This window comes from uncultured Oscillibacter sp., assembly GCF_950073225.1.
GTDB lineage: Bacteria > Bacillota > Clostridia > Oscillospirales > Oscillospiraceae > Oscillibacter.
Map to the genome: position 1 here is coordinate 1 of NZ_CATMPS010000013.1, position 56667 is coordinate 56667.

Consider the following 56667-nt stretch of genomic DNA (forward strand, 5'->3'; position numbering starts at 1 on the left):
CGGTCGTCCAGCGTCAAAGTCCTCACCTAAATCACCCCTTTCACCCGTTTCTGCCCCCGTTTGGGTAAAAAAATAATGCAGAAAAAGGTTGAAAAACCTTTTCTGCATTTAACTTACTACATCAGCTTCATGAAGTTTCTGTAAATTCCCGCTTTATTATCCTCTCCGGCTATGGTATACTAAGAGCGTATCGACAAAATTTTCAGGCCGGGTCCCCGGCCGGGAAGGAATCTTTATGGAAGAGCGCAGACCCCCCGCTCCCGAGGCCGACGGGATCATCGAAGGCCGCAACGCCGTTATCGAGGCCCTCCGGGCCGGGACGGCCATTGATAAAATCTACCTCCAGAAGAGCGAAACGGACAAAACCCTGGGCCATATCGCCTCCAAGGCCCGCTCCGCCGGGGCCGTGGTGGTGGAGGCGGACAAGCGGAAGCTGGACGCCATGAGCCGCACCCACGCCCACCAGGGGGTCATTGCCCTCAGCTCCGTCCGGGAGTACGCCAGCGTGGAGGACATTCTCCAGGCGGCGGCAGACAAGGGGGAGGCCCCCCTGCTGGTGGTCTGCGACGAGCTCTCGGACCCCCACAACCTGGGGGCCGTTATCCGCACGGCGGAGTGCGCCGGGGCCCACGGCGTCATTATCCCCAAGCGCCGCAGCGCGGGGCTCACGGCGGTGGTGGCCAAGACCTCCGCCGGAGCGGTGGCCCATGTGCCCGTGGCCCGGGTGCCCAACCTTCCCGCCCTTCTGGACGACTTGAAAAAGCGGGGCGTCTGGGTCTTCGGCACGGCGGCGGACGGGGCCACGGCCCTTTACGACGCGGATTTGAAGGGCCCCGCCGCCATCGTCATCGGTAGCGAGGGCAGCGGCATGGGCCGCCTGGTCGCCGAGCGCTGCGATTTCCTGGTCAGCATCCCCATGCGGGGAAAGCTCTCCTCTCTGAACGCCTCCGCCGCCGCGGCCATATTGCTTTACGAGGCTGTCCGCCAAAGACTTTAAACATTCCCAACCCCTTCCAAAGGAGGGACCCCCATGACCCCGAAGGACGACAAGAACATCCCTGTCCCCGCCCCGGAGGACGATTACTCCCTGGAAGAGATTCTGGCGGAGTACGGCGGCAGCCTGGAGCACCACCTGCTTCGGGAGACCGAAGCCCCCGCTGATCCTGAGCCGCCCGCCGCCCCGGCGGAGCCCGCTCCGGCCCAGGAGCCGGAAACGCCGCCCGTTCCCGAGCCCCCGCCGGAGGAGGAAGCGCCGCCTTCCCCGCCGCCGGAGCCCCCTTCCGCTCCTCCCGCCCCGGACCCCCTCCAGGAGGCCGAGCGGGCGGCGGCGGCGGACGTGGCCCGGCTGAATATCCCCCACCCCAAGCCCATCTCCCTGGAGGACGTGGTGGGCAGCACCGTGGACGCGGTGATGGAGGAGGCCCGGGAGCCCATTCTGCCCCCGAAACGGGGCCTGTTCTCCCGGAAGCCCCTGGAGGAGACGGAGTCTCTCCCCCCGCCGCCGGAACCGGAGCCGGAACCCGACCCGGAGCCCATCGGCCCCGAGCCCACCCTCTGGGAGGCGGCCCACGACGCCCGCCAGCTCTACATCCGCCGGAAGCACACGGTGGTCCTGCCCCTGGTCACGGCCCTGCCCCCCACGCTGTTCCTGCTTTTGGAGCGGTATCAGGTGAAGGTGCCCTACTGGTCCGGGGACCGGGAGGTCCAGTGCGTGGTTTTGCTCGTCTGCCTGGGGCTGACGGCACTGCTGTGCCGCCATGTGTTTCTCAAGGGCTTCGGCATGCTGCTGCGCCGCCGGTGCGTGGCGGAGCTGCTGGTGTCCCTCTCCGTCCTGGTTTCGGGGCTGGACTGCGCCGCCCGGCTTTTGGGCGGGCGGACCGGCGGAGCCATGCCCTACGCCTCCGTCAGCTGCCTGGGGCTGGTGTTCGCCCAGTGGGGCGTCCGCCGGGAGAGCAAGGGGAATTACGACATGCTCCGGGCCGCCTCCCTGGACGAGGACCCGCCCTATCTGGTGGCCGCCACCTCCCAGGGGGCCTGCAAGCAGCGGGGCTCCGTCCCCGGCTTCTTCACCACCGCCGCCCGGAGCGACGCCGCCACCCTCTGGCAGACGGCGCTGCTGCCCGCCTTTTTGGCGGCGGCCCTGGTCTTCGCAGGCCTGAGCTCCGCGGGACAGGAGCGGGGCGGGGACTTTCTTTTGAACCTCTCCGCCATCCTCCCGGCGGCGGCCACCTTTTCCCTGCCCCTGTGCTGGGCCCTGCCGTGGTCCAAGCTGTCGGAGCACCTCCAGAGGACCGGCTGCGCCGTGGCCGGCTGGTCCGGGGCCCAGAAGATCAGCGCCCGGCGGCGGATGATTGTTACCGACTTGGACCTCTTCCCCCCCGGCGCCGTCCAGCTCAACGGGCGGAAGCTCTTCGCCGAGACACAGGAGCAGGCCGTCTCCCTGGCGGCCTCCATGGCCCGGGCCGCCGGGTCCGGCCTGGAGCGCCTCTTCAACAACCTGGTCCGCAGCGAGGGGGGCCGCTATGAGAAGGTGGACGATTTCAGCTTCTACGAGGAGGGCGGCTGGTCCGGAACCATCAAGGGCGAGTCCGTGCTGATGGGCGGCATCTCCTTCATGCGGAAAATGAATATCCGGCTGCCCGCGGACGTGAACCTGAAAACCGGCGTGTTCCTGGCGGTGGACAAGGAGCTCATAGCGGTCTTCGCCGTGAAGTACAGCCCCTCGGAGAACGTGGACTTCGCCATGAAGCTGATGCAGCGCAGCCGCATCCAGCCCATCCTGGCCTCCCGGGACCCCAACATCACCCCCTCCCTCATCAAGCGGAAGTTCAGCCGGGGGGCGCACATGGAATACCCCAGCCTTTCGGAGCGCATCGCCCTCAGCGAGGCGGAGAAGGACCGGGACCTGCCCCGGGCCCTGCTGTTCCGGGAGGGGTTGCTGCCCTACGCGGAAACGGTGGCGGGAAGCCTCCGGCTCTGCAAGGCGGTCCGCCGGGCGGCGGCCATTTCGCTGCTTGGCAGCTGGGCGGGGACTCTGCTGACCTTCTACCTCACAAGCCTGGGGGCCTATGAGCTGCTGAACCCCCTGGCGCTGGAGGTCTTCCTGCTGCTTTGGACCCTGCCGGTGCTGCTGATGGCGGACTGGACGGGGCGCTATTAAACTGTCAAGGAGTGGAATTTATGGGTAAATTTGACGGCGTGCTGCTGGCCAGCGACTTTGACAACACGCTTTTATACACCGAGGACGCCCTGCGCACCGGCGGGCCGGTGCCCCCCCTGCCGGAGCGGAACCGTGAGGCCCTGGCCTATTTCATGGCCCAGGGGGGACGCTTCGCCATCGCCACGGGCCGGGCCCTTCCCGCCTTTCTCCGCCACGCGGGAGACGTTCCCATGAACGCCCCCGGCGTGGTGTGCAACGGCGCGGCCATTTATGATTTTGAGAAAGGCGAGTACCTGGAAACCGCCATGCTGGACGAGGCCGCCCGGCAGCGGGGCCAGGCGGCGCTGGATCGCTTCCCCGGCGTGGCCGTGGAGGCGTACCACATCGACAATATCATCCATGTGGTCCACCCCAACGCCATTTCCCGCCAGCACGAGCACATGACCCACGCGGAGCTCACCGAGGCCCCCTCCCTGCCGGAGGTGCCCCTGCCCCTGGGGAAGCTCCTCTTCGAGGCGGACCACGAGACGCTGGCGGAGGTTCTGGCCTTCTTCACGGCGCAGGGGTGGGCGGAGGACTATGAGCTGATTTTCTCCGTCTCCCACCTGCTGGAAATGACCATCAAGGGGGCCAGCAAGGGCGGCATGGTCCGCCGCCTGGCCGCCCGGCTTGGAATCTCTATGGAACACGTCTACTGCGCCGGGGACGAGGCCAACGACCTCTCCATGCTTCAGGCCGCCGCCGGGGGCTTCGCCCCCGCCAACGCCTCCCCCGCCGTCCGGGAGTCCGGGGCCACGGTGGTCTGCGGCGCCCGGGAGGGGGCCATCGCGGACGTGATTGCGATACTGGATAAAAAGTACTCCTGAAATACGGCAAGCCCGGCGGGTCCTCCGCCGGGTTTTTTCTGTCTCCGCCCCTTGCAATTTCCCGTGAGCGTGCTACAATAAACGGCGTAGTAAGCAAACGCGACGAAACGATTTTAAGAGAGGGTGACACAAACAGCATGGAATGGACAATGACGGGAGGCGTCCCCGGCCAGATCTGCCTGATGCAGGGCAACGAGGCCATTGTGCGGGGCGCGGTGGAGGCCGGAATTCACTTCGCCGCCTCCTACCCCGGCTCTCCCTCCTCCCAGGTGCTGGGAATGCTGGGCAAAATTGCCCGGGAGCGGGGCTTTTACGCGGAGTGGTCCACCAACGAGGTCTGCGCCTTGCAGGCCTGTACCGGCGCGTCCCTGGCAGGCGGGCGGGCTTTGTGCGTGGTGAAGCAGAACGGCCTTTTGTGCGTGGCGGACGCGCTCCACTGCGCCGCCCAGGCCGGGGTGAAGGGGGGGCTTGTGATCGTCTCCAGCGACGACCCCAGCGCCCACTCCTCCACCAATGAATTTGACTCCCGCTGGCAGGCCATGTCGGCGGGCATCCCCCTGCTGGAGCCCACCACCATGCAGGAGGCCAAGGACATGATCCCCTACGCCTTCGACCTCAGCGAAAAGGTGGGGCAGATCGTGCTGATTCGGGTCACCACCCGGGTCTGCCACGGCCGGGGCAACGTGACCCTGGGCCCCCTGCCGGAGAAGCTCCGGCCCCTGGAGCGGGTGAAGGAGTGGGACCGGATGGTCTGCGTCTCCTACATGCACGGCCCCGCCCTCCAGAAGCTGGAAAAGCTCCGGGGCCTTTTTGAGGACAGCCCCTGCAACCACTACGAGGGCCCGGAGGCCCCGAAAAAGCTCGTCATCGCCGGGGGCACCGGGCGGCTCTACGGCCAGGAGGCCCTCCGCCGCCTGGGTATGGACCGGGAGACCGGCTTCATGGCCCTGGGAACCCTGTGGCCCCTGCCGGAGAACTACATATTGCCCTATCTCCGCGCTGCGGAGGAGGTTTTGATCCTGGAAGAGGTAGACCCCTTCCTGGAGCGGGCGGTCCAGGCCCTGGCGGGCCGGGAGGGCCTAAGCATCCGGTTCCTGGGCCGGGACAACGCCCTGCCCGCCGTGGGCGAGCTGGACCCGGACGTGGTTACCGCCGCCATCTGCCGCCTCACCGGCGCGGCCCTGCCGGAAAAGAAGGCAACAGGCGAGCTGGAGCTTCCCGTCCGGGAGATGAGCTTCTGCGCGGGCTGTCCCCACCGGGCCACCTTCTACCTTTTGAAACGGGCCATGCGGCAGGAGAAGCACCCCGGCGTGGTGGTGGGCGACATCGGCTGCTACTTCATGGCGGGCCAGTCCGCCGGGCAGTACGCCTGGCAGACCTGCAACTGCATGGGCTCCGGCGTCAGCGTGGCCGAGGGGCTGGGCCAGCTGACCAACTACGGCCTGGACCAGAAGGTGGTCACCATGTGCGGCGACTCCACCTTCTTCCACACCATCCTCCCCGGCCTGGTGAACGCCACCTATCACAACGCCAATATGCTTTTGATTGTCCTGGACAACTCCGCCACGGCCATGACCGGCTTCCAGCCCCACCCGGGCACGGGCCTCACTGCCATGGGGGACCAGGTGAAGCCCATGGACATCCCCAAGATTCTGGGTGCCGTGGGCTGCAACGTAGAAGTGGCGGACCCCTTCGAGGTGGTGGAGGCGGAGAAGACCCTCCGCCGGATGCTGGACCAGCCGGGGATGAATGTCCTTATCATGCGCCAGCCCTGCGCCACCCTCATGACCAAGGAGCGGAGCAAGAAGCCCGTCCGGGTCTACGTGGACCAGGACGTGTGCATCGGGGACGGCTGCGGCTGCGACAAGTACTGCTCCCGGGTCTGGGGCTGCCCCGGCAACACCTGGGACTTCAAGAAAAACAAGGCGCTCATCGACCCCGTCACCTGCGTGGGGTGCGGCGTGTGCGCCAAGCTGTGCCCCTCCGGGGCCATCAAAGTGGATAGGGGGGAAGAAGCATGAAGCTGAAATACGATCCCTTGAACATCGTGGTCTGCGGCATCGGCGGGCAGGGCAACGTGCTGGCCGCCGAGACTCTGGGCACCGCCATGTGCGACCGGGGCTGCCGGGTGGCCGTGGGGGAGACCTACGGCGCCAGCCAGCGGGGCGGCTCCGTCATGAGCCATGTCCGGGTTTCCGAAAAATGGGACCCCAGCGTGCTGATCCCCGCCGGAGAGGCCCACATCATCATCGGCTTCGAGCCCTTGGAGACGCTCCGCATCGCCCGGAAGTACGCCGGGGCGGACACCGTTACCGTCTACGATCCCCGGCCCGTCTATCCCCTGGGCGTTCTCCAGGGCGTTCAGACCTACCCGCCCCTGGAGGAGCTCCAGGCGGAAATTGAACAGCTTTCCAGCGTGGCCCTGGCCATTCCGGCGGCGGACATCGCCATGGAGGCCGGGGACTCCCGGGCCGCCAACATCGCGCTGCTGGGGGCCTTCAGCCAGCTCTCCGCCGCCCCGCTGAGCGGAGAGGACCTGGAGAAGATTCTGGCCCAGCGGTTTAAAGGAAAGGTGCTGGAGCTGAACCGGAAAGCCTTCGCCATGGGCCGGGAGGCCGCGAAGAAAGGGGGCGCGGTGTGATGGAGACCATTCGCGTCGTGTTCCGCCACCCCCAGGGCAAGGCTCCCCTGACGCTGGAGCTGCCCCGGGACACCCGCTTTTCCGCCCTGACGCCGCTGCTCTATGAGAACCGCTTTGTGGAACAGCAGAAGCCGGGCTGGCGCTGCCTCTATCAGGAGCACCTGTGCGGCATGAAGCACACACTGGCCGATTATGTGCCGGAGGGCGCGGAGGAGATCGTTTTGGACCTCTTCGGCTTCTCCCAGGTGCTGGTGTAAAGGAGGAGTGGGAAACATGTTAAGTACGATTGCGTTAGACACCCAGGTCCTCCGTCCGGGCCTGTGCACCGGCTGCGGGGCCTGCCAGGGCCTTTGCCCCTACTGGGGCAGCGTGGACGGGCGGACCGTCTGCTTCTTCGACTGCGAGCGGGCCGACGGCCGCTGCCAGCGCTTCTGCCCCCGGATGCCCACCGATCTGGACGCCCTGCGGAAGCATTTTTTCCCCGAGGACACCATCCTCCCGGAGATCGGCCCCTTCCTGGGGCTGTACCTGACCCGGGCCGCCGACGAATCCATCCGTTCCAAGGCCCAGCACGGCGGCAGCATGACCGCCCTGGTGGAGCTGGCCCTGAAGGAGGGCTTCATCGACGCCGCGGCCCTGACCCGCTCCCAGGGGGGCCTGAACCCCGAGGGCGTGCTGGCCATTACGGCGGAGGAGGTCCGGGCCTGTTCCGGCTCCAGCTTCCAGGTGCCGCCCACCCTGGCGGTGCTGAACAAGGCGCTGAAAGAGGACCGGTTCCACAGCATCGGCGTGGTGGGCACCCCCTGCAAGACCTTGGCGGTCTATAAAATGAAGGCCAATCCCCTTCCGGAAAACGACAACCACGCCGGGAACATCGGCATGGTGTTCGGCCTCTTCTGCGGCTGGGGCCTGGACTGGGACGGTCTGAACGCCCTGGCGGCCAAACACGCCGACCCGGCCAAGGTCTCCCACATGGACATTCCCCCCAGCAAGTACCACTCCCTGGAGCTCCGGGAGGACGGCCAAACCGTCTCCGTCAACCTGGACGAGGTGACGCCCCTGGTCCGCTCCGGCTGCCGTTACTGCGCCGACATGACGGCGGAGTTCGCGGACCTCTCCATCGGCGGCGCCCGGAGCGCCGGCGGCTGGGACGTGGACAAGGGCTGGAACCAGATCATTGTCCGCTCGGAGAAGGGGCGGCAGCTTCTGGCCCTGGCCCGGGAGAAGGGTGTGCTGGAGTTCAAGGACGCCATGGAGGGCGGCCTGGAGAAGCTCAAAAAAGCGTCTCTTGGAAAAAAGCGCACGGCGGTCAAGAACCTCCGGGAGCTCACCGGAAAGCCGGACGGCCTGGGGTATCTGAATCCCAGCCGGGAAATGTTCCAGGACCTGTAAACATAAAAACGTGAAAAGAGGCGCGCCCCCGCGGGGGCGCGCCTCTTTTCACAGCTCCATGTCCAGAAGCACCATATCCGTCAGCCGCCGCCCCGCCTCATAGATCGGGTGGTCGTAGTTTTCCACAAAAAAGCCCTCGATCCGGCCGCACTCCCGAAAGCCGCAGGCCTCGTAAAACGGCAGGGTCAGCGGACTGTCCCCGGTGCCCACGAGAAGACGCTTCCCCCGTTCCCGGCACTGCCGGACCACATGCTCCACCATGGCCCGCCCGTAGCCCTGCCTCTGGCTCTCCGGGGCCACGGCGAGGTTTTTGATTTCAAAATCCCCGGCCCCTTCCTCCGTCACCACACAGACGGCCCGGAGCCCGCCGTCGTACAGGGCCCATAGGGTCCCCCGGTCCAGATAGCGGTTTACCATGGCCTCCTGCTCGTCCCCCAGAAGCAGCAGCGGGAGGAAGGCCCGCTTGCTGTCAGAAATTGTGCGAAATTCCATGAAAACCTCCCGGTGAAACCGGGCATTCTAAGCCCGGAGGTGATTTAGGATGTATGGCGCGGAATATTTGAGCCTGGAGGACCTTTTAGACCAGGACCCCTCGGCCTATGAGTTTTTCCAGACCCTGTCCCCGGAGGCCAAGGCGCTTTTGGAGGAGGACGGCAGCGTGACCTCCTTTGCCCGCCTCCAGTCCAAGACGGCCCAGATGCGGCGGGCCGGGCTGATGGAGTGAGAAAAAGCCGCCTGGGTTTTGACCCAGGCGGCTTTGCCCGCGGTTTTCAGCGGCCCTTCTTGAGATGGAATTTCTGCGTCTCGTCCTCCAGCTTGTGGACCTCCTCGAAGAGCTCCGAGCTGACGGCGGCGGACTCCTCGCTGCTGGCGGAGTTCGTCTGGACCACGGCGGAAATCTGGCCGATGCCCTCGGTGACTTGGGCGATGGAGGCGGATTCCGCCTGGATGGCCTCGGCGATGGTGTTGATGGTGGTATTGGACTGCATGACCAGATCCAGGGTCTTTTTCAGGGACTCGGAAACCTGGCCCACAATGCGGCTGCCCTGCTCCGTGGCCTGGACGGAGTTGTCAATGAGGTCCTTGGTGGCCTTGGCGGCCTCGTCGGACCGGGTGGCCAGGGAGCGCACCTCGTCGGCTACCACGGCGAAGCCCTTGCCGGCGGAGCCCGCCCGGGCGGCCTCCACGGCGGCGTTCAAGGCCAGGATGTTCGTCTGGAAGGCGATGTCCTCGATGGTGGCGATGATGCGCCCGATTTCCTGGGAGGACTTGGTGATGTCGCTCATGGCGGAGACCATCTGCTCCATCTGCTGGCCGCTGAGGGTCACCTGCTCGCCGGTGAGGCGGGCGCTTTCCAGGGCGGTGGCGGCGGACTGGACGTTTCGCGTTGCGCCCTTGGACAAATCGTCCAGGGTGGCGTAGAGCTCTTCCACGGCGCTGGCCTGCTCCGTGGCGCCCTGGGCCAGGGCCTGCGCGCCGCTGGAGAGCTGGCCGGCGTTGCTGGAAACCCGGCCCTGGGTGTGAATGATGCTGCCCAGGGTGTCGGAGATGGTGGAGGTAAAGCTGTTCAGGGACGACTCAATGGACTGGAAATCGCCGATATAAGGCGTGGAGGTGGCCACATCGAAGTTCCCCTGGGACAGCTGGCCCATGATGCGGTTGATGTCCTCCACATAGCTGTGGATGAGGCCCACGGAGTCCTCCAGGGTTTTGGCCAGCTCGCCCAGCTCGTTTTCAGACTGGTAGTCCATTTGCAGGTCCAGGCGGCCCGCCTGGAGGGGACGGGCCCGGTCGGTAATCAGGAGGATGGGCTTTACCACATGCTTGCCCACGTAGGTGACCAGGCTGATGAGGCAGAACAGCGCCAAAACCAGGCAGAGGAAGCACACCAGCTGCATCTGGAGAATCATGGTGTGCATGCGGGCCAAGCCGTCGTTGTTGGCGGTGGTTTCCATTTCCACGATCTTGTCCAGCTTGCCCACCAGGGTGGTGATGTTGGACAGGATGGTTTCCTGGTAGTAGTTCTGGGCCTGGGCGGGGCTGGTTTTCAGCAGGCTCAGCACATGGGTGGCGGACTCGTGAATTTCCTTATGCAGGGGCTCCAGCTCGCTGCGCAGGGACGAAATGGCGGGGTCGCTGATTTCCTCGCTCCCGTAAATCCACTGGCCCAAGGTGCAGGCGGTGGGGTCGGTGCTTCCGGTGAACTCGGCCCCGGCGTAAAGGGCGTTGCTGAGGTTGCTGGCCCATTTATAGTGGGCGGTCTCCGCTCCCTGGGCCCGCTGGAGCAGCTCGGCGGCCTGGGTGTTGGAGTCCTGGACGCTTTGAATGCGCAGAATGTTGGCTGTGGTCACAAAGCTGAACAGCAGGATGGAGGCCACGGCGGCGATGGCACGGGTCCACACGGTTTTCTTAATGCTTTTTTTCATGTTCATAAACTATGTATCCTCCCACTCGGTTTTGAATTGAGCAATGGCTTCATTATATCATACTTCCATCATAATGCAACAGGAACCGAAAAGTTGCTTGCGAAAAATCTTCCAGGAACCGGCCTGTTCAGCAAAATCACGAAAACGGTTGTCCGCCAACGGGAGACGTGATTCCGGTGAAAATTTCCCGGTATTTTAAAATGTCCGCCAAAGAGAGACAAAGGGCCGCCGGTTTGAAAGCCCGGCCCGGAGGGGGCGGCGAAATCCGGGAAATCTTTCTGTGAAGAATTTACCTTGCAAAATCAGGGAAAACGACGTAAAATAATCGGCATACCAGGACGAAGGTCCTATTTGTATAGGAGGATGAAAAGAATGAAAAAGTTTTTCGCGATGCTTCTGGCTCTTGTCATGACACTGAGTCTGGCCGCCTGCGGCGGCGGTTCCGGGGATACCCAGCCCTCCGGCGGTTCCGGGGATGCCCAGACCTCCGGCGGGGACAAGGTGGTCAAAATCGGCGTCTTCGAGCCCGCCACCGGCGACTCCGGCGCGGGCGGCAAGCAGGAGATGCTGGGCATGCAGTACGCCAACAAGGAAACCCCCACGGTGGAAATCGGTGGAGAGACCTACACCGTCGAGCTGGTCTACGCCGACAACGCCTCCGACGCCGCCAAGGCGCCCACCGCCGCCTCTCAGCTGGTGAGCCAGGACGTGAGCCTGGTGCTGGGCACCTACGGCTCCAGCTGCGCCATTGCCGGCGGCCCCATCTTCGGCGAGGCGGGCCTGGCCGCCATCGGCGTCACCTGCACGAACCCCGGCGTCACCGCGGGCAATGATTATTACTTCCGCATCTGCTTCCTGGACCCCTTCCAGGGCACCGTCCTTGCAAACTTCGCCACGGAGAAGTTCTCCGCCAAGAAGGCGTACCTTCTGGGCGAGCTGGGCAACGACTACGACCAGGGCCTTCTGAACTACTTCGAGCAGGCCTTTGACGGCGAGTGCGTGAAGGCCTCCTTCCCCACCAATACCTCCGACTTCTCCACCTATCTGAACCAGGCCGTGGCCGAGGGCGCGGACGTTATCTTCTGCCCTGTGTCCATCGCCTACTCCACCCAGATTGTGAAGCTGGCCGCCTCCATGGGTCTGGAGACTCCCATCCTGGGCTCCGACACCCTGGACAGCAACATGGTCCTGGAGGCCGCCAAGGGCTCCGGCGTGAAACTCTACGTCTCCACCTTCTATCAGGAGGGCGGCTCTCCCGAGTTTGACGAGGGCATCAAGGCCTGGCTGGCGGAGGATTCCACGGCCATGACCAACAACGGAGGAAACGACACCATCGCGGCGGTGACCGCCATGGGCTATGACGCCTACTACGTGGCCCTGGAGGCCCTGAAGGCCGCCGGTTCTCCCGACAAGGCCGCCGTCAAGGCCGCCCTGCCCAGCCTGAGTTACACCGGCGTCTCCGGCGCGATTGCCTTCGACGACGTGGGCGACGCCATCCGGGATACCGCCTATATCAAAACGGCGGACAACACAGCCGGGGCCTGGACCCTGGAAACCGTCCAGACCGTCAAATAAGAACCGAATACCCGCGCTTAAATCCGTTGGCCTGTCGGGGGGGAAAATCCCCCGACAGGCATCGGCGTTTCACGGGAGCGCCCCGAAAAAGGCTTCCGGGCGGCGGCTTCTTTCGGGACGGTCCCGTATCCCCGCGCGTTCCCCACAACAAAACGACAAGGGAGGGTTCCCTCGTGCAATACGCCATTTCCATTCTGCTCTCCGGCGTGTCCCTGGGCGGGCAGTACGCCCTGATCGCCATCGGCTACACCATGGTCTACGGCATCCTGCGCCTGATCAACTTCGCCCACGGCGACGTGTTCATGGTGGCGGGCCTGATGATGGTCTACCTCACCGCCAGCCTGCCCCTGGCGGCGTCCATCCCCCTGGTGCTGGTTCTGACGGTGCTGCTGGGCTTCATCATCGAGCGGGCGGCCTACAAGCCCCTGCGGGAGGCGCCCCGGATGAGCGTCATGATTTCCGCCATCGGCGTCAGCTACCTGCTTCAGAACCTGGCCACCTACGTCACCGGCGGCCTGCCCAAAATGTACCCGGAGATTCCGGGCATCTCCAACACCATCACCATCGCCGGCGTGCCCACCAAGGTGGTCACCGTGGTGACCCCCGTCCTGGTGCTGGTGCTGGTGCTGGCCCTGACCCAGCTCATTCATCACACCAAGGTGGGCATGGCCATGCGGGCCGTGGCCAAGGACTTCGAGACCGCCCAGCTCATGGGCATCAAAATCAACGCGGTTATCTCCGTCACCTTCATCATCGGTTCCTTCCTGGCGGCGGTGGGCTCCGTGCTGTATTTCACCAATTATCAGTCCATCGTCCCCCTGTCCGGCGCGCTGCCGGGGCTCCGGGCCTTCGTGGCGGCGGTGTTCGGGGGCATCGGCTCCATCCCCGGGGCCGTGGTGGGGGCCTTCATCATCGGCATCTCCGAGAGCGTCATCAAGGGCTCCAGCTGGAGCATCTTCTCCGACGCCTTCACCTTCGCCCTGCTGATCATCATCCTGGTGGTGAAGCCCACGGGCCTCTTCGGTGAAAAGGTCACCGACAAAGTGTAAGGGGGCGGACGGTATGAAGAAAACAGTCAACAAGAGCGCCTGGGCCGGCCTCCTCTGCGCGGCGGCCCTGCTGGCGCTGGTGGTTATCCTGGAAAACGTGCTGGACCCGAACAAAAACATCATGGTCTTCGCCGCCTTGAAAAAAGGTGCGGTCTATGCCCTGGTGGCCGTGTCCATGAACCTGCTCAACGGCTTTACGGGCCTCTTTTCCCTGGGGCAGGCGGGCTTCATGCTGCTGGGCGCGTATACCTACGCGATTTTGACCATCCCCGTTTCCCAGCGGGAGGCGGTCTACTATATCTACAACGGCTCCGCCGTCAACTTCTCCCTGCCGGAGCTTTTCGGCGGCGGGGCGTTCGGCCTGGTGCTGGGCGTGGTGCTGGCGCTGGTCCTGGGGGGCTGCGTGGCCGCCGCCGTGGCGTGGCTCATCGGCCTGCCGGTGCTGCGGCTGAAAAGCGACTATCTGGCCATCGCCACCCTGGGCTTCGGCGAGATCATCCGGGCGGTGTTCCAGTGGGATAAGCTGGGGCCCGTCACCAACGGGGCCAACGCCCTGAAAAACTTCCCCACCTTCTCCAGCTTCAATATTACAAACGGCTCCGGGGAGACGGTGCTGCGCCTTTCCACCTTCACGGCCTTCCTGCTGGCGGGGATCTGCATCGCCGTGATCGTCCTGCTCATCAACTCCACCTACGGCCGGGCCTTCAAGGCCATCCGGGACGACGAGGTGGCGGCGGAGGCCATGGGCATTAACCTCTCCAAGCACAAGCGGCTGGCCTTTGTCATCAGCTCCTTCTTCGCCGGGGTGGGGGGCGGCATGTTTGCCATGTTCGCCAACCAGGCCCAGGCCAAGACCTTTACCACCGCCATGACCTATGAGATTTTGCTGATCGTGGTCATCGGCGGCATCGGGTCCGTGTCGGGCAGCTGCATCGCGGCCTTCCTGTACGTGGCCGCCAGCGAGTGGTGGCTCCGCTTCCTGGACGCGGAGACCTTCATCGGCGGGTTCAAGGTGCCCCTGCTCCGCAACGGCTTCCGCATGGTGGTGTTCTCCGTGGTCATTATGATTGTGGTGCTGTTCTTCCGGAGGGGCATCATGGGAGACAAGGAGCTGCCGGACCTCTTGAAGAAACGCCGGAAGGAGGGGGCAAAATGAAGGAGAACGTATTGAAAGTGGAAAACGTCACCATGCAGTTCGGCGGCGTGGTGGCGGTGGATAACCTCAATCTGGAGGTCGGCAAAGGAGAAATCGTGGCCCTCATCGGCCCCAACGGCGCGGGGAAGACCACGGCCTTCAACGTCATCACCGGGGTCTACCAGCCCACCAACGGAGCCGTCTGGTTCCAGGGGGAGAAAATCGTGGAGAACCACCCCCAGGGGAAGATGAAGCAGCAGTACAAGGGGGAGCACGCCGGGGATTATGCCCAGGTGCTGGCCCCCACCCCGGACAAGGTGACCCGGCTGGGCATGGCCCGGACCTTCCAGAACATCCGGCTGTGGAAGAGCCAGACGGTATTTGACAACGTGCTCATCGCCAAGCACTGCCGGGTCACCAGCAACGTGTTTTCCGCCGCGTTCCGCCTGAACCGGAAGGAGGAGGCGGCCCAGCGGGAAAACGTGCTGGAGCTTTTGGAGACCGTGGGCCTGGCGGACGTGAAGGACGAACCGGCCACCTCCCTGCCTTACGGCAAGCAGCGGCGGCTGGAGATCGCCCGGGCCCTGGCGGCGGAGCCGAAGCTGCTGCTTTTGGACGAACCGGCGGCGGGCATGAACCCCCAGGAGACCGAGGAGCTGACGGCCTTCATCGGCGAGATCCGGGACCGCTTCCATTTGACGGTGTTCCTCATTGAGCACCACATGAACCTGGTCATGAACATCTCCGACCGGATTTACGTCCTGGACTTCGGCAAGCTGATTGCCCAGGGCGACCCGGCGGCAATCCAGAACGACAAGCGCGTCATTGACGCCTACCTGGGGGTGAGCGAGGATGCTTAAAATTGAAAACCTCCACGTCAGCTACGGCGGCATCCAGGCCCTCCGGGGCATCTCCCTGGAGGTGCCCGACGGCAAAATCGTCACGCTGATCGGCGCCAACGGCGCGGGCAAGTCCACCACCCTGCGGACCATCACGGGCCTTGTCAAGGCGTCCTCCGGTTCCATCCAGTGGAACGGGGAGGAGCTTTTGGGCAGGTCCATCGATAAAATCGTGGGCTCCGGCATCGCCATGAGCCCCGAGGGCCGGCGGGTCTTCGCCGACATGTCGGTGGTGGAAAACCTCCGCATCGGGGCCTATCTCCGAACGGACAAGGCGGAGATTGAAAAGGACGTCCAGTGGGTCTACAGCCTCTTCCCCCGGCTGGAGGAGCGGAGCTGGCAGCTGGCGGGCACCCTCTCCGGCGGCGAGCAGCAGATGCTGGCCGTGGGCCGGGCGCTGATGTCCCGCCCCAAGCTGATGATGCTGGACGAACCCTCCCTGGGCCTGGCGCCCTTGGTGGTGCAGGACATTTTCTCCATCATCAGGGAAATCAACAAGCAGGGCGTGACGGTGCTCCTCATTGAGCAGAACGCCAACATGGCTCTGAAAATCGCGGACCTGGCCTATGTGCTGGAGACGGGGAACATCACCATGTCCGGCACCGGCGCGGAGCTCCTGGCCAACGAGAAGGTCCGGGAGGCGTATTTAGGAAAAAACGGCTGAAAAAAGCCGCCTCAGCAGGGGCCCTCAGGGGCCCCTTTTTTGTACACTTCTTTACTCCGCCGGGAGGCTGGAAGGACCTGGAAAAGCGGCGGAAAAATTTTCAGTTAGCGGCAGCAAAGTACTGGACAAGGGGAAAATAGTTTGATATAATCCGAGAAAATCGATTACGGAGCGGGCGATTGGCAAAAAAAGGACATTCGCCGTGCCTGCTTCATAAGATAAAAACAGATAGGAGGCCGTATCATGGACGTAACAGCGATTGGTGAGATTCTGATTGACCTGACCCAGACAGGGGTCAACGCGGCGGGGGTGCCCCAGTTCTCCGCGAACCCCGGCGGAGCGCCCGCCAACGTCGCGGTGGCGGCGGCCCGTCTGGGGGCCAAATCCGCCTTCTGGGGCAAGGTGGGGGACGACGGTTTCGGGAATTACCTCCGGAAGGTGTTGACAGACAACGGCGTGGACGCCTCCGGCCTGCGCACGGGGAGCCAGCCCACCACCATGGCCGTTGTCTCCGTGGACGAGGCCGGGGAGCGGAGCTTCCGCTTCCTCCGGGGGGCGGACCGGGACATCTGCCCCGAGGAGGTGGACGAGGACGCGGTGCTGAGGAGCAAGATCCTCCACTTCGGCTCCGTCAGCCTGACGGCGGGCATGTGCCGCAGCGCCACCATCTTCGCCGCCCGGACGGCCCACAAAAACGGCGGCCTTGTGAGCTATGACCCCAATTACCGCCCCGTCCTCTGGGCCAATCAGGCCGAGGCGGCGGAGTGGATGACGATTCCCCTGCCCCTGGTGGACATCATCAAGCTGGCGGAGGAGGAGCTGCCCCTGCTGGCCGGAACGGCGGATCTGGAGGAGGGGACCCGTATTCTGGAGGAGCGGGGCCTGTCCCTCATTATGGTCACCCTGGGGGGCGAGGGTGTCTTCTGCCGCTGGAAGGGAGCGTCCTGGCATCAGCCCGGCGTGCCCGTAAAGGTAGCCGACACCAACGGCGCGGGGGACACCTTCCTGGGGGCTGTCCTCAGCCGCCTGTGTGCCCGGGGGGAGAAGCCCCTGGAGGGCCTGGAACGGGCGGAGCTGAAGGATATTCTGGCCTTTGCCAACCGGGCGGCGGCGTTCACCTGCTCCCGCAGCGGGGCCATCCCCGCCATGCCCGCCCTGGCGGAGCTGGAGGGAGGGCGGATGCCGTGAGGCCCTCCATCTTTGACCAGCGCCTGGCCCGGCATTATGACGAGCTGAAATGGCTGTACTGCGAGCTCTATCGGGACGTGGCGGCCTTCGGGGACTTTGTGGAGATGCTCCGCCGCTGCTGGGAGGAGCGGAAGAAGCCCCTCCGGGACCAGGACAGGAAGCGGGAGGCGGACCCGGACTGGTACAGAAGGCGGGACCTTCTGGGCATGATGCTCTACGTGAACGCCTTTGCCGGGGATTTAAACGGCGTGAAGGAGAAGCTGGGCTATCTCCGGGAATGCGGCGTGAACTACCTGCACCTGATGCCCCTGCTGGAGAGCCCCAAGGGCCGCAGCGACGGGGGCTACGCCGTCAGCGATTTTCGGAAGGTCCAGCCGTCTCTTGGGACCATGGAGGATTTGGAGGCCCTGGCGGACGCCTGCCGCCGCCGGGGGATGAGCCTGTGCCTGGATTTTGTGATGAACCACACCAGCGAGGACCACGCCTGGGCGAAGCGGGCCCGGGCGGGGGAGGCGGAATACCGGGACCGCTATTTCTTCTACGACTCCTGGGACATCCCCCGGGAGTTTGAAAAGACGGTGCCTCAGGTGTTTCCCACCACCGCGCCGGGGAGCTTCACGGAGCTTCCGGAGGGCTCCGTGGTCATGACCAACTTCTATCCCTACCAGTGGGACCTGAATTACGCCAATCCCGCGGTGTTCCGGGACATGACGGAGAACCTGCTGTACCTTGCGAACCGGGGAATTGACGTGATCCGCCTAGACGCCATCCCCTACATCTGGAAGGAGCTGGGCACCGGCTGCCGGAACCTGCCCCAGGTACATACCCTGTCCCGGATGCTGCGGATGGTGACGGAGATCGCCTGCCCCGGCGTGCTGCTGCTGGGGGAGGTGGTCATGGAGCCCGTCAAGGTGGCCCCTTATTTCGGCACCACCGAGAAGCCCGAGTGCCACATGCTCTATAACGTCACCACCATGGCCGCCACCTGGCACACCCTGGCCACGGGGGATGCCTCCCTCTTAAAGCGGCAGATGGAGGCCGTCTGCGCCCTGCCCAAGGACTTCCTCTTCCTCAACTACCTCCGCTGCCACGACGACATCGGCTGGGGCCTGGATTATCCCTGGCTGGCGCAGACCTCCGGCACGGACGAGGTGGCCCACAAGAAATTCCTCAACGACTGGTTTACCGGCAAATGGCCCGGCAGTCCCAGCCGGGGGGAGCTCTATAACGACGACCCCCGCCTGGGGGACGCCCGCCTCTGCGGCACCACCGCCTCCCTCTGCGGCGTGGAGGCGGCGGAGGGGGACCCCGCCCTTTTGGAGCGGGCCGTGGCCTGCGATCTGACCCTCCACGCCTGGATGCTCAGCCAGAGCGGCATCCCCGTGATTTACAGCGGCGACGAGGTGGGCCGGCTCAACGACTGGAGCTATCACGACGACCCCGACAAGCGGGAGGACAGCCGCTATCTCCACCGGGGGAACTTCCCCTGGGACCTGGCGGAGCGGCGGACGGACCCGAAGACCTGCCAGGGCAAGCTTTTCCAAGGCCTCCGGCAGATGGAGGCCATCCGGGCGGCGGAGCCCTGCTTTGACGCCCGGGCGGACGTGACCGTGGAGGAGTCCGGCAGCACCCACGTCCTGGCCCTCAGCCGGAGGATGGGAGAGCGGGAGCTGGTGTGCCTGTTCAACTTCAGCGGCGGGTTTGTCCATGCCCGCGTGGACCGGGACGGCGGCTATACCGATCTCCTGTACGGAACCCGGCACCATGGCCTCCGGGATGTGGAGCTGTGGCCCAACGGCTTTGCCTGGCTGCTGCGCGGCTGACGCCGCGAAAGGCGTTTCTCTGCGCGGAAAATCCAAAGGGATTTTCCGCGCTTTTTCAATCAGAAGATATCAAATACTTCCAAATCAGGTAAACGATTAAATAACGTTTGCAAATGGGACGGGGACGTGGTATCCTATAAACAAGACGCCGGGCAATCCGGCCACCACGATCAGAAAGGAAGAAGCTTCATGAAACAGTTCACTTATACGATCACCGATCCCGTGGGCATCCACGCCCGTCCCGCCGGTCTGCTGGCCAAGGCCGCCAAGGCCCTGGACAGCACCGTCACCATCACCAAGGGCGAAAAGTCCGCCGCCGCCACCAAGCTGATGGCTGTCATGGGCCTGGGCGTCAAAACCGGGGAGACGATCACCTTTACCATCGAGGGCGGAGACGAGGAAGCCAGCGCCGCCGCCATGGAGCAGTTCTGCAAGGAAAACATGTAAGGCCGCTGGGAGGGAACCGCTATGCAAGTTGCGACTGGTAAATCCATTCTGAACGGCATTGCCATCGGCCCCCTGCGCATCTATAAGAAAGCGGAGGCCCAGACCGCCGTTTCCTCCACCCTCACCCCCGAGGAGGAGTACGCCCGCTTCGACGCCGCCCGGGTCAAGGCCCAGGAGCAGCTGGGGGTCCTGTACGACAAGGCCCTGGACGAGGTGGGGGAGGACAATGCCGCCATTTTTGAGATCCACCAGATGATGCTGGACGACGACGACTATCTGGACGCCGTCCGGGGCATCCTGGAGACCCAGGGGGCCACCGCCGAGTACGCGGCGTCCGCCACCGGGGAAAACTTCGCCGCCGCCTTCGCCGCCATGGAGGACGAGTACATGCGGGCCCGGGCCGCCGACGTGAAGGACATCTCCCGCCGGGTGGTCAACGTCCTTTTGGGCGTGGGCGACGCGGACATGATGGCCGACCAGCCCGCCATTCTGGTGGCCGACGACCTGACCCCCAGCGAGACCGTGCAGCTGGACAAGACGAAGCTCCTGGGCTTCATCACCCGCCACGGCTCCTCCAACAGCCACACCGCCATTTTGGCCCGGACCATGAACATCCCCGCCCTGGTGGGGGTGGACTTCCAGGACGAGTGGGACGGGAAGCTGGCCGTCATCGACGGCTATAACCACTGCGTCTACATCGAGCCCGCGCCGGAGCTCCTCAGCGCCATGGAGGAAAAGCGGAGCAACGATCTCAAGCAGGAGGCCCTGCTCCAGAGCCTGAAGAAAAAGCCCAACGTCACCCTGGACGGCAAAGAGATCAAGGTCTACGCCAACATCGGAAACGCCGGGGACGTGGGGCTGGTCCTCCAGAACGACGCCCAGGGCATCGGATTGTTCCGCAGCGAATTCCTCTACCTGGATTCCCAGGACTACCCCAGCGAGGACCAGCAGTTTATGCTCTACAAGCGGGTGGTGGAGACTATGGCCGGAAAGAAGGTCATCATCCGCACCCTGGACATCGGCGCGGACAAACAGGCGGATTACTTCGGACTGGACAAGGAGGAGAACCCCGCCCTGGGCTACCGGGCCATCCGCATCTGCCTGACCCGGAAGGAGATCTTCAAGACCCAGCTCCGGGCCATTCTCCGGGCCAGCGCTTTCGGCACCGTCTCCGTCATGTTCCCCATGATCATCTCCGTCCGGGAGGTCCGGGACGCCAAGGAGATTTTGGAGGAGTGCCGGGCCGAGCTGGAAGAGCGGGGCGTGGCCATGGGCAATGTGGAGATCGGCATCATGGTGGAGACTCCCGCCGCCGTCCTTCTGGCCGACGAGCTGGCGGAGGAAGTGGAGTTCTTCTCCCTGGGCACCAACGATCTGACCCAGTACACCCTGGCCATTGACCGGCAGAACCCCAAGCTGGATAACTTCTACGACTCCCATCACCCGGCGGTCCTCCGCATGATCCGCCACACCATCGAGGCGGGCCACCGCCACGGCTGCTGGGTGGGCATCTGCGGGGAGCTGGGCGCGGACCAGACCCTGACGGAGACCTTCCTCCGCTATGGCGTGGACGAGCTGAGCGTCTCGCCCGCCTCGGTCCTGCCCCTGCGGAAGATCATCCGCAGCTTGGATTTGAGCAAGGAGTCCCAGGACTAAGGCAAAGAACAGCGGAGCGCCGGACGCGTATGCGTCCGGCGCTCTTTTATGCACCGCTTACAGGTTCGCCTTGATTTTCGCGATGATCGCGTCGTATTCCGGCTGGGTGAGGAAGACCTTCTCCGGGTTCATGGCGAAGGTGGAGGCCCACTCGGCCTGGTCCTTGTACTTGGGGACCAGGTGGAAGTGCATGTGGCCGCTGGTGTCCCCATAGGACCCGTAGTTGATCTTGTCCGGGTGGAAGGCGGCGTGGAGGGCTTTGGCCACCCGGTTCACGTCGGCGAAGAAGGCGCTGCGCTCCTCGCCGGTGAGCTCTGTCATGTCGCCGGCGTGCTCCTTGTAGGCCACGATGCAGCGGCCGGGGTGGCTCTGCTCCTTAAAGAGGACCAGAACGCTGGCCTCCAGGTCACAGACGTAGATGCCGAAGCCGTCCAGCAGCTCCTGTTTCCGGGTGCAGTATCCGCAGTTTTGGTCTTTCATGAGGGGATCGATCCTTTCTGTTTGGATTGTCCCACTATTATAGCACGCCGGGACGGCGCTTGGTAGTGGTGATTTTAAGGAAACGCTGATTTAATCCCCCGAAATGATAGAAGATGTATCTGCTGCAATGCTGGTTCAGCTTATCCGATGAGGGAGCAGAGGACGCAATTTATGACAGCTATGCCATGCGCAGATTTATAGGGTTTCAGACAATGCCATTGACTGGGAGCGGTATATTGAAAACCGAAAATCTGCCGTACGCTGCAAGGCGGAGCATCCCTGCAGGATTGTGAAGAACTTTTTCGGTTTTCGGAAGACCGTTTGCCGGGGTCTGAGAAAAAATCTTAACCGATTACACGTTCTCTTCGCCAGCGCAAATTTGTACATGCTTGCCAGGGCGGGCGGTTCCCTATGCCCCGCCTAAGGTTTTTGCGCCCTTCGACCGGGCTGGGACTGGAAAAGCAAGGAATTTATTCCCCGAATATGGTCCTTTATTGGTCGTTTCCACTGCCTTCGTCTGTTTGCCTGGCTTTTACTTGCTTTAATCAGTGCTTCCCTTGAACTCCTTGCAGACCGTGAAATGGGCCGGGTGTCCGCAAAAAAGGGCCTCTGCCGGTATAGACAGAGGCCCTAAAAATATCATGATTTACCTTGCATTTCAGGATTTGCGGGTGTACAATGAGAACACGAGATGAACAAAGGCAGGACGCGGGGTGTTAGCAGCACCCCACGCCCCTATGCGGGAGCTACACCTCCCACACAACAGTATAACTGCGCCAGCCTCATTATACCGGACTTTTCATGAATTTACAAGGCCGGGTTTGGGGTTTGTGTCTGATATGCGGTGTGGGATTTTATATCTCGCACCGCTTTTGTTTGTCTCAGCGGCCCCGCGCAAACCCGAGGGGGACGGGAGAACCCCGCCCCCACGGGCCGGACCGCTGAGCGGCAGCAAATATGATATGAGGAGAGCGGTACTGATGAAAAGACTATGTTCCTTGGTTTTGGCTCTGGCGCTGTGCCTGGGCCTCTGCGTCCCGGCGGGGGCGGCGGAGTTTTCCGACGTGCCCGGCGCCCACACCTTCCATGACGCGGTTGTCTGGTGTTCGGGCCAGAGCATCGTCAACGGCTATGAGGACAACACGTTCCGCCCCGCCAACACCGTCAGCCGGTCCAATTTCACCGTCATGCTGTCCCGCGCGTTTTTCGCGGCTGATATCGAAAAGTACAAAAATCCCATATATATCTCCAGCGGAACCTTCTGGGCCAACTATCAGGCCATGATGGCGAACCAGGCGCTGAACAACACCAGCTTTGCGGACGACACGGATAATGTTCAGGAAATGAGCCGCAGTATCTCCCGGTACGACATGGCCCAGCTCATCACCAATATTATGACCAGGCAGGGCTTCCCGGCAAGCAGCTCTGACAAGTCTGCGGCCATTGCCAAAATCACGGACTACAATAATATTCCCAGCCAGTACCGGGATGCGGTCGCCAACGTGTATGCTCTGGGCATTATTACCGGCTACTCTGACGGCTCTTTCAGCGGTGAAGTTACGATGAACCGCGGACAGGCCGCTGTTGTAATCTACCGCATGATGCAGTATTCCGGAAACTCCGGCGGGAATATCACCAATCCTGACCCCGAGACTCCCGCAGAGCCTGAGACTCCCAGCAAGCCTAGCCAGCCCGACCAAACTGGAAAGACTCTGACCAACGGCAAGCCCGTAACCGAAGCCAACATCTTGGAACTCCTGTCTGAACTTCAGGCTAAGTATCCTGAACACACCAGCTTTGTAAACGGGTATCGTGACGGAATCAAAAGCTACGATGTTCTCAAAGTCACGAACACCTATGATAGAGCCAAAGGCGGAAAAACCAGCACATCTGCCGGCTGCGGCGGTTGGGCAGCTCTCGTCAGTGACTATATCTTCGGTCAGACCGGTTTTCCCGCCCGCAAGATTGCGACGGCCGATGCCCGTCCTGGCGACATCGGTATTTCAGTGGATAGCAATGGTAAGCTCACACATGTCTTCATCGTTACAAGCCGCGCTCAGCATAATGATGAATGCCAATGGACAGAATTCGATGGCACAGACAGCAACACTACTGGTCCAAACAACACATATGAAATTGTATGGGACATTGGACATTGCGATTGGGACAATCCCCAACCCGGCGATTATACCGTTGACGTCTGGACACGCTATCCCAACTAAAAACGTCCGAAAAGCGGCCTTGCCGAAAAAGATAGTCTTCCCCCAGCACAGAGAGAAGCCGGCGTCAAGGGCCGAAAAAATTTCCGCATCACTATCCAGAGTACCCCCAGGCCCGGGACGATATTATGATGAACCGGAAAGCGGGCTTTTCCATGCGGGGCGTGGGAGGACCGGGAGCAAAAGGAGGCGTCACCCCTCCGGCGTCTGAGAATATGAAAAACGGCCCATGGAGCTGGTTCCATGGGCCGTTTTATTGAAAAAAGGATACGAAATGTCCATTTTCCCCTTGACAGAGAAAAATGGACGTGGTAAAATAAAGCACTTATCGACAGCGGGTGGAAAATCCCCCGCTTCATACCTTAATCGGAGTATAGCACATTTCCCAGAAGAATGCAAGAGCGGGGCGAAAGGTTTTTAACAACGGAGCCCGGCGTGTCCCTATCCCCGCCGCCGGTGGCGGCAGAAAGGTGAATGTGAAGATGGCCAAAGACAAGTATTACGGAAAGACCCTTCGCAAAAACTTCGCCCGGTATGAGGAAGTCGTCTCCATGCCGAACCTCCTGGAGATTCAGAAGACCTCCTATCAGGAGTTCCTGGATACCGGCCTCCGGGAGGTCTTCGCCGACGTGGGCGCGATCAGCGACTACCAGGGCAACCTGGAGCTGACCTTCATCGACTACAAGATGGATGAAAAGCCCAAGTACGATGTGGAGGAGTGCAAAGCCCGGGACGCCAACTATGCCGCCCCCCTCAAGGTCAAGGTCCGCCTGCGGAACAAGGAGACCGAGGAGATCAAAGAACAGGAGATTTTCATGGGGGACTTCCCCCTGATGACCCAGTCCGGCACGTTCATCGTCAACGGCGCGGAGCGGGTCGTAGTCTCCCAGATTGTCCGGTCCCCCGGCGTGTACTACGGACACGAGGTGGACATCAAGACCGACCTGCCCATCCTCACCTCCCAGGTCATCCCCCAGCGGGGCGCCTGGCTGGAGTATGAGACCGACGCCAACGAGCTCTTCTGGGTCCGCATCGACAAGAACCGGAAGATCCCCGTCACCTGCCTCATCCGGGCCCTGGGCCATGAGGCGGGCTATGAGAACCTGAAAACCGACCAGGGCATTTTGGACCGCTTCGGGGACGATCCCCGCATCGTGGCCACCTTAGAGAAGGACCCCTGCAAGAGCTATGAGGACGCCATGCTGGACATCTACCGCCGCCTGCGTCCCGGAGAGCCCCCCACGGTGGAGGCCAGCGAGACCTTGGTCACGGGGCTGTTCTTTGACCCCCGGCGCTACGACCTTTCTGTGGTGGGCCGGTATAAGTTCAATAAGAAGCTTTCGCTGTGGCAGCGGGTCACCGGGCGGAAGCTGGTTTACCCCGTGGCGGACCCCGCCACCGGCGAGATTCTCTTTGACGAGGGCTGCCTCCTGTCCAAGGAGGACGCCCGCCTGCTGGACGCCGCGGGCGTCTGCGACGTGACGATCGACGTGGACGGCACGCCCCTCCGGGTAATCTCCAACGGCATGTGCGACATGAGCCGCTACGTGGATTTCGACCCCTGGGAGACCTGCAAGATCAAAGAGCGGGTCCGCTTCGGCGTCCTCCAGGAGCTGCTGAGCCAGTACAGCGGGGAGGAGCTCATTGACCAGATCATTCTCCACAAGGATCAGCTGGTACCCAAGCACATCATTGTGGACGACATCCTGACCTCCATCAACTATATGAACGGCCTGGCCCGGGGCGTCTCCGTCAAGGACGACATCGACCACCTGGGCAACCGCCGCCTGCGCTGCGTGGGCGAGCTGCTTCAAAACCAGTTCCGCATCGGCTTCAGCCGGATGGAGCGGGTCATCCGGGAGCGCATGACCATCCAGGACATGGATATCGTCACGCCCCAGAGCCTTATCAACATCCGCCCTGTCACGGCGGCCATCAAGGAGTTCTTCGGCTCCAGCCCCTTAAGCCAGTTCATGGACCAGACGAACCCCCTGGCGGAGCTGACCCACAAGCGCCGCCTCTCCGCCCTGGGCCCCGGCGGCCTCTCCCGTGAGCGGGCCAACATGGAGGTCCGGGACGTGCACTACAGCCACTATGGCCGCATGTGCCCCATCGAGACGCCCGAAGGTCCCAACATCGGCCTGATCTCGTATCTGGCCACCTACGCCCGCATCAACGAGTACGGCTTCATAGAGGCCCCCTACCGGGCGGTGGATAAGGAGAGCGGAAAAGTCTCCGAGGAAATCACCTATATGACCGCCGACGAGGAGGACAACTTCATCGTCGGCCAGGCCGCGGAGCCGGTGGATGAAAACGGCTGCCTGGTCAACGCCCGTATCACCGGGCGGCACCGGGACGAGATCGTGGACGTGGACCGGGAGATGGTGGACTACATTGACGTAAGCCCCCGGATGATGGTCTCCATCGCCACCGCCATGATCCCCTTCCTCCCCAACGACGACGCCAACCGGGCCCTGATGGGCGCCAACATGCAGCGTCAGGCGGTGCCCCTGCTGCGGCCCCATGCCCCCATCGTGGGCACCGGCATGGAGCACAAAATCTGCATTGACTCCGAAATCGTGGTTCTGGCGGAGGGCGACGGCGTGGTCACGGACCTGGACGCCCGCCATGTCACCGTGCAGTACGACAGCACCGAGAGCAACCCCGCCCCCATCCGGGGAGAGAAGAAAACCTATAAGCTCATTAAGTTCCTCCGTTCCAACCACACGACCTGCATCAACCAGCGCCCCATTGTGGAGGTTGGCGAGCGGGTCCATGGCCGGGGGATTGGCCCCGACGGCCAGATGATGGACCCCACCGTCCTGGCGGACGGCCCCGCCACCGAGCAGGGCGAGATCGCCCTGGGCCAAAACATCCTGGTGGGCTTCATGACCTGGGAGGGCTACAACTACGAGGATGCCGTCCTGCTGAACGAGCGCCTGGTCCGGGAGGACCTCTATACCTCCATCCACATTGAGGAGTTCGAGATCGACGCCCGGGACACCAAGCTGGGCCCCGAGGAGATCACCCGGGACATCCCCAACGTGGGCGAGGACGCCATGAAGGACCTGGACGAAAACGGCATCATCCGCGTGGGCGCGGAGGTCAAGGCCGGGGACATCCTGGTGGGCAAGGTCACCCCCAAGGGCGAGACGGACCTCACCGCCGAGGAGCGCCTCCTCCGGGCCATTTTCGGCGAGAAGGCCCGGGAAGTCCGGGATACCTCCTTGAAAGTCCCCCACGGCGAGAGCGGCATTGTGCTGGACACCAAGGTCTTCACCCGGGAGGGCGGCGACGAGCTGGGGCCCGGCGTGAACATGGTGGTCCGGGTCTATATCGCCCAGCGCCGGAAGATCCAGGTGGGCGACAAGATGGCCGGACGCCACGGCAACAAGGGCGTTGTCTCCCGGGTCCTGCCCCAGGAGGATATGCCCTTCCTGCCCAACGGCACGCCTCTGGACATCGTACTGAACCCCCTGGGCGTGCCCAGCCGTATGAACATCGGCCAGGTGCTGGAGGTTCACTTGGGCTACGCCGCTCACGCCTTGGGCTGCAAGGTGGCAACCCCCATTTTCGACGGCGCCCGGGAGGAGGATATCCGGGCCATGCTGGCCGAGGCGGGACTGTTCCGCACGGTGGAGACCAGCGAAATGCTGTCCACCGACGGAAGCAAGCAGTATTACCTGTCCGAGGAAGACGGCCGCCGCCCCGTGACGGCGGAGGAGCTGGCGGACGCCGGAGCCCTGGCCGCCTGGAAGACGGAGGGCCGCCTCCTGGTGGCCGACGGCAAGAGCGTCCTCTATGACGGACGCACCGGCGAGCGGTTTGACAACCCCGTCACGGTGGGCTACGTCTACTTCCTCAAGCTCCACCACCTGGTGGACGATAAGATTCACGCCCGTTCCACCGGCCCCTACTCCCTGGTCACCCAGCAGCCCCTGGGCGGCAAGGCCCAGTTCGGCGGCCAGCGCTTCGGCGAGATGGAGGTCTGGGCCCTGGAGGCCTACGGCGCGGCCTACACCCTCCAGGAAATTCTGACGGTCAAGTCCGACGACGTGACGGGCCGTGTCCGCACCTACGAGGCCATCGTCAAGGGCCACAACGTGCCCCAGCCCGGCGTGCCCGAGTCCTTCAAGGTCCTGGTCAAGGAGCTCCAGTCCCTGTGCCTGGACATCCAGGTCCTGGACGCCCAGGGGAATCCCATCGAGCTGCGGGAGGACGAGGACGCCATGGACACCTTCAACCTGGCCCGGATGGACGCCGACGACGAGCGCAGCCGCAGCGCCTATACCGAGGACATGGCGGCGGAGTTCCAGGATTCCGGCTTTGATATCGAGGACGCCCCCGAGGACGCCGGGGCGGACATCGACGCCGATTTTGACGACGGCGAGGACGACGAATGATGCGTTCGTTGAATATTCCGGCAGTACCGGAGCAATGAAGGAGGAACGCGCAAGATGACCGACAACAAAACCGGCGGCAATATCGCCTTCGATACCATAAAAATCGGCATGGCCTCTCCGGAGCAGATTCGCGCCTGGTCCTACGGCGAGGTGAAAAAACCCGAGACCATCAACTACCGCACCTTGAAGCCCGAGCGGGACGGCCTCTTCTGCGAGCGCATTTTCGGGCCCACCAAGGACTGGGAATGCCACTGCGGCAAGTATAAAAAGATCCGCTACAAGGGCAAAATCTGTGACCGCTGCGGCGTGGAGGTCACCCGGGCCAAGGTCCGCCGGGAGCGGATGGGCCACATCGAGCTGGCCACCCCTGTCAGCCATATCTGGTATTTCAAGGGCATCCCCTCCCGGATGGGATTGCTGCTGGACATCAGCCCCCGGATTCTGGAGAAGGTGCTGTATTTCGCCAACTATATCGTCACGGACCCCGGCGAGACGCCCCTGAGCCGCAACCAGATCCTCTCCGAGAAGGAGTACCGGGACTACCGGGAGAAGTACGAGGACGACTTCCAGGCCGGCATGGGCGCGGAGGCCGTGAAGCAGCTGCTCCAGGACGTGGACCTGGATCAGCTCTCCCAGCAGCTCCACGCGGAGCTTAAGGGTTCCTCCGGCCAGAAAAAGGCCCGCATCGTCAAGCGCCTGGAGGTGGTGGACGCCTTCCGCCTCTCCGGGAACAAGCCGGAGTGGATGATCATCGACGTGCTGCCCGTCATCCCCCCGGAGATCCGGCCCATGGTCCAGCTGGACGGCGGACGGTTCGCAACCAGCGACCTCAACGACCTGTACCGCCGGGTCATTAACCGGAACAACCGCCTCAAGCGGCTTATCCAGCTCAACGCCCCGGATATCATCGTCCGCAACGAGAAGCGGATGCTCCAGGAGGCGGTGGACGCCCTCATCGACAACGGCCGCCGGGGCCGGGCCGTCACCGGCGCCAACAACCGGGCCCTCAAGTCCCTCAGCGATCTGCTCAAGGGCAAGCAGGGCCGCTTCCGCCAGAACCTGCTGGGCAAGCGGGTGGACTACTCCGGGCGGTCGGTCATCGTCGTCGGCCCCGAGCTGAAAATCTACCAGTGCGGCGTGCCCAAGGAGATGGCTGTGGAGCTGTTCCGTCCCTTCATCATGAAAAAGCTGGTGGAGGACGGCACCGCCAACAACATCAAATCCGCCAAAAAGATGGTGGATAAAGGGGTCACCGAGGTCTGGGACGCCCTGGACGTTATCATCAAAGACCACCCCGTCATGCTGAACCGGGCGCCTACCCTCCACCGCCTGGGCATCCAGGCCTTCGAGCCGGTGCTGGTGGATGGCCGGGCCCTCAAGCTCCACCCCCTGAACTGCACGGCCTTCAACGCCGACTTCGACGGCGACCAGATGGCCATTCATGTGCCCCTCTCCGCCGAGGCCCAGGCCGAGGCCCGCATCCTGATGCTCTCCGCCAACAACCTCCTGCGTCCCCAGGACGGCGGCCCCGTCACCGTGCCCACCCAGGACATGGTGCTGGGCAGCTACTACCTGACCATGGACCGGATGGGCAGCGCCGAGAAGGGCGCGGCGGAGGTCTGGTGCGTGGACGCGGGAGACACGAACCTCACCGCCGGGGGCCCGGTGAACGCCGACGAGTTCCTGGCCGCCAACGAGGCCATCGACGCGGAAAACAAAGCCGCCCGGAAGGCCGGCGCGCCGGAGAAGCGGAAGGCCTCCTATAAGCCCCTGCGGATTTACGCCAACGAAAACGAGGCCCTCATGGCCTATAACGAGGGTGTTATCGGCCCCCACTGCCCCATCCTGGTCCGCCGGACCTGTACCGTGGACGGCACGGAGTATACCCGGGTCGTGGAGATTACCCCGGGCCGCATCATCTTCAACCACAACATCCCCCAAGACCTGGGGATGGTGGACCGGAGCGATCCCGCCCATGTCTGCGACTATGAGGTCACCGAGACCTGCGGCAAAAAGCAGCTGGGAAAAATCGTAGATAAAACCATCAACAAGCATGGCTTCACCATGGCCGCCGAGGTGCTGGACGCGATTAAGGCCACGGGCTACAAATACTCCACCCAGGCCGCCATTACCGTCTCCATTGCCGACATGACCATCCCGCCCAAGAAGTACGAGATGGTCCGGGATACGGAGCAGAAGGTCCTGGACATCGAAACCCAGTACAAGATGGGCTTCATGACGGACCAGGAGCGCTACCGCAACGTGGTTCAGGAGTGGGAGAAGACCACCGAGGACGTGTCCGACGCCCTTCAGAAGAACCTGGACCGCTACAACCCCATCTTCATGATGGCGGACTCCGGCGCCCGAGGCTCCATGAAGCAGATCCGCCAGCTGGCGGGCATGCGGGGCCTGATTGCCAACACCGCCGGACGGACCATCGAAATCCCCATCAAGGCCAACTACCGGGAGGGCCTGACGGCCCTGGAGTACTTCATCTCCAGCCGCGGCGCCCGGAAGGGCCTGGCGGACACCGCCCTGCGGACCGCCGACTCCGGCTACCTGACCCGCCGCATGGTGGACGTCTCCCAGGAGGTTATCATCCGGGAGGAGGACTGCCATGTGACCCACGGCATCAAGGTCTCCGAAATCAGCGAGAACGGGCAGGTGATTGAGAAGCTGTCCGACCGCCTCCGGGGCCGCTTCCTGGTGGGCGACGTGGTGGACGCGGACACCGGCGAGGTTCTGCTGAGCAACGACAAAATGATGGACGGAAGCGAGGATAAGCTGCTGGAGTCCCGGAAGTGGGTCCAGGAGAACGTCCGCCCCGGGGACCGCTGCGAGTTCGACCCCGCCGGCGACCCGGACAAGAAGCCCACCGTCATGATCCGCACTGTCCTGACCTGCAAGGCCCCCAGCGGCGTGTGCGCCAAGTGCTACGGCATGAACCTGGCCACCTCCAAGCCCGTGGGCCCCGGCGAGGCCGTCGGCATCATCGCCGCCCAGTCCATCGGCGAGCCGGGCACCCAGCTGACCATGCGTACCTTCCACACCGGCGGCCTGGCCGGCGGGGACATCACCCAGGGCCTTCCCCGTGTCGAGGAGCTTTTCGAGGCCCGGAAACCCAAGCGGATGGCCACCCTGGCGGAAATCGGCGGCACGGTCAAGTTCGAGGAGGCCACCAAGGGCAGCCTCTTGAACATCATCATCACCGCCCCCGACGGGGACACCCGGACCTACGCCGTGCCCCACACGGGCCTCCAGGTGAGGGACGGGGACGTCATCGAGGTGGGCCGCCAGCTGACCTACGGCGCCCTGAACCCCCACGACGTGCTCCGCATCCGGGGCGCGGACGCGGTGTACAACTACCTCATTCAGGAGGTCCTGCGGGTGTACCGCCAGCAGGGCGTGGACATCAACGATAAACACATTGAGGTCATTGTCCGCCAGATGATGCGGAAGGTCCGCCTGGAGGACGCGGGGGACACGAACCTGCTGGACGGCTCCATGGTGGACGTTCTGGAGCTGGAGAACGCCAACGAGGACATCCAGCGCCGGAACGCCGCCGGGGAGACCCAGGAAAACGGCGAGCCCCTGCGCCCCGCCGTGGGCACCCAGCTCCTCATGGGCATCACCAAAGCGTCTCTGGCCACGGATTCTTTCCTCTCCGCCGCCTCCTTCCAGGAGACCACGAAGGTGCTGACAGAGGCCGCCATCAAGGGCAAGAGCGACCGCCTGGCGGGCTTGAAGGAAAACGTCATCATCGGCAAGCTCATCCCCGCCGGCACGGGCCTGACGGCCTATCACAACGCCGCCGAGGAGATTCTTCCCGAGGCGGAGGAGCCGGTTCCCAAGGAGGAGCCCGCTTCCGAGCCCATCATCCTGGGGAACGCCGTCAGCCAGGCGGCGGAAACCGCCCCCCTGTCTATGAGCTGAGAAGTTGTGTAGACGAAAAAGCGCCGGGACCCTGCGGGGTCCCGGCGTTTCTATATGGAAAGGCTCAGCCCTTCAAGATATCCGTGTTCCGGTACTGAATGGCCTCCGCCAGGTGGGCGGCGCCAATGTCCGCCTCTCCGTCCAAATCCGCGATGGTCCGGGCCACCCGGAGAATCCGGTCATGGGACCGGGCCGTCAGGCCCATGCGCTGAAAGGCGTTTTTCATCAGCTTCTCCCCGGTCTCGTCCAGGCGGCAGAAGGCCCCCAGCTGCGCCGGGGCGATCTGGGCGTTGCAGGCCGCGCCGGACCCTGCCAGGCGATCCGCCTGAATGGCCCGGGCCGCGTCCACCCTGGCCTTCACCTCCGCCGAGGACTCCGGGGTCTCCCGGCGGCGCATGGCCTCGTACTCCACCGAGGGCACCGTTACGTGGAGGTCGATCCGGTCCAGCAGGGGGCCGGAGATCTTCTCCACATACCGCTCCCGGTCCCGCTGGGAGCAGGTGCACCGCCGGTCCGGGTGCCCCCGCCAGCCGCAGCGGCAGGGGTTCATGGCGCAGATGAGCTGGAACCGGGCGGGGAGGCGCAGGGTGCCCCCGGCCCGGGAGATGGTGACCTCCCCGTCCTCCAGGGGCTGGCGGAGAATCTCCAGGGCGTCCCGGCGGAACTCCGGCAGCTCGTCCAGGAAGAGGACCCCGTTGTGGGCCAGGGAGATTTCCCCGGGCCGCATGGCGGGCCCGCCGCCGGTGAGGGCGGAGGCGGAGACGGTGTGATGGGGGCTGCGGAAGGGACGGCGGGTCAGCAGGGGGTGCGCCGGGTCCGCCAGCCCCGCCACGGACCACACGCCGGAGGCCGCCAGGGCCTCCTCCCGGCTCATGTCCGGCAGGATGGAGGGCAGGCGTTTTGCCAGCATGGATTTCCCCGCCCCGGGAGAGCCGATCATCAAAAGGTTGTGCCCCCCGGCGGCGGCGATTTCCAGGGCCCGCTTCACGTTCTCCTGGCCCATCACATCCCGGAGGTCCAAGAGGCCCGCCTCGTCCTCTCCCGGCGTCCAGGCCGGGGCGGGGGAGAGGGGCTTTTCTCCCCGGAGGTGGGCCGTCAGGGACGCCACATCCTCCACGCCGTAGACCGTCAGCCCCCCGGCAAGCGTCGCCTCGGCGGCGTTGCCCGCCGGGACGAAGAGCTGCCGCACCCCCGCCCGCTCCGCCGCCAGGGCCATGGGGAGAACCCCCGCCACGCTCCGCAGGGTCCCGGACAGGGACAGCTCCCCCACAAATGCCGCGTCCGCCGGGGGCTCCGGCAAGTCGCCGTTTGCCGCCAGGAGGCCCACGAAGATGGGCAGGTCGTAGAGGGTCCCCGCCTTCTTCTGCCCCGCCGGGGCCAGGTTTACGGTGATGCGGCTGACGGGGAACTTGGCCCCGCAGTTCTTCACCGCCGCCCGGACCCGCTCCCGGGCCTCCCGCACGGCGGCGTCCGGCAGGCCCACCACGTCGAAGGCGGGGAGCCCGCCGGAGAGAAAGCACTCGGCGCTGACCTCGTAGCCGGAGACGCCGTTTAAGCCAAGGGAACGCACCGTGACCACCATAAGACTTACCTCCCGCAAGCGGAGCGGCGGAGCGCCGCTGTGTTTCTGTGGGATCATGATACCACAGATTGGGGGAAATGGAAAGCGGAGAATGAGGAGGACGGGAATTTTCCGCTGGGAGAACGGGAGAAATTGTGGTGATGTTAAGTGAAGTTGACAAAATTCCAACAGAAGTTGGTTGCGGAACGTTTTGAAACGCGAGATGCTGGTCCCGGCCTGAACGGCCCGTCAATATAAGGAGGACTGCAACATGAATTTCAACGAAAAACTGATTGACCTGCGGAAAAGCAGGGGCTTGTCCCAAGAGGAACTGGGAGCAGAGCTGCATGTATCCCGGCAGACGGTATCCAAATGGGAGTCCGCCCAGTCTTATCCCGACTTCCAGCGATTAGTGCTCCTGAGTGATTACTTCGGCTTGACGCTGGACGCGCTGGTTCGGGATGTGGATGTGCAGGAGGTCCGGGAAAAGAATTGGAACAGCGAAAAGCTGGACTCCATTTACCAGGACGTGAGCAAGGCGAAGCGGATTTTGAAGTGGTGGCTGATTGGCGCGGGGACGGCGGCGGGGATTGTACTGACCCTGCTGGTGAATTTCTTTCTCCACGCGGTATTCGTCTGGTAAGCGGAATCGTTTGCCCGCCAAGAATCCCTGGGAAAATTTGTGCAAAAAATAACAAAGCGGCGGTTTACACCGGGAAACAGCCGTGTTATAATGGAACCGCATGGGGTCCGGCAAGAGAATGCTTCGGTCCCCTGTCTTGGAGAGATTGCCGTCCCCGGGCGGCAAATTTACAGGAGGTAAGTTTATGGCAAGAAAGTTCAAGTCCATGGACGGAAACAACGCGGCGGCATATGTCAGCTACGCGTTTACCGAGGTGGCGGGCATTTACCCCATCACCCCGTCTTCGCCCATGGCAGACTTGGTCGACCAGTGGGCAGCCGCCGGTCAGAAAAACATCTTCGGCACCACCGTGAAGGTCTGCGAGATGCAGTCCGAGGCCGGCGCCTCCGGCACCGTCCACGGCTCCCTGGCCACCGGCGCGATGACCACCACCTACACCGCCTCTCAGGGCCTGCTGCTGATGATCCCCAACATGTACAAGATCGCCGGCGAGCTGCTGCCCTGCGTGTTCCATGTGTCCGCCCGTACCGTGTCCAGCCACGCGCTGAACATCTTCGGCGACCACTCCGACGTCATGGCCTGCCGCCAGACGGGCTTCGCCATGCTCTGCGAGGGCAACGTCCAGGAGGTCATGGACCTGGGCCCCGTGGCCCATCTGGCCTCCATTGAGGGCCGGGTTCCCTTCGTGAACTTCTTCGACGGCTTCCGCACCTCCCACGAGATTCAGAAGGTCGCCGTGTGGGATTACGACGACCTGAAGGAAATGTGCGACATGGACGCCGTGGACGCCTTCCGCAAGCACGCGCTGAACCCCGAGCGGCCCAACATGCGGGGCTCTCATGAAAACGGCGACATCTTCTTCCAGCACCGCGAGGCCTGCAACCCCTATTACGACGCCCTGCCCGACGTCGTCGAAAAGTATATGGGCAAGGTCAACGAGAAGCTGGGCACTGACTACCAGCTCTTCAACTACTACGGCGCTCCCGACGCGGATCGGGTCATCATCGCCATGGGCTCCATCTGCGACGTGGCTGAGGAAGTCATTGACTATATGAACGCCCACGGCGAAAAGGTGGGCCTTATCAAGGTCCGTCTGTACCGCCCCTGGCGCGCCGACAAGCTGATTTCCGCCATCCCCGCCACCTGCAAGAAGATCGCCGTGCTGGACCGCACCAAGGAGCCCGGCTCCCTGGGCGAGCCCCTGTACGTGGACGTGGTGGCCTCTCTCGCCAACGCGGGCCGGACGGACATCACCGTCATCGGCGGCCGCTACGGCCTGGGCAGCAAGGACACCCCGCCCCGCAGCGTCTTCGCCGTCTATGAGGAGCTGACTAAGGCCGAGCCCAAGCGTCAGTTCACCATCGGCATCGTGGACGACGTGACCCACCTGAGCCTGGAGGAGAAGCCCGCCCCCAACACCGCGGCGGAGGGCACCATCGAGTGCAAATTCTGGGGTCTCGGCGGCGACGGAACCGTGGGCGCCAACAAAAACTCCATCAAGATCATCGGCGACCACACGGACAAATACGTCCAGGCCTACTTCCAGTACGACTCCAAGAAAACCGGCGGCGTCACCGTCAGCCACCTGCGCTTCGGCGATCAGCCCATCCGTGCTCCTTATTATATCAACAAGGCCGACTTCGTGGCCTGCCATGTGCCCGCCTATATCGTCAAGGCCTTCCCCATGGTCCGGGACGTGAAGCCCGGCGGCACCTTCCTGATCAACTGCCAGTGGAGCGACGAGGAAGTCAACAAGCACATGCCCGCCGTGGCGAAACGGTATATCGCCCAAAATAACATCCAGGTCTATACCATCAACGCCATCGACCTGGCGAAAGAAATCGGCATGGGCAAGCGGACCAACACGATTCTTCAGTCCGCCTTCTTCTCCCTGGCGAAGGTCATGCCCGAGGCCGAGGCCATCCAGTATATGAAGGACGCCGCCACCCACTCCTACCTGAAAAAGGGCCAGGACGTGGTGGATATGAACCACAAGGCCATCGACGCCGGAGCCACGGCCTATAAGAAGTTCGAGGTTCCCGCCGACTGGGCCGACGCCCAGGATACCCCCGACACCACCACCCTGACCGGCAAGCCGGAGCTGGTAGAGCAGGTCAAGACCATCCTGAACCCCGTGGGCAAGATGGACGGCGACAGCCTCCCCGTCTCCGCCTTCGTCAAGCACGCCGACGGCCAGTTTGAGCTGGGCGCCGCCGCCTATGAAAAGCGCGGCGTGGCCGTCTCCGTTCCCACCTGGATGCCCGAGAACTGCATCCAGTGCAACCAGTGCGCCTATGTCTGCCCCCATGCCACCATCCGTCCCTTCGCCATGACGGAGGAGGAAGCCGCCAAGCTCCCTGCCGCCGCCAAGGTCATCGACAAAACCGGAAAGGGCAAGGGCTACAAGTTTACCATCGCCGTGTCTCCGCTGGACTGCATGGGCTGCGGCGTGTGCGTGGGCGTCTGCCCGGGCCGCAAGGGCGAGAAGGCCCTGAAGATGGTGGCCCAGGAGCAGGAGGCCAAGCAGCAGGAGGTCTTCAACTACTGCGTGGCCGAGGTCACCGAGAAGAAGGATCTCCAGGACAACACGGTGCCCGGCAGCCAGTTCCACAAGCCCCTCCTCGAGTTCTCCGGCTCCTGCGCCGGCTGCGCCGAGACCAGCTATGCCCGTCTCGTCACCCAGCTCTTCGGTGACCGGATGTATATCTCCAACGCCACCGGCTGCTCCTCCATCTGGGGCGGTCCTGCGGCTACCTCTCCCTACTGCACCAACGCGGACGGCCACGGCCCCGCCTGGTCCAACTCCCTGTTCGAGGACAACGCCGAGCACGGCCTGGGCATGTATCTGGGCCAGAAGGCCATCCGCGACAGCCTGAAGGCCAAGACCGAGGCCCTCATTGCCGTGGAGTACACCTATCAGCCCCTAAAGGACGCCGCCCAGAAGTGGCTGGACACCATGGAGGACGGCAAGGCCAACGCGGAAGCCACCAAGGAATATGTGAAGCTCCTGGAAGAGAGCGTCATGACCGTGGACGATATCGTGGCCTTCACCGGAAGCCCCGAGGCTGCCAAGGTCTTCGGCGACCAGCTGCCCCAGTTCCAGGCCCACGCCAAGGAGCTCAAGGACAGCGGCGCGAAGCACTGTGACTGTGACGCCTGCAAGCTCTGCCTGGAGATTCTCAAGGACAAGGAGTACCTCTCCAAGAAGTCCCTGTGGATCTTCGGCGGCGACGGCTGGGCCTATGACATCGGCTTTGGCGGCGTGGACCACGTCCTGGCCTCCGGCAACGATGTGAACATCTTCGTCTTCGACACCGAGGTCTACTCCAACACCGGCGGCCAGGCCTCCAAGGCCTCCAACATCGGCCAGGTGGCCCAGTTCGCCGCGGCTGGCAAGGAGATCAAGAAAAAGTCCCTGGCGGAAATCGCCATGAGCTACGGCTATATCTACGTGGCCCAGGTGGCCATGGGCGCCAACCCCGCCCAGACCCTCAAGGCCATCCAGGAGGCCGAGGCCTATCCCGGCCCGTCCCTGATCATCGCCTATTCTCCCTGCGAGATGCACAGCATCAAGGGCGGCATGATGAACTGCCAGGCGGAAATGAAGAAGGCCGTGGAGTGCGGCTACTGGAACCTGTTCCGCTTCAACCCCGCCGCCGAAGGCGCCAAGTTCACCCTGGATTCCAAGGAGCCCGCCGGCGGGTATCAGGAGTTCCTGATGAACGAGGCCCGTTACAGCCGCCTGACCCGCGAGTTCCCCGACCGGGCCAGCGAGCTGTTCCAGCGCAACGAGAAGGCGGCCATGGACCGCTATCAGCACCTGCTGAAGCTGAAGGAAATGTACGCCTGAGGCGTCGCAAAGTCCGCTAAGCTCCGTTCCCGCCGCCGGCCTGCGGCCTCTGGCGAGAACTGCGCCCGCTCCCTTGCTCCGCCTCTTTTCAAGGGGGAGCAGGCTCCCCCTTGAGCAACCCCCACCCCCTGCGGGGGGACGGGAGACGGGCGTCGGTAGAATTTTCAACAAGAGAGGACCACGGGCTTTGCCCGTGGTCCTCTTTCTTTGGGGGCTGTCCAGGTTGGGCCGTTTTCCGCCTCTGTTCTCAAGCGGTCAGGGCTTTCAGAGCCTCCGCCAGCTTCTCTCCCTGGCTCCGGGTGAGCCCTCCGGTGAAGTCCGCGTCCGCCGGAAGCAGCCCCAGGTCCCAGGCCCGGGTCACCGCGTCCTGGCTTCCGCCCAGCGCCGCCGGGACGGGGCCCATCCGCTTTGCCGCCGGGTCCGGTTTCAGGTCCAGCGCCTCCGCCGTCCGGCCCAGGAATACGGCGGCTTCTTTCCAGGTCAGGGGCCTGGAGGCGGAGAAGGTTCCCTCCGCGCCGCCCTTGGCGATGCCCTGCTCCTTGGCCCAGGCCATGGCAGGGAGGTACCATTCAATGCCGAAGCTGTCTTTGAAAGGAAGCTCCTCCCCGATTTCCACATCCGGGCTTCCCGCCGCCTCATAAAGCTGGCCGATGAACCGTCCCCGGGTCAGGGGCGCGTTGTCGTGGACGGCGGGGACCAGCTTCTGATCCGGGGCGGCAAGGCACCAGTCCGCCAGGGTGTCCTTGCCCTTCAGCGTGTCCTCCAGGGTTTGGTACACCAAAACGTCCGGCTCCAGGGCCACCACGCCCCTTCCCGCCGCCGCGTCCAGCAGAGTGTTCAAATCCAGGTACTTGCTGGAGAGCTGGCCCCGGACTTTGGAATTCGGCAGGGAGAAGGTCTGTACCGCGCCGAAGTGGCAGACGCTGCCCCCGGCGGGCTCTCCGGCCAGCACGCCGCCCATCTCCTGAATTTCCACGGCGTTGATGAGGGCGGAGGAGAAAGTGGCCTCCCCGATGAGGCCCACCAGCTTCGCCCCGCCGTCCATGGACTCCCGCAGGACCTCAAACAGGGGCCAGATCACCCCGTCGGACCCGCCGCCGTTGTTCCGCAGATCCAGAAGAACCCGGCTGTAGTCCCCCGCTTTCAAATCCTTTGCCACCAGGGCGGCGAAGTCCTCCATGGGAAGGTCCTCCGCCTCCTGGCAGGTGTTGTACTGAATGTAGTACGCGTCTTCCGTCAGAGGCTTGGCGAAGTAGTAGGCGTCCGCCGCCGCCGTCTCCGGCTGGCCCTTGATTTTGTCGGAGATGCGCACGACCTCCAGCTTGTTCATCTCCTCCATGCCGACAGGCGCCAGGCTGAGGGCCTTCCCGCCTTTCAGCGTGACGGTCAGGGGCTTCCCGGCCTCTACAAGGCCCAGGTATTCATAAATGTCCGCCACGTTGCAGGCCTGCCGGAAGGACCGGCGGAGGTGCACCGGGTTGTCGGAGGCAAACAGGGTTCCGTAAGCCTCGATGACCTCCTCCACCGGCTTTCCCGCCAGAAGCGTGACCTCCTGGCACAGCAGGTCCTTGTCCTCCAGGGCCGCGGCGGAGAGATACCAGCTCTCCCCCCGCCGGACCAGGGAGAAGGGATAGCCCCGGAAATCCGCCAGGCCTCCCAAGGATACGCTGGTGTGGGAATCCCCCACCAGGGCCGTCAGGCGCATCAGGTCCAGCAGAAACTCCGTATCCGTCTCCGCCGCCAGCCGCTCCTCGATCTCTGCCTTCACCTCTAAAAATTCCGCCTCCGGCGTGTTAGCGAAGGCGTCCGGGTGGTGCTCCACCAGGACCGTCTCATAGAGAAAGTCCAGGTCCTCCTGCCGCTGCCCGGCGCTCAGCGGCTCCGCCGCCAGGGCCGGGACCACCAGCAGCGCCGCGAGGCACAGCCCCGCGGCCCGCCAAAGAAGATTGCTCCAAGGTTTCATAAAAATCGCCCTCCATTTCACTAGTTCAATAATACAATGATACGCCAAAGGCCAGCCAAAGTCAAGCCCCAAATGTTAAGGAAACGCTGATTTAATCCCCCGAAATGATAAAAGATGTGATAAAATAAAGGAAAGGGGCGCTGGGTATGAAACAGGAAAGTTTTAGCGTTATGGAATGCAGATGCCGGAAAAAGAGAACGAAACGGGAAGAATTTCTGGAAATCATGGACGAGATCATCCCATGGGAGGAATGGGTATCGCTGGTCGTCCCCCACTATCCAACCGGGAAACGCGGCCGTCCGCCGATGGAGATAGAAACCATGCTGCGGATGTATCTGCTGCAATGCTGGTTCAGCTTATCCGATGAAGGAGTAGAGGACGCAATTTATGACAGCTATGCCATGCGCAAATTTATGGGGATCAACTTTTTCGAGCAGGATGTCCCGGACGCCACGACCCTGCTGCATTTTCGGCATCTGTTGGAGGAGAAGGGCATCGGCAAGCTGTTTTTTGACGCAATCAACCGCTGCCTGGAACGGGCTGGACGGATGATGCGGGGCGGCAGCATCGTAGACGCCACGCTGATCAGCGCACCCAGCTCTACAAAAAACGCGGAGAAAAACGGGATCCGGAGATGCACTCGGTGAAGAAGGGAAACCAATGGCATTTTGGTATGAAGTGCCACACCGGCGTGGATGCCGGGAGCGGCTTTGTCCACACAGTGGAGGCCACCGCCGCCAATGTCCACGACGTCACTGCAGCGGCAAGGCTTCTGCGGGAAGATGATAAGGCGGTCTACGGGGACAGCGCCTGCCTTGGGATAGAGAAACGGGAAGAAATCAAAAGCAATCCGCAGCTTTTTGCCATTGAATACCGCATCAACCGCAGGCCGGGCCGGTTCCCTATGCCCCGCCTAAGGTTTTTGCGTCCTTCGACCGGGCTGTGACTGGAAAAGCGAGGAATTCATCCCTCAATATGGTCCTTTATTGGACGTTTCCACTGCCTTCGTCTGTTTGCCTGGCTTTTACTTGCTTTAATCAGTGCTTCCTTAAAGACTGCTTTCCCAAACAGCGGAAGCCAGCAAAAATCAGCAGCCTGGAAGTGTTGAACGCAGAGCTGTACATCGTAGAAAACGGGAGCAAATGGAGGAGCTTGCCCAAAGAATACGGAGATTGGCATGTAATCTATGTCCGGGTAAACCGCTGGGCAAAAAAAGGAGTTCTGCAAGCAGTATTCCTGCATTTGCAGCAGTTGGGTATTATCCAGGTCCAAGTAAATGCGGTGAGCCTGGATTCCACCTGCATCTATGAAGGTGACGAAACGAGAGCCCTGGCTCTGGCGCTTGGGTATATGCCTGTTGTTCCACCGAAGAAGAACCGGAAAAATCCCTGGAGCTATGATGAGCAGTTGTACAAGCAACGCAATCAGGTCGAGAGGTTGTTTCGGCGTATCAAACGCTTTCGCCGCGTTTTCACCCGCTATGATAACTTGATGTTGTCTTTCTCTCCTCTGTCTGCTTCGCTCTGATTATTGACACTCTTATGTGAACAGAACCTACAAGACCCCGCACATCTGCAGGAAAGTGTTTGATGATGGCCGGGTGCTGTCCACTGCTTACAAGCGTCCCATGACCCGAAAGGGCGGACATCCCTGGTGGGCTTACGTCTATGATGAATACTACGGCTGCGTGATCTGTCCGGAATACCAGCCCCTGGCTTACCGCACCACCAACCGGGATGGTTACCGGGAATACGCAAGCGACCCGAAAATCTGCGCTCAGTGCCCAACCCGGCATTTATGTACCAAATCCGAAAACTGCGTAAAGACCGTCCTGCGGCACATCCGGAAGGACTGTGAAGAGCTGGCCGGCGATGCCAGGTACACCCCAGAATACAAAGGACTCTATGCCAGGCGCAAGGAAACCGTTGAACGGGTTTTTGCCGACGCAAAAGAAAAACACGCCATGCGCTACACGTTTTACCGTGGTCTGGCCCGGGTAGCCAACTGGGTGAGGCTTAAATTTGCTGCCATGAACCTCAAAAAGCTGGCGAGTTGGAAAGCCAGAAAGCGCTCTTCCCGTTCCCACCTCCACAACTGCCTTTATCTTTTATCCTTCAATATCTTTGCGGCCTGTCTGGATATTCTCCAAACAGGCCGCTTTTCTATAGCTTGTTTAGAACGCCACCTTCATGCACAGCGCCACCAGGCACAGGATAACGGCGCAGGGCACATAGACATACCGCCCGACGTGATACCACCAGGCGCCGGGGGCCTTCTCCGCGCCCTTGTCCACTTCGTCCATCAAATCCTCCCGGCGCATGATCCAGAACCAGCTCACCGCCCCCAGGGTGGCCCCGATGGGGATGATATAGATGGACACAATGTCCATCCAGGGGCCCCACTTGAAGATGGGCTCCATGTGCAGGCCGATTCCCAGGCACACCACGCACAGCAGGACCAGCATGGCCTTCCGGCTGAGCTTGGGGAATTTGTGGAGCAGGGATTCCCCCACCGCCTCGAACATGTTCTGGAGGGAGCTGACCCCGGCGAAGATCATGGCCACATACAAAATCACCGCGAACAGCCGCCCCAGGGGGATGTCCTGCAAAATCCGGGGCAGGGTGACAAAGAGCAGGGAGGGCCCCGCCCCGATATCCAGCCCGTAGGCAAAACAGGCGGGGATCATCACCAGGGCGGCCACCAGGGCGGCGATGGTGTCGAAGAGGGCCGTCCGTTTCGCCAGCTTCGCCACGTCCTCCGCCGTATCCAGATAGGCCCCGTAGACGATCATGCCGCTTCCGGTGATGGACAGGGAGAAGAAGGCCTGTCCCATGGCCCAGATCCACACCATGGGGTCCAGCAGCTCCTCCCACCGGGGGGAGAACATATAGCGGTAGCCCTCCGCCGCGCCGGGGAGGAAGGCCACCCGCACCGCCAGAATGAGAAAGATCAGGAAAAACAGGGGCATCATGACTTTGTTGCTCTTTTCGATGCTCTTGGCCCCCAGCAGAAGCGTCAGCAGCGTGCCCACCACCACGATGGCGTGGAAGGGAATGACGGAGTAGTCCGCCAGGGAGAAGCTCTCAAACCAGGCGGCAGTGTCCGCTGTCATCAGCTCCCCGGTGATGGAACCGGCGAAAGCCTTCAGCACGTAGGAGATGATAACCGCGTAGCCCAGGGCGATACACATGGACCCCGCCAGGGGCAGCCAGCCCAAAAGGCCCCCGGCCCTGCCCAGCTCCTTCTTCCGGGTGCCCCAGGCCATTTCATAGGCCCCCAGGGTGCCCGTCCGGGCCCGGCGGCCCACGGCGTACTCCGCCGCCAGGCCCACGGTGCCGAAGAGGGCGATGAAGATCAGGTAGGCGATGAGGAAGGCCCCGCCGCCGTTGCTGCCCATCTTGGCGGGGAAGCCCCACACGTTGGCCATACCCACGGCGGAGCCCACCGCCGAGAGGACAAAGCCCCACTGGCTGCTGAACTGGCGCTTCTTGTGATCGTGGCTCATGCCGTGCCCCCTTCCCGTTCCTCCTGGACCAGGGCCTCCAGCAGCTCCACCGCCGTGACGATCATGTTGTCGCAGTGGGCGGTGACGCCCAGGCGCTGGGAAGCGGGATTTTTGTCCGTTACGCCGGGCTTGGCCCGGAGGAGGTCCCCGCAGCGGGTGTGGCCGAAGACCTCGAAAAAGCGGCGGCGGTACTCCTTGGTGACGCGGTAGATGTTCCGCTTGGCCTCCTGGTCCCCCTGCTTGTCAAAGGGGAAGCAGAGGCTCAAAATCAGCGCGCCGCCGCTGACGGCGCCGCAGACCTCCTCGTGGCTGCCGCCCAGGCCGCCGCCGAAGCCGCCCAGGAGGGGCAGGACCTCCTCCGGCGTCCGGCCCGCCAAACCGGCGCAGGCCGCCGCCACGGACTGGGCGCAGTTCCAGCCCTCCTTGTGATATTGATACGCCATCGCGCAGCGATCCATAAAAATGTCTCCTCTCTGTCAAATTCATCTGCTTTGGCCCGAAGGGCCTGTACTTATGAGGGCATTATAACAAGCCTGGATGGAAATAGCAACCAGGAAAATTCCGGGCTTATTTTGAAGAATCCGGCCCCGTTTTCCCGTTTTGTTCTCAGCGGGCCTTTTGCCCGTACCTTTTTGAATAAGGAGCTGAGACGATGACGACGTTTTCCCTGAAGCTGACGGCGGTGGTTCTCATGACCCTGGACCACATCGGGCTGTACATTCCGGCGGCCCCGGCGTGGCTGCGCTGGCTGGGCCGGGGGGCCTATCCCCTGTTTCTCTTCTGCATGGTCCAGGGCTATGGCCATACCCGGAGCCGGAAGAGGTACCTTCTGCGGCTCTATTTGCTGAGCCTTTTCATGACGGCTCTGGGCCTGTTCCTGAATACCCGGTTCCTCCCGGAGGGGGGCTATGGAAACCACAACATTTTCCTGTCGCTGTTTCTGACGGGAGTTCTCATCAGCGCGGTGGAGCTGTACCAGCGGGACCGCAAGCGGGGCGGGCTGCTGCTGGGGGCCGTTGCCCTGGTCCAGGTTCTTTACGGGCTTCTCCCGTTCCTGCTGCCCTTCACCCGGAATTTCAGCGGGGACGTTCTCACCGGAGTGGTCCCGAACCTGGCGGTAAACGAGTTCGGCTTCGAGTTCATCGCCTTGGGGCTGGCCATGTACTTCCTCCGGGACCGCCGGGAGGCCCTGGCCGCCGTGTACCTGGTTTTCTGCATCTACCAATTCAGCGCCGAGGCGCTGTACGGCGTGTTCCCCGTCCAGTGGATGATGGTTCTGGCGCTGCCGCTGATGCTCCGTTACAACGGGGAGAGGGGCCGGGGCTGGAAATGGTTCTTTTATGTCTACTATCCCGCCCACACCTGCCTGCTGTTCCTGCTGGCCCGGGGCCTGGGATAACATAAAGCGGAGCGGCTCTGCCGCTCCGCTTTAAAAACTGCGCTTACCGCTCCTCGGCGGTGAAAAACACGAAGAAGGTGTCCCCTTCGCTGTCGTCGTCGAAGAGCTCCAGGTGGGAGATGGAGAAGTCCTTCTCGTCCGCGGGCACGTCGAAGACCAGGTCGCCGGTGCGGGTTTCGTTTACCGCCAGCTCGTACTCGGCGGGAAGCTGCTCTTCCGACACCACTTCCAGGTCGCTTCCGTCCTCGGCCTCAGTGATGGGCCAGGCGAATTCGTCCGTCTCGGAGCTGGCGGTCCACTGGCCCTGAAAATCGTCGTCGTACATGGGCAGGCTTTCGTTGAAGGTATTTTTAATGCTCATATTTACTACCAGCACCTTCATACCCTCCGGGGCTGTGTGACCATGGTAGTCGCCGGTGGTGTAGGCGCTGTTTACGGTAAAGTCCATGAAATAGGAATGTACCAGGTCGCCGGTGCGGGCCTCGGCGTAACCGTCCTCAGCCTGAACCTCGCCGCTTCCGGCGCTGCTGGAGCCGCCGCTGGAATCGGAGCCGCCGCCGGAATCGGAACCGCCGCAGGCGGCCAGAGTGAAAAGCAGCAGCAACGCTAGGGTCAGAGAAAGCAGTTTTTTCATCGCAGGATATCCCCCATTCTGTAGTCTTGGTTCTCTTTGCCGGAGGCGGGATTCCGCGCGGTTTGCATGGAAGCCAAACGCCTCCCGGCCTAAGGGAATGATACTACGGACCGCCATTCAAGTCAATATCCGTAACATAGAAATTGTCCGCCGCATAGGCTGGAGGGAGACGGCCTGGGAGGGATGAGGATGAGGCAGACGGTGTATATCTGGGGGACCCCGGAGCGGTTCGCCAATTACCGGCGCTGGGTGGAGTCCGCCGGGGGCCGGGCGGTGTTCGGGAAGGACGCCGGGGGCCGGGGAATCCGGTGGGACGCGCTGCTCCTCCCCGGCGGCGGGGACCTGGAGCCCTGGCGGTACGGGCGGGAGAATACTGCCTCCCGGGGGCTGGAGCCGGAGCGGGACGAGGCGGAGCTTCGGCTGCTCCAGGAGTTTACCGCCGCGGGGAAGCCGGTGCTGGGGGTCTGCCGGGGGCTCCAAACCATCAACGTCTTTTTCGGCGGAACCCTGGCCCAGGACATTCCCGGACACGGGGCCTGGGAGGGAGGCGACCGGCTCCACGGCGTGCGGAACGCCCCCGGGCTTGCTCTCTGGGGGGAGGGGCTGACGGTGAACAGCGCCCACCACCAGGCGGCGGACCGGCTGGGCAGCGGCCTGCGGGCCGTCCAGTGGGCGGAGGACGGCGTGGTGGAGGCCCTGCGCCATGAGCGCCTGCCGGTGTGGGCGGTCCAGTGGCACCCGGAGCGCCTGGGGGACCCGGTTCCGGGGCGGCGGCTGATGGAGGCCTTCTTAAATTTGGGCCGCTGAGAAAAAATTTCCGAAATTCGCGGGAAAACCGTCCAAGACCGCTTGACAGCCGGGGGCTTTCATGGTATGATATCCAAGCTGACGATTTCCAGGGAGGGCCGAAACCTCGCGGCCAAGACTTAAGCAGGTGTAGCACAATGGTCAGGGCACCAGCCTTCCAAGCTGGGGATGCGAGTTCGATTCTCGTCACCTGCTCCATCCAAAATTCGCGCCAGTAGCTCAGCCGGATAGAGCAACTGCCTTCTAAGCAGTAGGCCAGGGGTTCGAGTCCCTTCTGGCGTGCCAAGCTCTTCCCCTTCGTCCAGCGGTTTTCAGATGGTTGATATGTGGTGGGTGTAGCTCAGTTGGTTAGAGCACCGGATTGTGGTTCCGGGTGTCGTGGGTTCGAGTCCCATCTCCCACCCCACAAGAAGCAGGGGATCGGGGCTTTTCCCCGGTCCCCGTGCTTATTTCCTTCCTGCATGGGGACGTAGCCAAGCGGTAAGGCAAGGGACTTTGACTCCCTCATGCGCTGGTTCGAGTCCAGCCGTCCCTGCCAGCTCAGAAATTCCCCTTACCGCTCCGTTTCCGCCTGGCGGCGAAAACTGCGCCGGACGGGAAATTTCTTCGCTCCTTCAAGGGGGAGCGGGCTCCCCCTTGAGCAACCCCCACCCCTGCGGGGGGACGGGGGACGAGAGACGAGGGGAGCAGGGCAAAGGTAAGCGCAGCGAAATCGTGCGCGGCGTTCACCCCCGCAAAAATGGGGGCCCCCGCAAAATCGATAGATTTTGTGGGGAGAAGAGGAAGGAATGGAGCGGGCGCAGTCCTCGCCCCGCAGGGCGGGGACGGAGCAGAGCGGAATTTCTTCCGACGACGACCCGGTAGCTCAGTCGGCAGAGCAACTGCCTTTTAAGCAGTGGGTCCGGGGTTCGAATCCCCGCCGGGTCACCAGGGAAAATCCCTTGTAGTCATTGCGGCGCAATGGTTACAGGGGGTTTTCTTTTTGCGTGCTCTTGGAAAACGCGCTCCAAAATGGCCCCAAAAACCGATGTTTTTTTGATGCGTGCAAGTCAAGATGCAAGTCACCGCCGTTCGCCTAAGTAAGAATATCCACAACCGATTCCGTCTTACAGACCCGGCAGTACACCGCCAAATTTTCGGCCCTGGTTCCTGGGCGGAGCTTGAGGACCTTCCCCCGGCGGCGGGAGAGACTTTGCCGGTATTCGTTGGTAGAGCGGTAGAGACACAGGCCCAGCGGGACAGCATTGCCCGGAAAATGAAAAAAGCCCCTGACAAGAAGTCAGAGGCTTGACAGAAGGGCCGACACGGCCTATAATAAGCATAGAAAGGGCGCTGCCGGTAGACACGGTTGGCCCTAGCCTAAGTTACAGAAGTAACCGCCGGACTGTGGGCACAGGGGCGGTTACTTCTTTTTGTACGCCTGAATGAACAGACCGCAAATACCGATGATAACCAGGGAGTAAGCGAAAAGCTCACTGTATGTAACCATAGGGCAGCCCCCTTTCCAAAGATCAGGGGGCAAGAAGGTGCCCCCTGTCAAGGGGCCAACCGTCCGCCGTTACTGGCAGCGCTGAAAGATGATTCTTTCCTGCTGTCAGAATACCACGATTTTTCGCAGAAGGCAAGAACCGGGGAGTGGTCCCCGGTTCTTTGTTTGCTCCCCGAAATGGGGGACTTCTCTTTGTTCGCTCTTTGTCCGTTGGTCAAAAGGATTCAATCGTTGCCTCGGTCAGCCGCTCCCACGTCTTGGAGATGGAGGCAACAAAGCTCGGGTCTCCATTCTTCTCTCCAAGTCTGCGCCCGGAACAAACCCGGCAAGCCTCCAACAGACCGTCCCAGGTCTGGAGAACAACGCCCGGGTCTCTGTCCGCTGCCCGGCTGATATTCACCAGCCGCCACCGGGCCTCTGTGTCCTCCGCTTTGTCAGCGGCGGCTTTGGCATGCTGGCCCAGAATCCGCAGCATTGTATAATTTTCGGCATACCGTTCCGCAAGGGCTTCCAGTTCATCGACCCGCAGGATACCGGATTGCAGCAAGGTCATGCCGTTGGGGTCAATGTCCTCCGGGGCGGCGATGGTGTCCGCCTGGATCTCCGCCCGCAGCTTTGCCGTCAGTTCGTCCCGGACTTCATCAAAGGCGGGCCAAATCCCCTCTGCTGTGCGCTCAAAGACAATTTCAGCTTTGCGAAGGGCCGTCGCACATTCGGCCCGGTGGATGTGCGTCTCCCCGGAAATATTCATCCTTCTCGTTTTTGGCGTCTTCAACCCGTTTTTCCGCCGCTTTTACGGCGTCATAGACTTCCATGTACTTCTCTCGCGCGGCCTTAAAGGCCGTATCCAGTTTTTGGGCATATTGTGCATACTTGCTCATGGTTTTCGATCTCCTTCTATGATAATTTCTTGTGTGGAAAAACGCCGTTTCTTACGTCCTTGAAAGCATTTTTTGAACATCCGGACGGCTTACAATATGTTTTAGCATGGACAACGCCGCTTCAAGTTTGGCCTGAGTGGCGGGGCGCTGGTATGCGGCGATGATCTCGGAGACGTTGAGATCCAAGTCTCCCATATCCATTTGTTCAAAAGGCGGCATGGGTTCTGCAATGCAGTCCTTGACAAAGCTGTATTGTTCTTGCCGGGCCTCCCTACGGGTGATTTCGCCGGCCTTGACCATCCGGTCAAGGCCCCGAATCGTGTCGATCCGCTCATCCATTTCCAGTGTCCGGGCAGGTAGCGTACAGGTTTCACCGTTGACGATGATAAAATACTTCATTAAAATTGCCTCCTATTTTTATTTAAACTCCGGGCCCAATTCGCCGGTTCTCAATGTCTATAACGGGTTTTAGCACCCGTCCAAGCTGGGCCAAGTCTCCAGTGAAATTGATCGTGATAGTCTGCTGGGTCGGCTGTTGCACGGGCTGGCGATGATCCGCGCCGCCGCCGGAATGGGCCATAGGCGGCGCGGAGTACCCCGCCGCCGGGGCCATGTTCGCCGTTGCCAGGGCCATGCGTGCCTCCACATTTGGAATTGCGCTCTCCAGGGCCCGGACAGTTGCCGCGCGGGAGAAGGTTCCCGCCGTGATGCTGGCCCCTTCGCCGTTGTTGCCGTCGGTTTCGTTGTCTGCAAATGCTGCCATGCGGGCGCGGGGGCGGGGAGATCGTGGGCTTACAGGAGATGGGCTTTTGCTTGGCCCGCCTGTTTTGTCTTTTCCGTTACTCAGGGCAGAGAAGAACCGCTTGACAGCATCAATACCTTTTTCAATAAACCCGATCACCGCGTCAATGACGTTCTCCACAGTCTCTTTGACCTTATCCCAATTTAGGATTAGCAAAAGCAGAGCCGCACTGATTGCCCCAATCGCAAGAAGCATAGGGTTGCTTGTAAACAGACTAAAAACGCCAGATGCCGCGGTTTTTACCGCATCCAAATTTTTTGTAACCGCTCCTACAGCTCCAGAAACTGACGAAATTGCACTTGCTACAGGGCTTATTGCCGCCACAATACCAATCAGGGCCACAATGGCCCCCTGTTGGCCGTCGGAAAGGTCGTTAAACCAATCTAGGAATGACCCTGCAAGTTCTGTGACGGTCGTCATTAATGGCTGCATTTCTTCCCCGAGCTCTGCGAGAGATTCCTTAAACTCAAACGATGCGTCTTTGTTTTTTACAAGAGCCTCGTTATTCTCAACCCATGCGTTGTATACGCCCGCAAGCCCTTCATTTTGCAAGGTATCAAGCGCGAAGTGAAGCTTATCCGCCGTTCCGGGGACCTGGGACAGCTGGTTATTAAATTCATCTGTGTTGATGCCTAGCCGGGTCAGAATATCCGCCGTTTCGATCAGCTTTAGCCCGCTGGTGAGAATAGCGCGGGCCGCGCCTATACGGGCCTGTGCGTCCTCTCCACGGTCCTCGGTGATCTCGCGCAGCGTGGAGAGGGCCGGGGAAAGAGATTGCTTCGCCTGTTTTGCCGCATCCATCACCACGTCTTCCAGGGCACTTTGATATTCCTCTCGAAAGGCCGGGTCACTCAAATAGTTTTGTACGGTCCTGACGGTGACGCCCGCTGCCTCCGCCGCTGCCGCCTTGCTCGGAGAGGTCAACAGCGCCGCCAAGACCCGTTTTTGCCGTTCCGTCATTCGCTACTTCCTTTCCCACATTTTCTTGATTTTTCCGGTCCGCCGCCTCATACAATGCCAGCCAATCCTCCAGCGCCATAGTCGCCCTCCAGGTCTCCCGGTTGCGCCGATGGAAGACAACGGGAAGCCCGTCCCCGAACTTCACAGAATCCGCCGCCGCCTGGGCCAGCGCCGCCGACAGGTTGACGTTCTCCCGGCGCTTGATCTCCGCATGGATACCGCGAATCCCGGTTATGTCCGGCGTTTCTCCGAAAGAAACCGGCTTCCCCGGCTCCGCTGGTATCCCTTGGGCCCGAAGAAGGCGGACAAGCTCCAGCTCGGCGGCGCGGCCCTTTCTCTGCGATGATCTTCCACTCACGGCCCGGCCTCCTTCACTCTATCTTCTCTATACAGCCACTCCCGGCGAATCAATGCCGCCGCTTTCTTCAGGCCGGGAACGCACTCGGGGTGGTCCTTTTCCATGCCAGCTTGCACCGCTCGTATTCTCCGAATGGCCCTCTTGAAAGCGCCGCGGCTGTTCCCTTCCGGCACGGGTATATCTTCAACCCCCATCATGGCGGGAATGATAGCAGCCATAGCTAGATATCCGTCATGATCGGTCCGCTGTAATTCTAATAGCCCGCTTACAATCCTTTGTTTATCACTCACTTGACAGGCCTCCCATCTTCGATTATACTGGAGGTGGAAACAGTGGTCAAATTCTGTTCCGCCCCGCCCTCGCCAGTGTTCGCAGCATCGGCGGGGGCCTCTTTCACTTCTGCCCGCCGGACAATTCCGGCAATCTCGCTCACGATCTCCCGGTCAGTCCGGCCCGTGAAGAGCTCCGGGAAAACAGCTCTTGCCTCGGTGCAGACCTGGGATATCGTGCAGTCGCAGCTCTCCCCGGGGTCCAGGTGCGCCCCGCAATGGGGGCAGGTCTTGTAAAAACTCATTCGTCCAGGTCCTCCTTCAAGCCCTGAATCTCGCTCAGGGTGTCCCGCAGTCGCCCCAGGTTCTCCAGGGTCACGTCGGGGTTGTCCAGCAGATCGTCCAGGGCTTCCCGCAAGCCCTGAATCTCGCTCAGGGTGTCCTTGATCCTCTCCAGCAGCCCCAAATTTTTCTCGTTCATGGTAATTCTCCTTTTCTTGTCATGACTTTTGACACAACTCCTGACAGGTCAAAGCCTTGCCCTGCAATGGATTGAGACCATTGTCAGGAGGTCAGGAGTTTTTTGCAAACTCGCATATATTGTGTTTTATGTATGCCGCTTATAAAATCTACAAACTTTAATAAAAACTCCTGACCTCCTGACAGATAACGTGTAATCGTTGCGCCGCAATGGTTTGAAGTGTCAGGAGTTCTTTTTTCAATGCCTGACACTCATGACGGCTTAGGAACAAAGCACTGACCAGTACTGCATTTTCCTCTCTCCCCGAAATAGGGATGCCGGATTGAATCATTACTGACGCCCGCCTGACGACAGACTTCCTTGGTAAAGCGAATACGGGTAGTGATGTTGCGGTGTCCGTTGTCCTCACACCAGACACGGAAGTCGTTATAAACTTTCTCCGTCGGCTCACCGACAACGTCTCCGTACTCCAGCAGAAAGCCCAGCACAGGGTTACATTCGATCTCATACTCCGACATAGCCTGTTGCACACACAGAGGCCGGGTAAAGTCCCCGTGCGCTCTCAGCCGCTCCAGACCCTCCATCGCAAGCCGGGTCAAATAGGTCATTTCCTCCGAGGACCACTGCTTGTCCTTCAAACCAGGGTCACGGCTCCTGGTGGAGGAAAAGTCGGCGGTCATGGGCACTAGCAATATCCGGCTGAAAAAGGCGCTGCTCTTGTCGCTGACCGGCGGCAGCTCGTTCAGAGCAAAGAAGAACTTCGCGTAAGATCGGAAGGATACCGGGTCCTGGCCCTTCTTCTCCCCGAGGACGGTTTCCCCTGTCACCAACTTCTTGAACAGGGAGCTGTCCGGCAGATACGCGCCGCTGATGTCGTCTCCGATGTTGACGGCCTTGCCGTAAACCTCCATCAGGCGGAAGCGCTCCGCCGTATCTTGGAGGCTCAGGAAGGAGGCGTTTTCAGCCCCTACCAGCTGCCGCAGCATATTCAGCAAGGTAGATTTGCCGTTGCTGCCGGAGGGCCCGTACAGCGCCACAGCACCCCGGTAACTATTCAGCAGGTGGAAACAGTTCCCAAAGGATTCCAGCAGGAGCTTGACCACTTCGCCGTCCCCGTTGGCAATGGCATTCAGCGTGTCGGTGACGGCGGGGCACTCCGGGGCCGCCGGGTCGTAGTCCCAGGGAAACCGGTTCAGGAAAACCAGGTCCTTGGAGTAGTCCAGGAACTCCCCGGTTTTCAGGTCGTACACCCGATGCCGGAAGGGGATCAGGTTTGGCGGGGACAGCTCCTTGATCGGCGTACGGTGGCACACCTTTATGTACTTGAACGTCTCCCGCCTCTTGGCGTCGGTCAAGCTGGGCAGCAAGTCCACCATTGCGCCGTGCAGCGCGTCCTCTCCGGGGCGGTAGACGCCGCCGTCGTAGATATGGACGCTTCCATTTATCTTGCAGCAACCGTAGGTCTCGGTCAGGTAGTCCCCCAGGACATTATGTAGGAAGCGTCCCTTCTCGTCGAAGAACTCAGGCAGGATCTCCTTGACCGCCTCCTGGGGCTCTGTCAGGGGCCGTCCGCTGTCGACCAAACGGCGGGCACTTGCGGCAATCTCCGCCAGCGTGAGGCCCTGCCCCTGTAGGCGTGTGACCTCCTCGGAGGACATCCCGTTTTCGTACAGAAAGGACAGATCATCCATTGCAGGACTGCCCCTCCCCTCCCAGGCCGAACAGCCGCCGTTCGTAGTCAAGAATGTCCTCCTTGCGGAACCGCCAGCTTTGCCCGATCTTGGCCCCCCGGAGGACGCCCTCCCGGGCCATGCGGGCCACGGCCTCGGGGTTCACCCGGAGATACAGCCCCACGTCACAACAGTCGCAGTATGCGGGCAATTCGTCAACGGAGTAGATCACCCGGCGGGGCTTGTTAGTTCGTCTCGGTGTGTACACAGGTCTAACCTCCCTCCTCCAATAGCTCCGCCGGGTCCACGTTCAGGGCTTTTGCGATGCGCCCCAGGGTTGCGGGCCGGACGCCTTTCCCAACAACGGCGTTTTGCACCGTGGGCCGGGGGAGACCGGCAGCGGCGGGAAGGTCCCTGCTTTCCATACAGGCCCGCGCCATTGCCAGCTCCAATTTTCTACGGTCAACTTTCATTTGATTTTCACCGCCTTCGTTCGATTGTATTTTTACTATAGCACACTCAGACGATTGTGTCAATGGGCTAACTGGAATTTTTATATTCGATTGATTGCTTTTTCTGCTTAGGTATGGTATAGTGATTGCGGGGGGATGCAAATGACCATAGGACAGCGTATAAAAGAAGCCCGAAAGAACACCGGACTTACGCAACGGGAGCTTGCTGAAAGGTCTGGAACCGCAACAGGCACAATACAACAGTATGAACTCGGGAAGCGTCAGCCACGAATTGAACAACTCCAGCGCATAGCCTCTGCCCTGGACGTAGATGTCAATTGGCTGATGAACGGACGTACACTAGAAGGCCGAGACAAAGCGTGGAGGGACTACGTTGCCCGACGATTTGAGGAAGCCCTTAGACAAGAAGCCAAAGACGATGAAAATTTTATAAATGCCATCAAACCACATTTAGCCCCACTAGACCCCTTGACTGACGAAGAATCGGCATTAAAAATTCTCCTAAACTCTATGGGATACGACATTATGAAAACCGGAGGGAACTATTTCTTCACATATGAAAATGGCGGTTCTGAAATTTCAAAGGATGATTTGAACGAGTTGCTAAGCTGTGCGCAGAATGGCTTGAAGATTGCTGCAAAAACTTTGGAGCTAAAGTTGATGCAGGAAGCCTTTGGCCCCTGCGCCCCCGAAGAAATGGTCTTCCCACCACCCGCAGAGTCCCCACAAACGCCCCCAGAGCCGCCCCCCAGCACCGCCAGAGGGTAAGGATACCCCCGCCGCCCAGGACGCGCCAGAGGGGCCGGAGAAGGGCAAATAGAAGGGTGTCAGTTGAAATGACGCCCTAAGCCTAATTTAGAGTTAGGGTTCTTGGGTGGCGTTTCACCACCCCGGCCCCTGCCTCAAATTTGAGGCACCCATAAAGGGGCCGCGAATCCACAGCTCCTTCGGAACCAAATCCCGTCCTCAAGGGTGGGGTATTTTCCATACCCCATCATACAAAAAACAATTTGGCTATTTTCGCCAAATTGTTTTGATGGTTTGCTTGAAAATAAGCATACCCTTCCCCGGTTAAGGGTTCGTCCGTTTTCCGGACGAAGGGGCGGAAAATTTGCAGCTCCCTAATGGGTCCAATTTTGGACCGGCTGAAAAGAGAGATCAATTTTGAGCTCGCTTGATAACCCTGTCAAATGAGTTATTTCAGAAATTTCTGAAATAACCAGCTGAGATTCTAGCCCGTTGCAGGAAGTCGCAACGCCCGTCAAAAATGGCGCTCGTTTGATAACCCTGTCAAATGAGCTCAATTTTGAGCCGATCTACTGCCCCCAAAATTGGGGTCTCCTCAAAATTGAGGAGATTGCACGCCAAATCCGGCGAACAAAAAGCCCCAGGCCGGAGGCCCAGGGCAGGAAAGGAACCGTCTCAATGGAAGTCAGATATGCGAAATCCACCGTAAAGGCGTTGGAGAGCCTGGACCGGCCTACCAAAGCCCGCATACGGGCCGGAATCCACGGGCTGACACAAAAGCCGCCCCTGGGTGATATCAAGGCTATGCAGGGGTACCATGACGGGCGCTTCCGGCTCCGTGTGGGGAAATATAGAATCGTTTACAGATATGGGATGGAAAGTCAGCTGGAAATCCTGTATATCATGGATATAGGAAGCCGGGGAGACATCTACAAGAAGTAAGGAGGGCTTAAGTATGGCGCCAATCGCACAGCAAATCGCACAGATGGTCAATATCCTGCCGGAAGCGGACCAAGCGCTTGCCCTGGAGCTGGTGAAAAAGCTGGTCCTGGCCTGGGACCCTGATTACACGAAGGCCACGCCCGCGGAGCACGCCGCTATGGAGCTCGCCGCCCGTGAATTGGAAGCCGGGGAGTACGTGGCCGAAAACGCCATCAATTGGGACTGAGCACATGGCAAAGGCCAAAAAACGAGCGGACGGGCGTTATTGCGCTCAGATATACCTGGGCCGGGACGAGAACGGGAAACGGCAATACAAAAGCGTCTACGCCAAGTCCCCGGCGGAGCTGAAGGAAAAGGAAACCGCCGTCCGCCTCCAGCTTGGCCGGGGGCTGGACGTTCTTGCCCAGCGGGACAGCTTCGCCGCCTGGGCGGACGACTGGCTGCGGCTGAAGGAGCGGGAACACATCACCTGCCGGCAGATGGACAACTACCGGCGGGCCGTGAAGCTCTGGAAGGAGGAGCTCCAGGGTTACGAAATCGGTCAGGTCCGGGCGGACGATATTGAGCGGGTGCTGCTCACTCTGGCGGATCAGGGGCTTTCCCAGCGCACCGTGAGCCTGTACCGCTCTGCAATCCGGCAAATCCTGCGTCGCGCCGTGGGCCGGGTTATCCCCGCCAATCCGGCGGAACAGGTGGAGCTGACGGCGGTGGGCCGCAAGGAAGAGCACCGCCGGGCGCTGACCGCTGAGGAACAGCAATGGATTTGGGACACACCCCACCGGGCCCAGAGCGTGGCGGTGATTATGATGCTGTCCGGGCTCCGGCGGGGAGAGCTGGCGGCGCTGACCTGGGCGGACGTGGACCTGGAGGCCCGGACCATCACCGTCAACAAGGTGATGGAGTACGATTCCAGCGGCGTCCCCAGCCTCCGGCACGTCACCAAGACCGCCGCCGGCGTGCGGACGGTGGATATTCCCCAGCGGCTGGCGGACTACATGGCGGAGCTGCCCCGGGACAATCTGCTGGTGATTCCCAGCGCCCACGGCGGCGTTATGACGGACTCAGCCTGGAAAAAGCTCTGGGGCTCCTATATGCGGCTTCTGAACGAGAAATACGGGACCAGGACCCCGGCGGACCTGGAGCGGCGGAAGTCCGGCAGGCCGGGGCCCAAGCGGCTGGACAGGACGATCCCGAACATCACCATGCACTGGCTCCGGCACACCTTCTGCACGCTGCTGTATCTGGCCGGGGTGGATGTGGTTCAGGCGTGCGCTCAG

The 56667-nt window shown here is 61.9% G+C and carries 48 protein-coding genes, 5 tRNA genes and 3 pseudogenes (1 of these 56 only partly in view); 38 read left to right on the forward strand and 18 right to left on the reverse strand.

Translation table 11 applies throughout. The features are described from left to right. Positions 1–235 precede the first annotated feature (235 nt). The 7 genes from rlmB (at position 236) to Q1M04_RS08235 (ending at position 8059) form a co-directional block, all read left to right on the forward strand. Complete coding sequence (gene rlmB / locus Q1M04_RS08205) at positions 236–997, forward strand: 23S rRNA (guanosine(2251)-2'-O)-methyltransferase RlmB (protein WP_297998660.1); 762 nt, start codon at positions 236–238, stop codon at positions 995–997. 33 nt (positions 998–1030) lie between these two features. Next, positions 1031–3160 (forward strand): hypothetical protein, encoded by a 2130-nt coding sequence (locus tag Q1M04_RS08210; protein WP_297998658.1) that lies wholly within the window; start codon positions 1031–1033, stop codon positions 3158–3160. 20 nt (positions 3161–3180) lie between these two features. Then, positions 3181–4026, forward strand: coding sequence for an HAD-IIB family hydrolase (locus tag Q1M04_RS08215; protein ID WP_297998657.1), 846 nt, complete (start codon positions 3181–3183; stop codon positions 4024–4026). Positions 4027–4163: 137 nt separating this feature from the next. Then, on the forward strand, positions 4164–6047 hold the full coding sequence (locus tag Q1M04_RS08220; RefSeq protein WP_297998655.1) for a thiamine pyrophosphate-dependent enzyme: 1884 nt from the start codon (positions 4164–4166) through the stop codon (positions 6045–6047). Further along, complete coding sequence (locus Q1M04_RS08225; RefSeq protein ID WP_293280367.1) at positions 6044–6667, forward strand: indolepyruvate oxidoreductase subunit beta; 624 nt, start codon at positions 6044–6046, stop codon at positions 6665–6667. Before Q1M04_RS08220 ends, Q1M04_RS08225 begins: the two co-directional genes overlap by 4 nt. Continuing rightward, positions 6667–6924, forward strand: coding sequence for a hypothetical protein (locus Q1M04_RS08230; protein ID WP_204790641.1), 258 nt, complete (start codon positions 6667–6669; stop codon positions 6922–6924). Before Q1M04_RS08225 ends, Q1M04_RS08230 begins: the two co-directional genes overlap by 1 nt. 16 nt (positions 6925–6940) lie before the next feature. Then, positions 6941–8059 carry a Coenzyme F420 hydrogenase/dehydrogenase, beta subunit C-terminal domain gene (locus Q1M04_RS08235; RefSeq protein ID WP_297998651.1) on the forward strand — a complete coding sequence of 373 codons (1119 nt, stop codon included), beginning with the start codon at positions 6941–6943 and terminating at the stop codon, positions 8057–8059. A 48-nt stretch (positions 8060–8107) separates the two neighbouring features. Here the strand turns inward: Q1M04_RS08235 and Q1M04_RS08240 are convergent, their stop codons facing one another. Then, a complete protein-coding gene (locus Q1M04_RS08240; protein ID WP_297998649.1) occupies positions 8108–8551 on the reverse strand; it encodes a GNAT family N-acetyltransferase in 444 nt (147 codons plus the stop codon). Between the two features lie 49 nt (positions 8552–8600). On the opposite strand from Q1M04_RS08240, the gene Q1M04_RS08245 reads away from it, so the two are divergent. Continuing rightward, positions 8601–8783 (forward strand): hypothetical protein, encoded by a 183-nt coding sequence (locus Q1M04_RS08245; RefSeq protein WP_204790638.1) that lies wholly within the window; start codon positions 8601–8603, stop codon positions 8781–8783. A gap of 46 nt (positions 8784–8829) precedes the next feature. Here Q1M04_RS08245 and Q1M04_RS08250 read toward each other — a convergent pair whose 3' ends face one another. Continuing rightward, entirely contained in the window at positions 8830–10491 is a 1662-nt protein-coding gene (locus Q1M04_RS08250) for a methyl-accepting chemotaxis protein (RefSeq protein ID WP_297998647.1), read from the reverse strand. Between the two features lie 366 nt (positions 10492–10857). Between Q1M04_RS08250 and Q1M04_RS08255 the strand changes: the two genes are divergently transcribed. From Q1M04_RS08255 to ptsP, 9 genes are all read left to right on the forward strand, one after another. Continuing rightward, the gene (locus Q1M04_RS08255; RefSeq protein WP_297998645.1) at positions 10858–12060 is read left to right on the forward strand and encodes an ABC transporter substrate-binding protein; all 1203 of its coding nucleotides are present in this window, start codon (positions 10858–10860) and stop codon (positions 12058–12060) included. A gap of 173 nt (positions 12061–12233) precedes the next feature. Beyond that, positions 12234–13109: a branched-chain amino acid ABC transporter permease gene (locus Q1M04_RS08260; protein WP_204790635.1), complete on the forward strand. Its 876-nt coding sequence runs from the start codon at positions 12234–12236 to the stop codon at positions 13107–13109. Between the two features lie 13 nt (positions 13110–13122). Next, positions 13123–14265, forward strand: coding sequence for a branched-chain amino acid ABC transporter permease (locus tag Q1M04_RS08265; RefSeq protein ID WP_297998643.1), 1143 nt, complete (start codon positions 13123–13125; stop codon positions 14263–14265). Continuing rightward, complete coding sequence (locus Q1M04_RS08270) at positions 14262–15104, forward strand: ABC transporter ATP-binding protein (protein ID WP_293280380.1); 843 nt, start codon at positions 14262–14264, stop codon at positions 15102–15104. Before Q1M04_RS08265 ends, Q1M04_RS08270 begins: the two co-directional genes overlap by 4 nt. Beyond that, positions 15097–15807 (forward strand): ABC transporter ATP-binding protein, encoded by a 711-nt coding sequence (locus Q1M04_RS08275; RefSeq protein ID WP_297998641.1) that lies wholly within the window; start codon positions 15097–15099, stop codon positions 15805–15807. Before Q1M04_RS08270 ends, Q1M04_RS08275 begins: the two co-directional genes overlap by 8 nt. Positions 15808–16050: 243 nt before the next feature. Further along, positions 16051–16995, forward strand: a complete 945-nt coding sequence (locus tag Q1M04_RS08280; protein ID WP_297998639.1) for a carbohydrate kinase family protein — start codon at positions 16051–16053, stop codon at positions 16993–16995. A 206-nt stretch (positions 16996–17201) separates the two neighbouring features. Beyond that, positions 17202–18818 carry an alpha-amylase family protein gene (locus Q1M04_RS08285; protein ID WP_366131925.1) on the forward strand — a complete coding sequence of 539 codons (1617 nt, stop codon included), beginning with the start codon at positions 17202–17204 and terminating at the stop codon, positions 18816–18818. A 189-nt stretch (positions 18819–19007) separates the two neighbouring features. After that, a complete protein-coding gene (locus Q1M04_RS08290; protein WP_293279981.1) occupies positions 19008–19265 on the forward strand; it encodes an HPr family phosphocarrier protein in 258 nt (85 codons plus the stop codon). Between the two features lie 21 nt (positions 19266–19286). Further along, positions 19287–20921 carry a phosphoenolpyruvate--protein phosphotransferase gene (gene ptsP, locus Q1M04_RS08295; protein WP_297998634.1) on the forward strand — a complete coding sequence of 545 codons (1635 nt, stop codon included), beginning with the start codon at positions 19287–19289 and terminating at the stop codon, positions 20919–20921. 57 nt (positions 20922–20978) lie between these two features. On the opposite strand, the gene Q1M04_RS08300 is transcribed toward ptsP, so the two are convergent. Further along, on the reverse strand, positions 20979–21401 hold the full coding sequence (locus tag Q1M04_RS08300) for an HIT family protein (RefSeq protein WP_204789865.1): 423 nt from the start codon (positions 21399–21401) through the stop codon (positions 20979–20981). Positions 21402–21511: 110 nt separating this feature from the next. Here Q1M04_RS08300 and Q1M04_RS08305 point away from each other — a divergent pair. The 4 genes and pseudogenes from Q1M04_RS08305 to rpoC all read left to right on the forward strand — a co-directional run. Continuing rightward, a pseudogene (locus Q1M04_RS08305) lies at positions 21512–21604 on the forward strand (transposase); the annotation flags it as partial. A 777-nt stretch (positions 21605–22381) separates the two neighbouring features. Continuing rightward, a complete protein-coding gene (locus Q1M04_RS08310) occupies positions 22382–23623 on the forward strand; it encodes an S-layer homology domain-containing protein (protein ID WP_297998631.1) in 1242 nt (413 codons plus the stop codon). A 479-nt stretch (positions 23624–24102) separates the two neighbouring features. Beyond that, positions 24103–28023: a DNA-directed RNA polymerase subunit beta gene (rpoB, locus tag Q1M04_RS08315; RefSeq protein ID WP_297998629.1), complete on the forward strand. Its 3921-nt coding sequence runs from the start codon at positions 24103–24105 to the stop codon at positions 28021–28023. Positions 28024–28077: 54 nt separating this feature from the next. Next, positions 28078–31956 carry a DNA-directed RNA polymerase subunit beta' gene (rpoC, locus tag Q1M04_RS08320; RefSeq protein WP_297294451.1) on the forward strand — a complete coding sequence of 1293 codons (3879 nt, stop codon included), beginning with the start codon at positions 28078–28080 and terminating at the stop codon, positions 31954–31956. 64 nt (positions 31957–32020) lie between these two features. Here rpoC and Q1M04_RS08325 read toward each other — a convergent pair whose 3' ends face one another. Beyond that, positions 32021–33538, reverse strand: a complete 1518-nt coding sequence (locus Q1M04_RS08325; protein ID WP_297998626.1) for a YifB family Mg chelatase-like AAA ATPase — start codon at positions 33536–33538, stop codon at positions 32021–32023. Between the two features lie 250 nt (positions 33539–33788). On the opposite strand from Q1M04_RS08325, the gene Q1M04_RS08330 reads away from it, so the two are divergent. Then, complete coding sequence (locus tag Q1M04_RS08330; RefSeq protein ID WP_293281223.1) at positions 33789–34160, forward strand: helix-turn-helix domain-containing protein; 372 nt, start codon at positions 33789–33791, stop codon at positions 34158–34160. Between the two features lie 184 nt (positions 34161–34344). Beyond that, positions 34345–38010: a pyruvate:ferredoxin (flavodoxin) oxidoreductase gene (gene nifJ / locus Q1M04_RS08335; RefSeq protein ID WP_297998624.1), complete on the forward strand. Its 3666-nt coding sequence runs from the start codon at positions 34345–34347 to the stop codon at positions 38008–38010. 247 nt (positions 38011–38257) lie between these two features. Here nifJ and Q1M04_RS08340 read toward each other — a convergent pair whose 3' ends face one another. Beyond that, positions 38258–39973: an S-layer homology domain-containing protein gene (locus Q1M04_RS08340; RefSeq protein ID WP_297998622.1), complete on the reverse strand. Its 1716-nt coding sequence runs from the start codon at positions 39971–39973 to the stop codon at positions 38258–38260. 146 nt (positions 39974–40119) lie between these two features. Between Q1M04_RS08340 and Q1M04_RS08345 the strand changes: the two genes are divergently transcribed. The 4 genes and pseudogenes from Q1M04_RS08345 to Q1M04_RS08360 all read left to right on the forward strand — a co-directional run. Then, the gene (locus tag Q1M04_RS08345; RefSeq protein WP_300447234.1) at positions 40120–40620 is read left to right on the forward strand and encodes an IS5 family transposase; all 501 of its coding nucleotides are present in this window, start codon (positions 40120–40122) and stop codon (positions 40618–40620) included. Continuing rightward, a complete protein-coding gene (locus Q1M04_RS08350; protein WP_300447238.1) occupies positions 40617–40919 on the forward strand; it encodes a transposase in 303 nt (100 codons plus the stop codon). Before Q1M04_RS08345 ends, Q1M04_RS08350 begins: the two co-directional genes overlap by 4 nt. A gap of 71 nt (positions 40920–40990) precedes the next feature. Beyond that, positions 40991–41520, forward strand: a pseudogene (locus tag Q1M04_RS08355) (transposase). Between the two features lie 80 nt (positions 41521–41600). Next, positions 41601–41960 (forward strand): annotated as a pseudogene (locus tag Q1M04_RS08360) (transposase); the annotation flags it as partial. Positions 41961–42146: 186 nt separating this feature from the next. Here the strand turns inward: Q1M04_RS08360 and Q1M04_RS08365 are convergent. Both Q1M04_RS08365 and Q1M04_RS08370 read right to left on the reverse strand, forming a co-directional pair. Further along, entirely contained in the window at positions 42147–43478 is a 1332-nt protein-coding gene (locus Q1M04_RS08365) for a sodium-dependent transporter (RefSeq protein WP_300347087.1), read from the reverse strand. Then, complete coding sequence (locus Q1M04_RS08370) at positions 43475–43936, reverse strand: C-GCAxxG-C-C family protein (protein WP_300347084.1); 462 nt, start codon at positions 43934–43936, stop codon at positions 43475–43477. Before Q1M04_RS08370 ends, Q1M04_RS08365 begins: the two co-directional genes overlap by 4 nt. 194 nt (positions 43937–44130) lie before the next feature. Here Q1M04_RS08370 and Q1M04_RS08375 point away from each other — a divergent pair, with 194 nt between their 5' ends. Continuing rightward, positions 44131–44877, forward strand: coding sequence for a TraX family protein (locus Q1M04_RS08375; protein ID WP_300347082.1), 747 nt, complete (start codon positions 44131–44133; stop codon positions 44875–44877). A gap of 43 nt (positions 44878–44920) precedes the next feature. On the opposite strand, the gene Q1M04_RS08380 is transcribed toward Q1M04_RS08375, so the two are convergent. Continuing rightward, positions 44921–45511 (reverse strand): DUF4352 domain-containing protein, encoded by a 591-nt coding sequence (locus Q1M04_RS08380; protein ID WP_300347079.1) that lies wholly within the window; start codon positions 45509–45511, stop codon positions 44921–44923. Positions 45512–45700: 189 nt separating this feature from the next. Between Q1M04_RS08380 and Q1M04_RS08385 the strand changes: the two genes are divergently transcribed. From Q1M04_RS08385 to Q1M04_RS08410, 6 genes are all read left to right on the forward strand, one after another. Next, positions 45701–46318: a gamma-glutamyl-gamma-aminobutyrate hydrolase family protein gene (locus Q1M04_RS08385; protein WP_293281032.1), complete on the forward strand. Its 618-nt coding sequence runs from the start codon at positions 45701–45703 to the stop codon at positions 46316–46318. A gap of 123 nt (positions 46319–46441) precedes the next feature. Continuing rightward, positions 46442–46516 (forward strand) — tRNA-Gly (locus tag Q1M04_RS08390). A 10-nt stretch (positions 46517–46526) separates the two neighbouring features. Beyond that, positions 46527–46603, forward strand: a tRNA-Arg gene (locus tag Q1M04_RS08395). Positions 46604–46647: 44 nt separating this feature from the next. Then, positions 46648–46724, forward strand: a tRNA-His gene (locus tag Q1M04_RS08400). Between the two features lie 57 nt (positions 46725–46781). Beyond that, positions 46782–46856: transfer RNA gene (locus tag Q1M04_RS08405), tRNA-Gln, on the forward strand. Positions 46857–47172: 316 nt separating this feature from the next. Further along, positions 47173–47248: transfer RNA gene (locus Q1M04_RS08410), tRNA-Lys, on the forward strand. A 773-nt stretch (positions 47249–48021) separates the two neighbouring features. On the opposite strand, the gene Q1M04_RS08415 is transcribed toward Q1M04_RS08410, so the two are convergent. The 10 genes from Q1M04_RS08415 to Q1M04_RS08460 form a co-directional block, all read right to left on the reverse strand. After that, on the reverse strand, positions 48022–48558 hold the full coding sequence (locus tag Q1M04_RS08415; RefSeq protein WP_300347074.1) for a hypothetical protein: 537 nt from the start codon (positions 48556–48558) through the stop codon (positions 48022–48024). A 181-nt stretch (positions 48559–48739) separates the two neighbouring features. Next, positions 48740–49087, reverse strand: a complete 348-nt coding sequence (locus Q1M04_RS08420) for a hypothetical protein (protein WP_300347068.1) — start codon at positions 49085–49087, stop codon at positions 48740–48742. 22 nt (positions 49088–49109) lie between these two features. Beyond that, positions 49110–50450 carry a hypothetical protein gene (locus Q1M04_RS08425; RefSeq protein ID WP_300347065.1) on the reverse strand — a complete coding sequence of 447 codons (1341 nt, stop codon included), beginning with the start codon at positions 50448–50450 and terminating at the stop codon, positions 49110–49112. Next, positions 50338–50808: a hypothetical protein gene (locus Q1M04_RS08430; protein ID WP_300347062.1), complete on the reverse strand. Its 471-nt coding sequence runs from the start codon at positions 50806–50808 to the stop codon at positions 50338–50340. Before Q1M04_RS08430 ends, Q1M04_RS08425 begins: the two co-directional genes overlap by 113 nt. Beyond that, positions 50805–51098, reverse strand: a complete 294-nt coding sequence (locus tag Q1M04_RS08435) for a hypothetical protein (protein ID WP_300347058.1) — start codon at positions 51096–51098, stop codon at positions 50805–50807. The genes Q1M04_RS08430 and Q1M04_RS08435 overlap by 4 nt, the downstream gene beginning before the upstream one ends. Then, positions 51095–51382 (reverse strand): hypothetical protein, encoded by a 288-nt coding sequence (locus tag Q1M04_RS08440; RefSeq protein ID WP_300347055.1) that lies wholly within the window; start codon positions 51380–51382, stop codon positions 51095–51097. Before Q1M04_RS08440 ends, Q1M04_RS08435 begins: the two co-directional genes overlap by 4 nt. Beyond that, positions 51379–51558 carry a hypothetical protein gene (locus Q1M04_RS08445; protein ID WP_300347052.1) on the reverse strand — a complete coding sequence of 60 codons (180 nt, stop codon included), beginning with the start codon at positions 51556–51558 and terminating at the stop codon, positions 51379–51381. The genes Q1M04_RS08440 and Q1M04_RS08445 overlap by 4 nt, the downstream gene beginning before the upstream one ends. A 251-nt stretch (positions 51559–51809) precedes the next feature. Further along, a complete protein-coding gene (locus Q1M04_RS08450) occupies positions 51810–53249 on the reverse strand; it encodes a phage/plasmid primase, P4 family (RefSeq protein WP_300347049.1) in 1440 nt (479 codons plus the stop codon). Continuing rightward, positions 53242–53496: a helix-turn-helix domain-containing protein gene (locus tag Q1M04_RS08455; protein WP_300347046.1), complete on the reverse strand. Its 255-nt coding sequence runs from the start codon at positions 53494–53496 to the stop codon at positions 53242–53244. Before Q1M04_RS08455 ends, Q1M04_RS08450 begins: the two co-directional genes overlap by 8 nt. Before the next feature lie 4 nt (positions 53497–53500). Then, positions 53501–53701, reverse strand: a complete 201-nt coding sequence (locus Q1M04_RS08460; protein ID WP_300347043.1) for a helix-turn-helix transcriptional regulator — start codon at positions 53699–53701, stop codon at positions 53501–53503. 141 nt (positions 53702–53842) lie between these two features. Between Q1M04_RS08460 and Q1M04_RS08465 the strand changes: the two genes are divergently transcribed. From Q1M04_RS08465 to Q1M04_RS08480, 4 genes are all read left to right on the forward strand, one after another. Continuing rightward, complete coding sequence (locus tag Q1M04_RS08465) at positions 53843–54469, forward strand: helix-turn-helix domain-containing protein (protein WP_300347040.1); 627 nt, start codon at positions 53843–53845, stop codon at positions 54467–54469. A 657-nt stretch (positions 54470–55126) separates the two neighbouring features. Further along, complete coding sequence (locus Q1M04_RS08470) at positions 55127–55390, forward strand: type II toxin-antitoxin system RelE/ParE family toxin (RefSeq protein WP_300347037.1); 264 nt, start codon at positions 55127–55129, stop codon at positions 55388–55390. 13 nt (positions 55391–55403) lie between these two features. Further along, on the forward strand, positions 55404–55616 hold the full coding sequence (locus Q1M04_RS08475) for a hypothetical protein (protein WP_297301467.1): 213 nt from the start codon (positions 55404–55406) through the stop codon (positions 55614–55616). A gap of 4 nt (positions 55617–55620) precedes the next feature. Then, a protein-coding gene (locus Q1M04_RS08480) for a tyrosine-type recombinase/integrase (RefSeq protein ID WP_300347034.1) crosses the window boundary here: on the forward strand, positions 55621–56667 show its 5' portion. It continues 159 nt past the right edge of the window; 1047 of the gene's 1206 nt are visible here — the first part of the coding sequence; the start codon lies at positions 55621–55623; its stop codon lies beyond the right edge, outside the window.

Bases quoted from the DNA above. Each gene is read 5' to 3' on its own strand.
- Q1M04_RS08345 (WP_300447234.1), top strand. From the start codon at position 40,120: ATGAAACAGGAAAGTTTTAGCGTTATGGAATGCAGATGCCGGAAAAAG.
- Q1M04_RS08370 (WP_300347084.1), bottom strand. From the start codon at position 43,936: ATGGATCGCTGCGCGATGGCGTATCAATATCACAAGGAGGGCTGGAAC.
- Q1M04_RS08440 (WP_300347055.1), bottom strand. From the start codon at position 51,382: ATGAGTTTTTACAAGACCTGCCCCCATTGCGGGGCGCACCTGGACCCC.
- rlmB (WP_297998660.1), top strand. From the start codon at position 236: ATGGAAGAGCGCAGACCCCCCGCTCCCGAGGCCGACGGGATCATCGAA.
- Q1M04_RS08380 (WP_300347079.1), bottom strand. From the start codon at position 45,511: ATGAAAAAACTGCTTTCTCTGACCCTAGCGTTGCTGCTGCTTTTCACT.
- Q1M04_RS08425 (WP_300347065.1), bottom strand. From the start codon at position 50,450: ATGACGGAACGGCAAAAACGGGTCTTGGCGGCGCTGTTGACCTCTCCG.
- Q1M04_RS08285 (WP_366131925.1), top strand. From the start codon at position 17,202: ATGATGCTCTACGTGAACGCCTTTGCCGGGGATTTAAACGGCGTGAAG.
- Q1M04_RS08270 (WP_293280380.1), top strand. From the start codon at position 14,262: ATGAAGGAGAACGTATTGAAAGTGGAAAACGTCACCATGCAGTTCGGC.
- Q1M04_RS08300 (WP_204789865.1), bottom strand. From the start codon at position 21,401: ATGAAAGACCAAAACTGCGGATACTGCACCCGGAAACAGGAGCTGCTG.
- Q1M04_RS08470 (WP_300347037.1), top strand. From the start codon at position 55,127: ATGGAAGTCAGATATGCGAAATCCACCGTAAAGGCGTTGGAGAGCCTG.
- Q1M04_RS08275 (WP_297998641.1), top strand. From the start codon at position 15,097: ATGCTTAAAATTGAAAACCTCCACGTCAGCTACGGCGGCATCCAGGCC.
- Q1M04_RS08445 (WP_300347052.1), bottom strand. From the start codon at position 51,558: ATGAACGAGAAAAATTTGGGGCTGCTGGAGAGGATCAAGGACACCCTG.
- Q1M04_RS08210 (WP_297998658.1), top strand. From the start codon at position 1,031: ATGACCCCGAAGGACGACAAGAACATCCCTGTCCCCGCCCCGGAGGAC.
- Q1M04_RS08265 (WP_297998643.1), top strand. From the start codon at position 13,123: ATGAAGAAAACAGTCAACAAGAGCGCCTGGGCCGGCCTCCTCTGCGCG.
- Q1M04_RS08250 (WP_297998647.1), bottom strand. From the start codon at position 10,491: ATGAACATGAAAAAAAGCATTAAGAAAACCGTGTGGACCCGTGCCATC.
- Q1M04_RS08450 (WP_300347049.1), bottom strand. From the start codon at position 53,249: ATGGATGATCTGTCCTTTCTGTACGAAAACGGGATGTCCTCCGAGGAG.
- Q1M04_RS08330 (WP_293281223.1), top strand. From the start codon at position 33,789: ATGAATTTCAACGAAAAACTGATTGACCTGCGGAAAAGCAGGGGCTTG.
- Q1M04_RS08365 (WP_300347087.1), bottom strand. From the start codon at position 43,478: ATGAGCCACGATCACAAGAAGCGCCAGTTCAGCAGCCAGTGGGGCTTT.
- Q1M04_RS08325 (WP_297998626.1), bottom strand. From the start codon at position 33,538: ATGGTGGTCACGGTGCGTTCCCTTGGCTTAAACGGCGTCTCCGGCTAC.
- Q1M04_RS08290 (WP_293279981.1), top strand. From the start codon at position 19,008: ATGAAACAGTTCACTTATACGATCACCGATCCCGTGGGCATCCACGCC.
- Q1M04_RS08375 (WP_300347082.1), top strand. From the start codon at position 44,131: ATGACGACGTTTTCCCTGAAGCTGACGGCGGTGGTTCTCATGACCCTG.
- Q1M04_RS08415 (WP_300347074.1), bottom strand. From the start codon at position 48,558: ATGAATATTTCCGGGGAGACGCACATCCACCGGGCCGAATGTGCGACG.
- Q1M04_RS08310 (WP_297998631.1), top strand. From the start codon at position 22,382: ATGAAAAGACTATGTTCCTTGGTTTTGGCTCTGGCGCTGTGCCTGGGC.
- ptsP (WP_297998634.1), top strand. From the start codon at position 19,287: ATGCAAGTTGCGACTGGTAAATCCATTCTGAACGGCATTGCCATCGGC.
- Q1M04_RS08475 (WP_297301467.1), top strand. From the start codon at position 55,404: ATGGCGCCAATCGCACAGCAAATCGCACAGATGGTCAATATCCTGCCG.
- nifJ (WP_297998624.1), top strand. From the start codon at position 34,345: ATGGCAAGAAAGTTCAAGTCCATGGACGGAAACAACGCGGCGGCATAT.
- Q1M04_RS08465 (WP_300347040.1), top strand. From the start codon at position 53,843: ATGACCATAGGACAGCGTATAAAAGAAGCCCGAAAGAACACCGGACTT.
- Q1M04_RS08255 (WP_297998645.1), top strand. From the start codon at position 10,858: ATGAAAAAGTTTTTCGCGATGCTTCTGGCTCTTGTCATGACACTGAGT.
- Q1M04_RS08245 (WP_204790638.1), top strand. From the start codon at position 8,601: ATGTATGGCGCGGAATATTTGAGCCTGGAGGACCTTTTAGACCAGGAC.
- Q1M04_RS08230 (WP_204790641.1), top strand. From the start codon at position 6,667: ATGGAGACCATTCGCGTCGTGTTCCGCCACCCCCAGGGCAAGGCTCCC.
- Q1M04_RS08460 (WP_300347043.1), bottom strand. From the start codon at position 53,701: ATGAAAGTTGACCGTAGAAAATTGGAGCTGGCAATGGCGCGGGCCTGT.
- Q1M04_RS08240 (WP_297998649.1), bottom strand. From the start codon at position 8,551: ATGGAATTTCGCACAATTTCTGACAGCAAGCGGGCCTTCCTCCCGCTG.
- Q1M04_RS08225 (WP_293280367.1), top strand. From the start codon at position 6,044: ATGAAGCTGAAATACGATCCCTTGAACATCGTGGTCTGCGGCATCGGC.
- Q1M04_RS08235 (WP_297998651.1), top strand. From the start codon at position 6,941: ATGTTAAGTACGATTGCGTTAGACACCCAGGTCCTCCGTCCGGGCCTG.
- rpoC (WP_297294451.1), top strand. From the start codon at position 28,078: ATGACCGACAACAAAACCGGCGGCAATATCGCCTTCGATACCATAAAA.
- rpoB (WP_297998629.1), top strand. From the start codon at position 24,103: ATGGCCAAAGACAAGTATTACGGAAAGACCCTTCGCAAAAACTTCGCC.
- Q1M04_RS08280 (WP_297998639.1), top strand. From the start codon at position 16,051: ATGGACGTAACAGCGATTGGTGAGATTCTGATTGACCTGACCCAGACA.
- Q1M04_RS08385 (WP_293281032.1), top strand. From the start codon at position 45,701: ATGAGGCAGACGGTGTATATCTGGGGGACCCCGGAGCGGTTCGCCAAT.
- Q1M04_RS08220 (WP_297998655.1), top strand. From the start codon at position 4,164: ATGGAATGGACAATGACGGGAGGCGTCCCCGGCCAGATCTGCCTGATG.
- Q1M04_RS08340 (WP_297998622.1), bottom strand. From the start codon at position 39,973: ATGAAACCTTGGAGCAATCTTCTTTGGCGGGCCGCGGGGCTGTGCCTC.
- Q1M04_RS08215 (WP_297998657.1), top strand. From the start codon at position 3,181: ATGGGTAAATTTGACGGCGTGCTGCTGGCCAGCGACTTTGACAACACG.
- Q1M04_RS08420 (WP_300347068.1), bottom strand. From the start codon at position 49,087: ATGAAGTATTTTATCATCGTCAACGGTGAAACCTGTACGCTACCTGCC.